Source organism: Paenibacillus sp. Y951 (assembly GCF_056786395.1).
Genome location: NZ_JBXCIY010000008.1, coordinates 1 through 57671, shown reverse-complemented (window position 1 = coordinate 57671; position 57671 = coordinate 1). Strand labels below are relative to the sequence as shown.

Genomic DNA, 57671 nt, shown 5'->3' with positions numbered 1-57671 from the left:
TCTCTTGATCTATATGGTGGCACATACCGCCTATTGGAGCGTGTTATGTCTCGCTTTGGTGTAACTGCAACCTATGTAGATACGAACAGCTTAGATGATTTGCAATCCAGCCTACTATCTAATACGAAAGCAGTACTAATTGAAACGCCAACTAATCCATTAATGATGGTGACTGATATTGAGAAGGTAACGACGTGGGCGAAGGCGAACGGTCTACTTACGATTGTGGATAATACATTACTTACGCCATACTATCAACGACCGATCGAGCTTGGTGCAGATATCGTTATTCATAGTGCGACGAAGTATTTGGGTGGTCATAATGATGTGCTTGCAGGTCTTATTATTACGAAGGGCGAGGCATTGTCAGCGGAGATGGCTTTTCTGCATAATTCCATAGGCGCCGTACTTGGACCGCAGGATTCATTTTTACTTGCTAGAGGGATGAAAACTTTAGCATTGCGGATGGAACGCCATCAAGCGAATGCGACAGCCATTGCGAATCATTTGGTCACTCATCCTGCAATATCAGAGGTGTTCTATCCTGCTCTCGCAACTCATCCTGGGCATGATATTCAGAATAAGCAAGCGTCTGGTAATACCGGGATATTCTCATTCAAAGTGAAGGATGCACGTTATGTAGCTCCAATACTACGACATGTGAAGTTGATTGCATTTGCAGAAAGTCTAGGTGGGGTAGAGTCGCTAATGACGTACCCTGCTGTGCAAACTCATGCAGATATCCCACTGGAAATCCGTCAAGCGATTGGCGTCGATGATCGCTTGCTGCGATTCTCTGTTGGGATTGAGCATGTGGAGGATCTGATCGCGGACCTAGATCAAGCACTAGCAGCCGCTGTGGAGGAAGTTCAATAAGCGGACTTTGATAACGATGATTAGGCTAACGTAGCTTATTCGACATCGAATATGAAGCGAACTTGGAAAGTACGGTTCGCGTGTACCAATAACGTACACTTGCGCTTCCGCCTTTCTCAAGTAGCGCGTCATCTTCTCGGTTCTGAAAGCCCGCTTTTTGAACCTTGATTGGAAGCTTCGGACAATTGATCGCTCGTGTACTCGTACCGTACACATTGCTGGGTTCTGTTACATTGCTTTTGATAACGATGTATATGCTGACGTAGATTATTCGACGTCGAATATGAAACGAACTTGGAAAGTACGGTTCGCGTGTACGTAATCATGTACACTTGCGCTTCCGCCTTTCTCAAGTAACGCGTCATCTTCTCGGCTTGCGAAAGTCCGCTTTTTGAACCTTATTGGAAGCTTCGGACAATTGACCGCTCGTGTACTCGTACCGTACACATTGCTGGGTTTCGGCTACGAGTACCAAGCATGTACCAATATATTGAAATCTATGGGCTGTATTGCTTGTAAACTGTGAAGTTTACTGGCTGTACAGCTTTTTTTTGTTTTTATGCGTACAAGGTTTATATAATTTATTGTATGTATGCCAAACTCTTCCCTGTATATACAGTGTCCACTGACCATATACTTTAGGGGAGAAAGGAGTGATCATATTGAGTATACTAACGATTTACTTCCCCAGTCATCGAGAGCAGCATTTGCAACCGCTAATTCACCAAATTAATGAGCAACTGTTGACCTATATACATAATACTGACCAACGGAAGAAGCGTGACCGACAGCAAGTTATCGCATTACCAATCCAATTGGAGGTGGATATGGTAAGTAAGAAGCTGACATTTGTTGCCCAAATGCCGCAGTTTCAGCTATTGCTGCATGGACCGATGCTTTATCAATTAGTATCCAAATTATTAGGTCGCTTTATTGTTGAGCACTTTGAGGCAAATCTGATCCAATTATTACTCCAACAACGCTGTAAGAAGAACAATATTAAGCCTGCTACGGTTGAACAATATGCTTATAATATTTTGAATAATGACCCTTGGGAGCCGCTTGGAAAGAAATTTACGGAGGAAGACCGACAACGTAGAGCTAATAAAATTGCTGAAGAGCTTAATCAACATCTAGAGATCAATTCGGAGCTACATCTCGATGGTTATGTCGCATTTCGAATGCATAGCTACAAACGTGAATTGAAAGAAGTTATCGAATATGCGCTGGATGAATATATACTTGATCAGCAGTACGAAGAATTTATGATGTTATTGAAATATTTTGTACAGCTGCAGGAGACCCGGATAGACATTGTACATTTAGTGCAACAAAATGGAAATAGCTTTATACTCTGTGATGATACTATGCAACCTTTAGAAATAAAGCAAGAGAATGATCGGATTGTTGCTGAGATGCTGGAGACTGAGATTAATATTGAAGATATTGTAATTAGCTCATTAATATCGGCTTCACCGCAAAAAATAATGATTCATGCTAAGCATCATGACTACCAAGTTATTCGTACTGTTAAGACAATTTTCGGTGATCGTACTCAAGTATGCACAACATGCCCCATGTGTCGTAGTAATCAAGAAGAGATTATTCCGTTCCAATAGCTACTGAAGTTGTACACACCTTGACGAAAAGGATTGAAATATTTATAATGTTGAATATACGAAGAACATTTCGCGATGTTCTTACTACTTATAAGCAATAGCAATGACGAAGACAAGCAACTATGCCGCACAGGCTCAGAGATAGGAAACTAGGCTGAAATTTCCTTCCATGATGCACATAGCTGTACCACTTCTTAGCTGTATAGCAGAACGTTCTTACGAACGAAGTAAGTTATACCGGATATCTCCGTTATCAGATTTTTACGAGGACTGCAATTGATGTAGTTGAAGTAGGGTGGAACCACGAGCTGACAAGCACTCGTCCCTTTTTGGGATGTGTGCTTTTTTTGTGCTTTGTAACGTGTTTAATAATGCTTAATCACAACAATGACAATGAAAGTTGAACCTCATCTCAATGCTCGCTTGATGATATTAGCAGGGCAATAATCGCTCAATTGGTAAAGCTTCTAAGTTGCTTTTTATGAACAAGAAGTAGATTCTAGAGGGATATAAAAATTTTTGGAGGTCGTATGTAATGAGTATTAATGTAACTTTCCCCGATGGCGCTGTACGTGAATATCCGGTAGGAACAACTACTGAAGATATTGCAGCATCGATTAGCTCTGGACTGAAAAAAAATGCAATTGCAGGTAAAGTAAATGGTAAAGTCGTAGACGTATATGCACCGATTGAAGCTGACGCGACGGTTGAAATTGTTACTGTTGATAGTGCGGATGGTCTGGAAGTATATCGTCATAGTACAGCTCACCTTATGGCGCAAGCGATCAAACGCATTTACAAAGATGCAGATATTAAGCTTGGTATTGGTCCAGTTATTGAGGATGGTTTCTATTATGATCTTGATATGGAGCAATCACTTACTCCTGAGGATCTCGTGAAAATTGAGAAAGAAATGACTCGCATTGCTGGTGAAAACTTGCCAATTCGTCGTCGTGAAGTTTCGCGTGCAGAGGCGCTAGCTATATTTACTGAGCTGCAAGATAATTTGAAATTAGAATTGATTAACGATCTTCCAGAAGACTCCGTTATTACAATGTATGATCAAGGTGAATTCTTCGATCTATGTCGTGGACCGCATCTACCAAGCACAGGACGTATTAAAGCATTCAAGCTACTTAGCGTAGCAGGTGCTTACTGGCGTGGAGATTCTAAGAACAAAATGCTACAACGTATTTACGGTACTGCATTTGCTAAGAAAGCAGAACTAGATGAGCATCTTCATTTCCTAGAGGAAGCGAAAAAACGTGACCACCGTAAACTTGGTAAAGAGTTGAAAATGTTCACATTCTCTCGTGAAGTTGGTCAAGGTCTACCGCTATGGTTGCCTAACGGTTCCAAAGTTCGCAGAACAATGGAGCGTTATATCGTTGACCTTGAGGAACGTCTAGGCTATGAGCATGTATACACTCCAGTTCTTGCTAACGTCGAACTTTACAAAATTTCTGGTCACTGGGACCACTACAGCGAAGATATGTTCCCTCCAATGCAAATGGATAATGAAGAGCTTGTCCTTCGTCCGATGAACTGTCCGCATCATATGATGGTATATAAGAGTGATATGCGTTCTTATCGCGATCTTCCAGTTCGTATTGCTGAGATGGGTACAATGCACCGTTATGAGATGTCAGGCGCGCTAACTGGTCTTCATCGCGTACGTGCAATGACATTGAATGATGCTCATATCTTCTGTCGTCCTGATCAAATTAAAGAAGAGTTTGCTCGCGTTGTTAACTTAATTCGTAAAGTTTACGAGGATTTCGGCATTAAAGAATATCGTTTCCGTCTATCTTATCGTGATCCTAAGGATACTGAGAAGTACTTCCAAAATGATGAGATGTGGGAAATGTCACAGCGTATGCTTCGTGAAGTAGTTGAAGAACTTGAGCTTCCATTCTTTGAAGCTGAAGGCGAAGCTGCTTTCTATGGTCCTAAACTTGATGTACAGATCAAAACTGCACTTGGTAAAGAAGAAACATTGTCTACTGCACAATTAGACTTCTTACTACCTGAACGTTTTGAGCTTGAATATATCGGTGACGATGGTAAGAAGCATCGTCCAGTCGTTATTCATCGTGGTATTATTAGTACAATGGAACGTATGACTGCATACTTAATTGAAAACTTTGCAGGTGCGCTTCCACTATGGTTATCTCCAGTTCAAGCTAAAATCATTCCTGTATCTACTGTATACGATGAGTATGCAATGAAAGTGAATGATCTATTGCTGGAAGCGGGTATTCGTGTGGAGAAGGATCTTCGTAATGAGAAGCTTGGATACAAGATTCGTGAAGCGCAGCTAGAGAAAGCTCCATATATGCTTGTTATCGGTGAGAATGAAAAAGAAGCGGGCACTGTCGCCATTCGTAAACGTGGCGAGGGCGATATTGGTTCCATGCCAATTACTGAGTTCATTGCTCTAGTACAACAAGAAATTGCAAATAAAGCTCAATAATATTGTATTGAAAGCCGATCTGACTTGTCAGATCGGCTTTTTCTCTCTAACAATCTCGAGAAAAGCATTCATTTGTGGAGATATCCAACGCTCAGGACTATAGCAGACAAAGATCATGCGGGATGGGAAATCTTTATGAATATCCTTGCAAGCAAGCTTACCCAACGCAACTTCTTCTTGAATAGCGGTATGGGAGATAAAAGTTATATTGTTACCATGCATAAGCGTACGTTTAATGGATTCTAAAGAATCCATCTCCATGCCGTTAGTTAATGTGATTTTGTTTGTTTGCGCCCAATGATTGGTCATTTCACGTGTTGTAGATTGTGAACCGTGTAGTAGAAAAGGGTAAGCTGCAAGCTCTTCAGGTTGCAGCGATGACGTATCGGAAAGAGAAGACATATTGAACTTGGGAGCTATATTATTTGAATCCTCTGTTCGGTCATTACGACCTGTTGCAGCTTGATTGATATCAGCTTTTCTTGCAAGTGGATGGTCTGCAGAAAAGGCGACGACAAGCTTATCATCACAAATTTCTTCGTAATACAGTCCGTCTTCGGTGTTGGCTTTTTGAGCGGATATGAAGCCGATGTCAATTTGTCGCTCTGCTAACATTTGGCGAATGACAGGTGCAGTGCGTATCGTAAGTCGCACCTCTACTTCAGGGTATGTTTCTCTAAATTGATGAATCCACATAGGAAGCAAATAGGTACCTGCTACGTAACTTGCTCCAATATGAAATATTCCCTTCTCAGGTGAGCGTTGCTCAGCCATTATACGTCCTGCTTCAAGTCCCAGTGCTCTAATTTTCCGCGCATAATGAAGTAATGCATTTCCAGCACGAGTGAGTTTATATCTACCGCCATATGTTTCAAAGAGTGGTACACCATATTGCTCCTCTAGACTTTTCATATGAAAGGTAATCGTCGGTTGCTTGACGCCCAGTGCGTCTGCGACGGCGGTTATTTTTTTATGTTGATCAAGTAATACAACAATATCTAATTTAATAAAATTCATGTTGGATTGCCTCCAGTAGAAGATTTTGTACCTCGGAGTATAGATTATCTCTATGAGAATGTAAAGATACTAATAGTTTATTTAATAAACACTTAACACTACGAAGATATCCAGCTGATGAATAAAGATTAATCTGTAGACAAGCAAGAAAAGACGAGATGGGAGTGAAGGACATGGAGGTGGAATTAAGTGGCGTAACCAAAACATTTGATGGCACGGCTGCGCTTCATCCGCTCAATTTGAAAATAGCTTCAGGAACCTTTACTACATTACTCGGTCCATCGGGCTGTGGTAAAACAACGCTGTTACGGTTGATTGCCGGGTTAGAAGGCCCCGACAGTGGAGCGATACGAATCGGGGGTAAGCTCGTTTGCGATGCCGCCAACGGTATCAATTTACCACCACAGCAAAGGGAATTAGGAATGGTATTTCAGGATTTTGCACTGTGGCCGCATATGACAGTATATGAAAATATTGCATTCGGACCTAAGGCGCGGGGACGACGCAAGGAGGTTGCAGAGCAAGTGGCAGAAGCTATTGAAGCTGTGCGTTTGCAAGGGTTCGAGAAGAGATACCCACATCAGTTATCTGGAGGTCAACAACAACGTGTTGCCTTTGCTCGTTCGATTGCATCTCGCGCTAGACTCATTCTGTTTGATGAACCACTTAGTGCACTTGATGCCTTACTTCGAGATGAAATGCGCGAAGAGCTTGTTCAGATGGTGCGTAAATTAGGTTTGACTGCCATTTATGTTACGCATGATCAAACGGAAGCTATGTCGATGTCAGATACAATTATCGTCATGAAGCAAGGAGAGGTTCTTCAGCGTGGTAAGCCAGAGGAAATCTATCATGCACCTACTCATCCATTTGTTGCTCAATTTGTAGGTCGTTCCAATTGGGTGGAGCCAAATATTCGAATGGTGAGACCTGAAAATGTCCGTTGGATAGCAAGATCTGGTGATCGTATATTTGAAGGTATTGTTACTCGAGTTTCATATTTCGGTGATCGCTATGAGGTAGCAGTGAGGCTGGCAGATGATACGATCTGGACAGCTTATCATAACGAACGGATGACCCTTGGTCAAAAGATTCAGTTAGTTGCGGCTGAGCAGCATATTCATACGCTGGGAGAAAAGTATCGATCTATAAATGAAATATCAATGGAAAAAGAGCAAGGCAAACTTAGGGAGGTTATTAACCGATGAAAGCAATGAAAAACAATGTAATGAGATTGGTATCTTGGCAATGGTCGCTCGCGATGTTATTGATTTTGAGTAGTGTACTTACAGCTTGTGGTAGTAATAACAACACGAATAGCAATCGTACAAATGCAACGGAGAAGCCCCCTGTTACTCAATCCACTGAACAATCTGAAAATAAGGGAGCTACACCAGCACCATCTGGAAAAGTTGTCGTTTATACTGCTGGTCCAGAAGGGCTAGCTACAAAAATTAAAGAAGGCTTTGAAGCGAAATACGGAATTACAGTTGAACAATTTGACGGTACAACTGGTAAAGTGTTGGGCAGATTGGAAGCGGAGAAAAGCAATCCGATAGCAGATATTGTAGTCGTAGCATCTTGGCCAACTGCTATGTCTATGAAAGCAGATGGTTGGGTACAAGGCTATGCGGACGCAGAAAATGCTGATAAGATGCAGTCTGGCTGGGTAGATTCCGATTATCATTTGTTCGGATACAGCGCTTCAGCACTAGGCATAACTTACAATACTAAATTAGTTACAGAGATCCCTACTGATTGGACTGATTTGACAGATTCTAAATGGAACGGACTAGTTAATATTCCTGATCCTTCATTGTCAGGTTCTGCCCTTGATTTTATATCTGGATACCTGAATGATGAGGGGGATAATAATTGGAGCCTATTCGAGGATTTGAAAGCAAATGGCGTAGCGATGGCGGGTGCTAATAAGGAAGCACTTGATCCAGTTATTACTGGAGCTAAAAGTGCGGTAATGGCTGGTGTAGACTACATGGCTTATAGTGCGAAAGCAAAAGGTGAGCCGGTTGATATCGTTTATCCTGAAAGTGGAACAGTTATTAATCCGCGTGCAGCAATGATTATGAAAACTTCACCAAATGTTGAAAATGCCCGTTTGTTCATCGATTACCTTCTATCTGATGAAGCACAAGCACTTGTTACTGGTGCATATTTACTGCCAGGAAGAGCTGATATCAAAGCGGAGAATAGAACGAATATTGAAGACATTAAGCTATTGAACTATGACTGGAACTGGATGAGCGAACAAGGCGAAACAATTAGCGAACAATTTCTGGAGCTATTCAAATAAGTTATGAATAACTTATTTCGCGGGGGGCTACGGCTCCCCGCTTCCTCGTGGAGAATGCTAGTGGGGCTGTTATTGCTTACATTGTTAGTGGCAGTTCCATTAACAATGGTATTACTGCACAGCGTGTTTCCTAATGACACATTTGATGCGTTCGCTCCGTTAAAAGTGTTGTCTGATCCAGGTCTTATCTCTATTTTTTGGAACTCTATTGTGCTCGGAGGATGGGTCGTTCTAGGCTCTACATTGCTAGCTTTACCAATGGCTTTTTTGTCAGCTAGAACGTCAATTGGTCGTCACGCTTGGCTTGACGTAGTTCTTATTATTCCTTTCATGACACCACCCTATATCGGCTCAATGGGATGGATACTCTTCATGCAGCGACGCGGCTTTGCAGAACAGTTGTTTCCCGCTGTTGCGTGGATAACTCCCCACTTTTTTAGCTTGCTCGGGATGGTCGCCATTATGAGCCTGCATTTGTTTCCTTTCCTGTATCTCATTTTGCGCAATTCACTTATGCGCATAGGAGGCTCGTTGGAGGAAGCAGGGAGTGTTCATGGTGGCAATATGTTTTATTTGTTACGACGAGTCATATTTCCGTTATTGTTAGGCAGTTATGCTATGGGAGCTTTACTTGTGTTTGTTAAGACCATTGCTGAATTTGGAACACCTGCGACATTTGGGCGACAAATTGGCTATTACGTATTAACTAGTGAGATTCATCGGTTTACTTCAAGCTGGCCAATAGATTTTGGTAAAGCTACGTCATTAGCGTCCATTTTACTTGGAGCTTGTCTAATATTTTGGTATATACAGAATGTTATTAGTCAAAAGTATCAATATAAAACGCTAAGCGGGAAAGGTATGCGCACTCGGATGTTGCCTTTGCGTGGCTGGCGATCGATTTTTGGCTGGGGTTATATTGGTTTATTATTACTATTTTCTATTGGGATTCCTTATTTCTCGATTATCGTTACTTCATTGCAAAAGTTAAGAGGTAATGGTCTCGCCTGGACTAATATATCTCTGGAACATTATATGGAGCTACTCCGGCCAGGTTCAAAGGGCTGGCAAGCATTAATCAATAGTATGGGACTGGCTGCTATAGCTGCAACTGTTGCTGTTCTTATCGGTACTTTTCTAGTATTGCAGATGGGAAGCTTAAAGCGTTGGTCTCAGCGTAGTCTAGATATGTTGAGCCTTCTACCGAACACCGTTCCTGGCATTGTTATCGTAGTTGGATTAATTTTATTATGGAATGCACCTTGGATGCCAATTTCAATTTATAACACATACTCAATGGTTGTTCTCACCTATGTAGTGTTCTTTTTACCTTACTCCGTGCAATATGTAAAAGCATCGGCGGGGCAGATTGATAGTAGTTTATTACAGGCAGGAAGAGTGTTTGGTGGTCAACCATTTTACATTTTTCGGAGAGTTATATTGCCTTTGCTCGTTCCTGGTATTTTGGCAGGTTGGATGATGACTTTTACGATCTCAGCCCGTGAGCTAGTGGCTTCATTAATGGTACTGCCACCGTCTATGCAGGTGACTGCTACGTATATATTCGGTCAGTTTGAGCAGGGCGAGGTGTCATTAGGAATGGCTATGGCAGTTGTCTCCGTCGGTTTGACAACTTTAGTACTGGTTGTAATGAATCATCTAGGTGCGGACAGAAAGTGAGGAGATTTATGCAACAACATCTTAAAGTGGATGTATGGGGAGGAGCAGGTGAGCACGGAAGGTCTTGTTACCTGGTAGAGGGCGATGAACTATCGATATTACTTGATTGTGGTGGCAAGAAGGAATATGGTGGCGAATATCCGCGAATCGTAGCAGAACAAGTACGTTCATTGAACGCCGTATTTCTTTCACATGCGCATGAAGATCATATGGCGGCTCTACCTCTACTATTACAGTATGGGTATAAAGGGGATATTTGGTTAACGAAAGAAACTTACCGGCAATTGCCAGCGTATGCTCGTGCTTGGTGCTCTTACGTACAGTCGCATGGTAAGGAAATGCCTTATGAAGTAGCGGATTGGGAAAAACTACACTATCGCTTTATTGATGATGAATTACAAGCGGATGGTTGGGTGTCGATTTTGCCAGGGCTACGACTTTGCTTTGGGCCAAGTGGACATTTACCTGGTGCAGTTTGGTTGCTACTTGAGCTTGAAGGTAGTTTAGTTTTTTATTCAGGCGATTATAGCTCAGAGTCATCCTTATTACAGTCAACGATGCCAGGTCAATCGTTATTGAATGGACAACAAATTGATATAGCGATTGTAGATGCTGCGTATGGTGATGCAGCAGAGGATCAGTCTTACCATGTGGCACAGCTAATTGAAAAGCTAGATATTGTACATCAACGAGGAGGGCATGTGTTACTCCCCGTTCCTTTAATTGGTAGAGGCTTAGATCTTATTGTGGAAATAAATGAACGACTACCAAAGTTACCTATTTCAGCGGAGTTAAATTTAATTAATGAATGGGAACGGTTGATTCAGTGTGAGACTTCGAACCAGTGGTTGCGCAGTGACTCATTAAGCAAGCTTGATGAAGCACTTAGTAAAGTGCGACAAATTGCAGGAGAGGCAGAGCGCAGGGGACTACTCGGAGGTGATCCACATATTATTTTATCAACAGACGGGATGCTGCTTGCTGAGCCAGCACGTAGCTATGGAAAGTGGTTAAGCAACAGTTCAAAACATGCGATTGTATTTACAGGTCATCTGAGTGAAGATGCTCATCTATTTGCTGGAGCGGGATGTGAAATTGTCTCCTGCCGATATAAAGTGCATCAAGGATTGCCTGATGTTCAAAAAATGTTGCTAGAGCTACAGCCGTTACAAGTATTATTGGTTCATGCTGGAGTCGATAAGACTGAACGATTGATTAAGCATTTAGCTAAGCTTGGATATATTAAAGTACAAGGTCAGTTATTACAGCAATATATTTGTTGAAACGATTCCCTTACCTCCCAAAAAAAGGCGAGTAAAATGATGCATATGAAAATGCCAATTGCTCATACTAGTCTAGGGAGGTGATTACAAATGGCTAACAATAAAAATAAACAATTTGCAAAAAGTAACATTCCACAAGGCACTCCACAAAGCCAGATACAAGATACGGAGTTTTCACAAGAGATCAATGTTAACGAGATTAAGAACCAAAATTCTTTATCGAGACAAAACAACAAAAAGAACAAAAATTAGGTTAGATAATATAATGTACAAGAAAGAGAGGCTGAAAAGCCTCTCTTTTTTGCTTTTCGATATTATTGGTCAAAGCATGAATTATTTGTAGCAATAAGAAAAGTACTTATATTGTACATATTACAGTGGGAAATATAAGCTATAATTATAGTAATAGTTAGATTGAATGTTTTTGGTTGGAAAAATATTACATAATAAGTTTGGTGCTATCGTTGAACGTAGAACGGAGTGTAATTATGACGCTATATGGTGTGCTAGTGTTTGTACATGTATTTTCAGCAATTTTGGGTATGGGTCCAGGGTTTATATTAACCTTTATCGTATCGAAGGCTAATACAATGAGCGAATTGAAGCATGCTTATTCTATTCGGCATCGTATCCATATCATTGTTATGATTGGTGGAACGTTGCTATTAATTACGGGATTATGGATGGGCATATTACGACCTTATTTATTTACAGGTGGATGGTATGTCATAAGCTTAGTGCTATTTTTGGTTGCTTTAGCGTTCGGACCGTTGGTATTATCACCAAGGTCGCGTCCGATTAAGCAATTGTTGAAAGATCATATAGGTGAAGAAATTCCCAATCAGTATTACACATTATCGAAAAAACTGTTTTTCTATGAACATATTGAAAATGTAATATTTATAGTAATAATTATATTAATGCTTACGAAGCCTTTCTAAGTGAAAACAAGCTAATTTTAGAAGACGTGGAGCTAGTTGAGTCTGCATCGCAAAATAGATTAACATCAATAAGCACTCGTCAGCTATTTTGCGATTGCTTTTTCGTATTGAATAAAGTTGCGTCAAACAACTCTGTAGCAACTTCGATTTCCCGCTCTCAGTCTCTAGACCGAGAACAATTTCAATCTATCGACGCTGTGTGGAATTGTTAAATTTAGCTATACTACATATATAAGAACGACGAGAGGATGGATGTACAATGAAACGCTCATTTTTTGATAAATACGGTGTTGGACTAATTATTATTGTGGTCGGTAGCTGGTTTCTGGGGAAACAGCTTGGTTTTATCCATTTTGGACTTGGTAGGATCATTACTATTTTAATAGGCGTTATGGTTATATATTACGGCGTGAAAATGATTACGCAAAACCGTAAGCATGAGGAGCAGAGCGATTCCACCTGGAATAAATACAATCCGAATATGCAGCCACCGCCGCCTTTACATGAAGATCCAACAATGAAGGGTACAGATTATGAAGATGACAGATATTCATCTCAGCACGGACCAACCTATGAGGAGTCGCCACCATCTTCATCCCGTTCCAAATGGAAAAACTTTGGACATGATCATTCATACGACCATACATTTGATGAATTCGGTGATCACAAAATAAATAAGTCTACGTTTATTGGTGATTTTCACTTTGGCAAGCAGCACTGGGAGCTTAAACCGATGAATTTATCAGCATTTATTGGAGATACAACAATCGATCTGACCAAGGCACAAATTCCATACGGAGAAACTCGGATTATTATTTCAGCGTTTATCGGTGATATTAAAGTATTTATACCGAATGATGTTACGGTTGGGGTAAGAGTACAGATGAATGCATTTATCGGTGAGAGTAAATTTCTAGATCAACGCGAAGGTGGAATTATGTCGTCGCAATTGAATCAGCAAAGCAGTCATTTCAATGAATGTGACCGAAAAGTAGTGATTGTCGTCTCAACATTTATTGGTGATGTAAAGGTGAAGAAAGTAGGGTAAGCTATGGCTTCTATTAAACTGAATAAAGTTAAAGCATTTTCGCTTGCTAATCGCGTTCTGCTACTGTCGATTAGTTCTACAGTGATCGGGCTGGGACTTTATATATTGTTAGAGCCATATTATCATACGATTTCCCTTTGGCTTATAACAGTTGTAATAACGGTACTTTTTAGTGCCGTTCTTGCTCATTTTATTACTAGAAAAGAACGTAATAGTTTGGAACGATTAGAATATGCGATCAAAAATGCAGTTAACGGTGATTATGGTGCAAGGGTGCATTATAATAATGATGATCCGCTAACCGAACTGTTTGAACCGTTTAATGAGTTTCTTGAACAGACTGAGCAAAAGCTATCGTATTTGCAAGTATTAGGTGAAGCGCGCGTGCTGCAGGAATCTGACTCGATCGAGTCTGCTGTGCTGGAAGAGCGTAAGCGGCTTGCTCGTGATCTGCATGATAGTGTAAGTCAGCAATTATTTGCCATTCATATGTGTGCATCATCCATTACAAAATTGCGCGAGGTCAATCCGGAGCAAGCGGACCAAGTCATGCTACAGCTTGTTACGATGTCGAGTACCGCTCAGCAGCAGATGCGGAAATTTATCGCACATTTAAGACCGATGGAGTTAGAAAATCGCAGCTTGCAAGGTGCATTAACACATTGGTATCCTGATTACTGTCGGCAAAATAATATACAAGGTAAGCTAGAATATCGAATCGAGGAGACTTTGTCTGAAGCGAAGGAGCATCAGCTGTTTCTCATTATTCAAGAGGCAATGGCCAATATTGTAAAACATTCGCTAACAGAGACCTGTCAATTAACATTATATGAGACGGATAGTCAAGTTATTATGACGCTACAGGATGATGGAATAGGCTTTAAGCATGAAGCATTATCGCGAAAATCATATGGTTTATCGACGATGCAAGAGCGAGCGCAGAAGCTGAGTGGCTTGACTGAAATTATTAGTAAAGAAGGTAGAGGTACAATTGTCAAAGTAACGATACCTAAGCTGAAAGAGAAGGAGTTACAGTCATGAGTGGGGATGAGCAAGTGAAAATAATGATCGTCGATGACCATGATATGGTGCGATTAGGCCTGAAAACATATTTGATGCTAGAGCCTAGTTTTTCAGTTATCGCAGAATGTAGTGATGGGCAAGCAGCACTGCAATTTCTACATTCCCTAGATGAGACAGAGCATCCAGATCTAATTTTAATGGATTTGATGATGCCCGTAATGAATGGAATTGATGCAACGCGCAGTATTGTCATGCAATACCCTACCATGAAAATAGTGATGCTGACAAGCTTTCTGGAAGACGATAAAGTATATCAATCGATTGAAGCGGGAGCAATTAGTTATGTGTTGAAAACCGTTTCTGCGGAAGAGTTAATCTTTGCTTTGAAGGGCGCACTTAAAGGGATGCCTGTCATGACAACGGAGGTTTCACAGTCTTTGACGAGAGGCTTGCGTGTCCAACGTAGTCAGCAGGGGGACGAAAGCTTTACTGAACGAGAGCGAGAAGTGCTGCTACTCGTTGCTGATGGCATGTCCAATAAAGAAATCGCTGAAGAGCTTCATATTAGTATTAAAACGGTCAAAACTCATGTTAGTAATTTGTTGATGAAATGTGAACTTGATGATCGCACGCAATTAGCAGTACTTGCTCACCGTAAAGGTTGGGCTAATCGCTAGCTCCGAGAACAAATTACTGTTCCAATCGAAGGCTACTCCGAGAACAAATTGCAGATCCAATCGAAGACCGCTCCGAGAACAAATTGCTGTTCCAATCGCCGTTGTCCTCGGATTTATCGTTATAGCATTGGATGTATAAATCCGAGGACAAAAACGAACGCATACCACTAGCAATTAGTTCTCTCCGCTAGGGGGAGTTTAGAGGGGGGCATTAAATGTTAAGAAAAATTGGTATTGTATTATTTATGGCAATAGCATTAGTTGGATGCTCTAAAGAAAACGACAATAATAGCAATAGTATGATTGTTAAGGAAAACACTATTGTTACATTGGTTGAACATAATGAAGGAACTTTAATGAGTTTTGAGTATCGTCTTAAAAATTCATCTAACGAATTTATAGGTCTATTTTATATTAACTATGTTTTTTACGGAGATATGATTCAACAATACTTGGATAGAGATGAGTATTCATCTTATAAAATAATGGGAGGACCAGGTATCCAATTAAAACCGAGTGAAACATATCAAGGCGGTGATAACATAGAAATAATAGAAGTTATAGCCGAACCCAAACAACTACAAGATGAAATAACGAACAATAATACTATTGAAATTCAGATTGTCGATATAAATACTGAAGAAATAGTGGAATCACAATGGATTAACAACTTCAGATATGTCAACGAAATTACCAAATAGCATGTTCGATTATTAATACTTCCCGCGGATATTCGCGGTTTTTTTCGTTTATTCTATTAATTTGAAGTTTCATATGAGAGCATAGTAAAAAATAGATCACTACTTAGGTTCCAAGATAAGAGAGACCTAGTATCTCGAAAGACCCGTCTGTAGTGTCAATTTTAGCGTTACAGCACCACAGTATCTCGAAAGACCCGTCTGTAGTGTCAATTTTAGCGTTACAGCACCACAGTATCTCGAAAGACCCGTCTGTAGTGTCAATTTTAGCGCTACAGCGCCATAGTAACTCGAAAGACCCGTCTGTAGTGTCAATTTTAGCGTTACAGCACGACAGTTGCTCGAAATCCCGGTCTGTAGTGTCAAATTTGGCGTTACAGCGCCATAGTTTCTCGAAAGACCCGTCTGTAGTGTCAATTTTGTTTTATTAAGTTGGTGAATGAACTAAGTAGTACCAAAAATAGTGTACATCAAAATACAATGAAAACGAAATTTGTATATTCAAAATTATTTTAAATTCATGTTTTTTTAAGCTTGCTTTAAGGAAGATTGTGCAAAATAGAGATATCGAAACAATAGGAAATGAAATTCATATAAAGTATACTTCGTAACAAGGCTAGAGTAATCACCTTATATTCAGAAGTATATGAATAGATCGAGGAGGAGTACACAATGGATAATAACAATAAAAACAATTATGATGACTTTTTCAAAAACGGAGGAAACTCTGATGCATCGGAAAGTAACGACAAAGCTGAGATCAATAATGGAGATGCAGAGTCCAGCTATAATGTGAATGAGCAGCAAAGAGGGCAATCACAGCAGCAACAGCAAATATACGGTCAATCTCCAAATTCGAATAGCGATGATGCAAGGCATTATTATACTTACGGTAATGTTCGACCAAATACTACGATGCAACCAACAGCACCGTCGTCCTATCAGCAGCCTGTATATGGGAATCAAGCAGCTCCGCCAATATATAATGAACAAGATCAAGTGCCACCCAATTATCGTCCATTTACAATATCGCAAGGCGGAGGTAATGAAGCTTCTGGTACAGGTAAGGAAAAGAAACAAACGAATGGTTTCGGCAAGGTTTTCCTGTCCTTTATGGCTGGCGTCATTGCAGTCGGTCTATTAATGTATACAGCAGATGTGCAAAATTGGTTCTCTACTGATTCACCGGTATCAACGCAATCATCAACGCTAAAAAATGGTTCAAACGAATCATTGAAAACGGCTGTTACAGAAAAAGGAAGTTCAGTATCATCTAGCAATGTAATGGAAGACCGTCCTACTAATATTGCATCGTTGTTCCAAACAGCGAGTCCGGCTGTAGTGAAGATTGAGACCTATGCATCATATTCATCGGGTCGTGGCGGCTCAAGCTCTTTACTCGATGATCCATTCTTTAGACAGTTTTTCGGTGATAGCATTCCGAAATCTAATAGCGGAGATAATAGCTCAAGCGGTGAAATGGAACAAACAGGTATGGGAACTGGATTCTTCTTTGATGAAACAGGTTATATTTTAACGAATCAGCATGTTATTGGAGATGCTGATGAAATCCGTGTCGTTGTTGAAGGCCATGACAAACCACTTGTTGCAGAGCTTCTTGGTTCCAGCTATGAGCTAGACCTTGCTGTCTTGAAAGTAACAGGCGATGAACCATTTCCTACTTTAGCATTAGGTAGCTCGGAAGATATTAAAATCGGTGACTGGGTTGTAGCCATTGGTAACCCTTATGGCTTTGATCATACATTAACGGTTGGGGTGTTGAGTGCGAAAGAACGTCCGATTGATATATCTGACACAGAAGGTACTCGTAACTATGAGAATTTATTACAAACGGACGCATCGATCAATCCAGGTAACTCTGGTGGGCCATTGCTTAACTTAAATGGTGAGGTTATTGGGATTAACACTGCGGTAAGCTCTACAGCACAAGGGATAGGCTTTGCTATTCCGACTTCAACGATTAATGAAGTGTTAGATTCCTTGAAAAACAATAAGGCAATACCGAAAGCAGCTGCACCATTTATCGGTGCTGAGTTGCAAGATATAACAGAAGTAATCTCCGAAGAACTGGGATTGTCTAACACTGAAGGGACGATCGTGAGAAGTGTCTATTATAATTCTCCTGCCTATGTCGGTGACCTGAAGCAATTCGACGTTATTACTGGTGTAGACAATGAAACGATTAAGACGACGCAAGCGCTTATAGATTATATTAAGAATAAAGAGGTTGGTACATCGATCGAGCTACAAATTATTCGTAACAATAAAAATATGACGCTTTCTGTCACTATTGGCGATAAAAACGAATTTGGCTTAAAATAATATATAAATGTAATAAAGACGCGGGGAATAGCTCTCTGCGTCTTTGTTACTAAAATTCGGAGGATGTACATATGAGACAGCATATATTGGTTATCGATGATGACGATAAAATAACGTCGATGTTAAGGCGTTCACTCGCTTTTGAAGGATATGAAATAACGATTGCTAACAACGGTGCAGATGGCTTGAAAAGCTTTATGATCAAAGAACCTGATCTCGTTATTTTGGATGTGATGATGCCTTATATCGATGGCATGGAAGTATGTAGGCGCATTCGTGAAAGTGGTAGTCAAGTGCCGATTCTAATGCTTACAGCTAAAGATGAAGTGAGCGATCGTGTGAAGGGATTGGATCTAGGGGCTGACGATTATGTTGTAAAGCCCTTTGCGCTAGAAGAGTTATTGGCCAGAGCTAGAGCATTATTCCGTAGGAAAGTGGACAAGCAGGACAAAGCAGAAACGGTATTAACTTACGAGGATCTAGTGCTTGATATAGATGCGAGAGAAGCGATTCGTGCTGGACGAAGAATCGAATTAACTTCTAAGGAATATGACCTGCTATTATTATTTATGCAAAATCCGAAGCGGGTATTAACGAGAGATGTAATTATGGAGAAAATATGGGGCTATGATTTCAGTGGGGAATCGAACGTTCTAGAAGTATATATTGCAATGCTACGCCAAAAGCTAGAGGAAGGCGGGCATAGCCGTATTATTATTACGGTTCGAGGAACGGGTTACGTGCTTAGAGGAGAGGTAGGTTAAAGCATTGTCACTACGAATTAGATTAACACTTTGGTATTCAGGGTTACTTACTGGAGCATTATTAATTTTCGGTGTTATCGTCTATTTATTTATTAACTGGAATACGTACGCTGAGCTCAAAGAGTCTGTGAAGTCGGAAAGTGAACGATTAGTTGTTACAGGGACATTAATGGTCGACAAACTTGATCTTAATCTTGACCGTCAATCGCGAATTGAAGGAAAAAATATGTATGTCCAGCTAATTAATTATCACGAAGGTAATTATAGACAGTCTTCGAATTTAAATGAACAAAATATTGTTATACCATATCCTGATGCTTCACCTTCGTTACAGGATGGTTTTGTAGAAGTAATGGTCGAGCTTGATCATAAGAAATATCGGATGATTACGTATCAACGTCCGCTTGCGACCAATGGAGTATTAGTTGGTTTATTACAGGTTGGAACCATTCCATATTACGAAGATCAATTTTTAACAGGTTTACGTAATACATTGCTATTCTCTTCAGTCATCGTCGTACTTATTGCATTTACGATTGGCTTAATTATTGCCAGAAAAGCATTGCGTCCTATTGAAAATGTTATTAATGCCACACAGCAGATCGAGAATGGGGCTGATCTAAGTGTACGGATACCGATGCCACCGGTGAAGGATGAAATTGGTACGCTTGTTACTACGCTGAATATGATGCTGTCTCGCTTGGAGAAGGCTTATAACGAACTAGATGAAGCTTATATGGCGCAGCGTCGCTTTGTGTCTGATGCATCACATGAGCTTCGTACGCCACTTACAACAATTCGTGGTAATATCGATCTGCTCGATAAAATGTGGAAGCAGACGAAGCGACAAAGTGGAGCGATTAGTGAGCAGTTAGAGCATGTAAATATTAGTGGTACTCATTTTGAGTTATCGTATGAGGCAATTACGGATATTTCTGCAGAGGCTAAGCGAATGTCGACGCTTGTTAATGATTTGCTCGCTCTCGCTCGTGCCGATGCAGGTTATATAATGGAGAGAGAACAAGTAAATATTTTAAGCTTGACCGAAGCTGTTGTTCGTCGAGCTCAATTATTACCTCGGTCAGCCAACTGGGAAGTCGGTGCACTCTCTGAATTAAAGGATATCCATATTTATGGTAGTGAAGATTATTTGCAGCAATTACTGTTTGTCTTTATTGAAAATGCATTCAAATATACTCCTGTTGGTGATGTGAGATTCTCCGTTAAACGCACGGAACATCATATTGCCTGGGTAATAGAGGATACTGGTATCGGAATGAACCCTGATCAAGTACCCCATATATTTGACCGTTTCTATCGCGCAGACGTATCTCGAGGTGTAACGGTTGGTACAGGACTAGGATTGGCAATTGCCAAATGGATACTAGATGAACATCAAGGTAGTGTAGAAGTGGCAACGTTGGAAGGTAAAGGGACGACATTTACGATATGGTTGCCGATAGACTGTTCCTAATTACTAGGATGGTCTATAATAGAGGAGAGGAAGTTCAAAATAGCGGACTTTGATAACGATGTTATGCTGACGTGGCGTACTCGGCATCGAATATGAAGCTAATTTTTGAAAGTGCGGTTCGCATGTACCAATAACGTACACTTGCGCTTCCACCTTTCGAAAATTTTCTCCATCTTCTTGGTTCTGAAATCCCGCTTTTTGAACCTTTATTGAAAGTAGAAGTTCAAATGATAATGAGAGTAGGTGCGATGAGATGGAAATTGTGAAAATATCTCCACGAGGTTATTGCTACGGAGTTGTAGATGCAATGGTATTGGCATTGCAAACTGTCAAAAACGAGAATTTACCAAGACCGATATATATATTAGGTATGATTGTTCATAATGCTCATGTTACAGATGCATTTGAAACAGAAGGTGTCATCACATTAGATGGTGAGAATCGTCTTGAAATATTGGAACAAATTGAAGAAGGTACGGTTATTTTTACAGCACATGGCGTTTCACCTGAAGTTCGTCAAAGGGCTCGTGAAAAGGGTCTTACTGTCGTTGATGCAACATGTCCAGATGTAACGAGAACGCATGATATTATTCGTGAGAAAAGCGAGCAAGGCTTCCATACGATCTATATTGGTAAAAAGGGACATCCTGAGCCCGAGGGTGCGATTGGTGTTGCTCCTAATATGGTACATCTTATCGAGAAGGAGCACGAGATTGCGGACTTACAGTTCGAAGACAATACTCCGCTGCTAATTACGAACCAAACGACGATGTCGCAATGGGATATTAGACATATTATTGATCAGCTTAAGGAGAAATTCCCGCATGCTGAAGTTCATAATGAAATCTGTCTTGCTACACAAGTTCGCCAGGAAGCAGTTGCTGGTCAAGCAGGTGAAGCACAGCTATGTATCGTAGTTGGTGACCCACGAAGTAATAACTCTAATCGTTTAGCTCAAGTGTCCGAAGAGATTGCAGGTGTGAAAGCATATCGGATTTCCGATCTATCTGAATTGAAGCAGGAATGGTTACATGGTATTGATCGTGTAGCGGTTACTTCTGGTGCTTCTACTCCGACGGCATTGACGAAGGAAGTTATTGAATATCTTGAAAAGTATGATCATAATGACTCAACAACTTGGGAGCTTAATCGCTCCGTTAATATGAGTAAAATTTTACCGAGAATTAAGACAAAAACTGTGTAAACAATACAACAATATGAGCAGCCCTTTCTTACTAGTGATTTTATTAGTGAGGAAGGGCTAATTCTGTTTTGTCGCGTACGTCAAATGGACATGAAGGACTTCAGTATGAATTAAAGGAACTATTTTCTTTGTTTGCAGTGCTACTCATCACATTTATCAGCTAATTAATTTATAACTGTTGACGAACGAGGAAAACTAATGTATATTTACTTTAGTGGATAAAAGCGAAGAAGCTATAAAGCTTAAAAGCGTCTAAGTGAAAAAGTTGATTAGTGAAACAAAACATAATATAGCTTAATAAGCAAATAGGGAGAGATAACTAATGATCGTAATTACAAAAAACAATGTGTCAGATGAGCGTATTTCGGAGATTGTATCCTGCATTGAACGTAAGGATGGGATGCAAGCTCATGTATCAAAAGGGACGGATCGTACAGTAATCGGAATTATAGGTCAAGCGGATTCACAGCTCGGCGAGCAATTAAGAGCAATGAAAGATGTAGATAATGTTATTAAAATTTCCAAATCATATAAGCTTGCAAGTAGAGACTTCCACCCTGATGATACCGTTATTGACATCAATGGAGTGAAAATTGGTGGAGAGCATGTTGTCGTTATGGGCGGTCCATGTGCAGTTGAGAGTCCAGAGCAAATTGATGAAATTGCTCGTCTTGTCAAAGCGGCAGGTGGTCAAGTGCTACGCGGCGGTGCTTTCAAGCCGAGAACAGGTCCTTATAGCTTCCAAGGTGTAGGTGTTGAAGGATTAGTGATGATGGCCGAAGCGGGCAAGAAACACGGCTTGCTGACGATTACAGAAGTAATGACACCAGAGTATGTTGATGTATGTGCAGAGTACGCAGATATATTGCAAGTAGGTACACGCAATATGCAAAACTTTGATTTGCTTCGTAAACTAGGTACAATCAAAACTCCGGTGCTATTGAAACGCGGCTTTAGTGCAACATATGATGAGCTACTGAATGCAGCTGAATATATTCTTGCTGGAGGAAATCCAAATGTTATGCTATGCGAGCGTGGAATAAGAACATTCGAAAGCTACACACGTAATACATTGGATCTTACGGCGATTCCTGTACTGCAATCACTTAGTCATCTGCCAGTAATATCTGATCCAAGTCATGGCACAGGTAGACGTGAGCTTGTTGAACCGATGTCTAAAGCATCATTAGCAGCTGGAGCAAATGGATTGATCATTGAAATGCACACGGATCCTGACAATTCTATGACTGGTGATGGCGTACAATCATTATTCCCAGATCAGTTTGCTAACCTGCTGAAAGATCTTGAAAAACTTGCACCGATCGTTGGCAAATCATTTGATACGGTGAAAGCTCCTGCAGAAGCATTTACAAAGTGGAAGAAATGAATACTCCCGCCACTTACCAAAGCTGTCGCTTCGATTGAAGTGGGGGTTTCTGATGGTTCATCCCATTTATTTCAGGATGCTTAACACCAGTGGAGTTGACACATTGATGGTCTGGTTACCATCCAACCCCTCTATCCCATTCGCATCTTTGACAGATACGTTTGGGAATACTTTTCGCATAATATTGGCTGCACCGTTGACATCGGCATGAATCAAACCCTTCGTGTTCTGATACAGACCACGAGACATCCGTTTGCCTGAGAAGATCCATGTCTCTTCTTCGCCATATCTGGGTAACGGATCTTGATCTACAAAGCTGGCTTTCGAAGTATACGCCTCTTCGGTCAGGATCACGATGATTCCCTGCTCAGCTGCCTTATACTCGATCATCTTGATGAGCATGTGATGGGGAATATGATGGAAGGACTGATTATTTCGCCGTCCGATTCCTGATGCTTGTTTCCATCCATCGTTATGTCCAATGACGATCGTACCGATGTTGTGTTCCACAGCTAACCGAACAATATGATGGCTTGTCTTGTGGAACAAGTCTTTGATCCTCCGGTGGCGCTTCAAATGGAGCCGTTCTAATCGCCTGGATGTATGCACCCCCTCGCGAGGTTCCTTGCCCTGACGAAGAATGCTGGTATAATGCGCTTTCATCTTGTTGTAATACTGATTGATTGCTTTCACAATCTTGCCCTTCACGAGGATCGGTTTCGCTCCGGTCGTCGTGACGATGGTTGCAAGATTGACGACACCAAGATCAATCGCCAGCATGTGGTCTTGTACTCGTTCCTTCGTTTCGAGCGGATAAGCGAAGATTAATTCGACGACGTACTGTCCATGGCTTGGGATGACACGTACTTGCTTCAGTTGTCCGTCGGTACAGCCTAGTTTGCCGATGTTCAGTTGTAGCTTGCTCTTTGGAAACTTGAGAAATTTCCGTTCTTTGATCACACAGTCTTGGTTGGAGAAGATAACTTCCTTGACCTTGTTCCGAGCATATCCCGGAATATGGGGCTTGCCGTTGTACTTCTCAGGATGCTGGCGGTAATCTTTGATACTGGCAAAGAAGGATTTCCAATTGTGGAACACCACCTTCATGATTCCCTGACTGCTCTGCGTCGGGAGCGCTCGATAATCGAGTTGATTCATCACTTTGAACAAGGCGTCGAGGAAGTTATAATGAACAAAGGGACTTTCTTGCGAGGGTAGCTTGAACGGATGGGAACTGCTCCCTTCCCTTCGTCGTTCATTCATTACATCAAGATGTGACGCCAACGTATCTAGAACTTCTCGTTGCAACGGTTGGAGAGGCTCGTTCTTCTCACATGCGGTCACAATCTGTCGGATGTAAAAATTGGTCGTGTTATACAGGTTCTTAGCGTCCTGGCATGCTTGATCGAGGTACGAAAACAAGCGATGACCTGGCTTAATCCATACTTGATGGGTTCTGTACATGGACTTTGAATCGGACAACATTTCATCCCCTTCCAGTCGGCAATGCGAATGTATGTTCTCTATTCATTATACCTCTTAGGATATAGGAAAGGAAGAACATCTTGGGGGATTATTCAAGAAATCGCCGATTCACCTCGCCACTTATAGAAGTGGCGAGGTGAATCGGCGAAAACGGATAGAATTGAGTGAAAAGTCTTTGAATCATTCGTATTAACGAATGGATTGCAAAGGCTTTTTTTCGTGTGAAGTAATTGTATAAATAAAGTAAAAGCTATATATCGAACAAAGGATGGCAAGGATAAGCAGATAAAGTAGTGAAAAGAAAATGAGTGTGGAATAATATGTTGAATTAAAGATAAAGCGCTTTCTAGTTTGTACTTTCCTACATAATTTTTGTGGGAAATGATTGAAAAAGTATCGTTTTAAATGTAGAAAGTATCCGAAAACCCTTATATATAAAGGGCTTTCATGCATACATTAGGCTTGTGAGTTAACCTAACATGTGTATAAAAAATACCTCACATGACTATTGACGATCATTATAGTGAGAATTATAATTACAACATAAAGATTGACGAGAAATTGAACATTATTCTACTAACACATCTGATTGTTCGGAAATGGAGGAAATTTTATATGTCAGTTCAACAAATTATTAAGTTTCTTGAAGAAAATAACATTTTATTTGTAGATTTCCGTTTTATAGGTCTTAATGGTGGGGTTCACCATATTACACTACCAACTACTGAAGTAAGTGAAGATACTTTTGTAGATGGCGTAGCATTTGACGGTTCATCTATCCCAGGTTTCCGTGGTATTGAAGAATCGGATATGGTAATGATCCCAGATCCTGAAACTGCATATGTAGATCCATTCACTATACATCTAACACTTAACATCATGTGTAATATTCATTTGCCAAATGGTGAGCGTTATGATCGTGACCCACGTAGTATTGCTCAAAGAGCAGAGGAATATTTACAAACTGCTGGTGTTGGAACTACAGCGTACTTCGCTCCGGAATCAGAATTCTTCATTTTTGATGATGTTCGTTTCGGCAATGACATGCACTCTTCTCATTACTCTGTAGATTCCGAGGAAGCTGCTTGGAACACTGGACGCAAAGAAGAAGGCGGTAACCTTGGATTCAAAGTTGGCGTTAAAGGTGGCTATGTACCAGTTGCTCCAACGGATGCTCAACAAGATATTCGTTCTGAAATGGTTCGTGCTATGCAAGAAGCAGGTCTTCGCGTTGAACGTCATCACCATGAAGTTTCAACAGCAGGTTCTGCTGAAATTAACTTCCGTTTCGATACTTTAACAAAAACAGCTGACAACCTTCTAAAATATAAATACATTGTACAAAACGTTGCAAAACAATGGGGTAAAGTTGCTACATTTATGCCTAAACCGCTATTTGGCGATAATGGTAGTGGTATGCATGTTCACTCTTCGATCTTCAATGGCGATGAGCCGTTGTTCTACGAAAAAGGCGCTTATGGTAATATGAGTAAATTGGCAATGAGTTATATCGCGGGTATTTTACTACATGCACCTGCGCTTATCGCTATTACTAACCCAAGTACAAACTCCTTTAAACGTCTAGTACCAGGTTATGAAGCACCTGTAAACTTGGTATTCTCTAAAGGTAACCGTTCTGCAGCAGTTCGTATTCCGATTGCAGCAGTATCGCCTAAAGGCTGTCGTGTTGAGTTCCGTACTCCTGATACTACTGCTAATCCATATCTTGCATTTGCAGCTATGTTACTTGCAGGTCTAGATGGTATCAAAAAAGGTCTTGATCCAGTTGCTCTTGGTTTTGGACCATTCGATAAAAACATCTACGATCTTCCGGAAGAAGAGAAGAAAGAAATTCGTAGTGTTCCAGCTTCTTTAGAAGAAGCGCTTGACGCTCTTGAGTCTGATTCTGATTTCTTAACTGAAAATGGAGTATTCTCTGAAGAGTTAATTGCTAGCTACATTGCTTTGAAACGTTCTGAAGCAAAACAAGTGGCAATCCGTATTCATCCGCATGAATTTAACCTATACTTCGGTTGCTAATTCGTTAGTACGAAGTAATAATAGTCCTTTTGGGATATAGAAGAAAGCTGCTTTACTGACGAGAAATTGTTAGTAGGCAGCTTTTTCATGTTCAGACTCAAAGCCAACGAACGATGAGAGTAGAATTACATTTGTGAAAAGATTCACAAAACAGTAACAGTATAATGCTGAGAATTTTGGTATACTTATTAAATCATATAGAAGAGTGAATATTCACCACAATAACTATCTATTATTGCGTTATATACCTTAAAATCCGAATGTTTGTTGATGAAACTTGGAATACGTTCGACTTTATCATTTAAACACGATGATTTTACTTGAAGGAATGTAGTAAAATTGATATAGTTTAAGATATTGATGGTGTAATCAGAGAGGATGAGAGTTAATGACACGTGCTTATAATTTTAATGCTGGTCCTGCTGCAATTCCTTTAGAAGTATTAGAGCAGGCTCAAGCTCAATTTGTTGATTATGAAGGTGCAGGCATGTCCATTATGGAAATGTCACACCGTAGCGCTCTTTATGAAAAAGTAAATCAAGAGGCGCAAGATGTACTTCGTGAGCTAATGAACATTCCATCTAACTACAAAGTATTATTTCTTCAAGGTGGCGCAAGTACACAATTTGCGATGATTCCAATGAATCTTCTTTCCGAAGGTAAAGTTGGCGCTTATGTAGATACAGGTGCGTGGGCTGGTAAGGCTTACAAGGAAGCTTCTGTCGTAGGTGAAGCTGTTATTGTTGCTTCTACGAAAGAAGATAATTATATGCGTATGCCTGAGGCTGCTGAGATTGTTGTTCCAGACAATGCTGCTTATGTACACATTACTACGAATGAAACAATTGGTGGCGTTCAATTCCAAAGCTTCCCTGAATTTGATGGCGTACCAGTAATTGCCGATATGTCTAGTGATATTTTGAGTCGTCCTGTCGATGTAAGTAAATTCGGTATGATCTATGCTGGTGCTCAAAAAAACCTTGGACCTTCAGGTGTTACTGTGGTCATCGTACGTGAAGATCTAATTGCTGAAAGTCCGAAAACAATTCCAGCGATGTTCCGCTACGATACACATGCAAAAGCAAATTCTCTATACAATACACCGCCTTCATTTGGTGTTTTCATGGTTGGACTAGTATTGAAATGGATCAAAGCAAAAGGCGGGCTTGAAGCTCTTGAGCAATTCAACCTTAATAAGACAAAACTTATTTACGATGCGATTGATGAAAGTAATGGCTTCTATGTTGGATGTGCAAATAAAGAAAATCGTTCTGCAATGAACATTACATTCCGTATTGCTAACGAGGAGCTTGAGAAACAATTCATCAAAGAATCTGAGGCTGCTGGTTTTGTAGGTTTGAAAGGTCACCGTGATGTAGGTGGACTTCGTGCTTCAACGTACAATGCGGTTCCTCTAGAGAGCTGTGAGGCATTAGTCAACTTCATGAAGCAGTTCCAAGCTAATAATAGATGATGTTCAAAATGTCCGCCCGTGATCACGCGGTAACGCTAACGTAGCTTAGTCGGCGGCGAAGATGCCCTCCATCGAAAGCCTGCGTGTGCTCGTGTACCAATAACGTACACTGTGCTACTCGTTTCCGCTGAAGTGCATCTTCTTGGTGCTGACGAGCGAACATTTTGAACTTTCATGTTAAGATGATGTTCAAAATGTCCGCACGTGATCACGCGGTAATATATTGAGCCTATACTAATAATGCCACAAAGACCGCTCCAATCTCATAATGAGATAGAGCGGTCTTTGTGTGCGAACCGTACTTTCCAAGTTCGTTTCATATTCGATGTCGAGTAACCTACGTTAGCCTAATCATCGTTATCAAAGTCCGTTTTTTGAACTACCTCTATTAGGCAAATGAGCTAGTGCTTACTTTGGGTGGCTGCAGCTTATACCCAACATTGCGGATCGTTGTAATATATTCCGGATTACGTGCGTTGCGTTCGATTTTGTCACGAAGATGACTAATATGAACATCTACGATACGTGTATCGCCCAAGAAGTGGTAGTCCCAAACGCCATGAAGCAATTGTTGACGGCTTAACACTTTTCCTTCATGCTTACAGAGGAATAGTAATAACTCGAATTCCTTCGGTGTCAGTTCAATGAGTTGTTCGTTAAGAAATACTTCACGTTGATCAGCCCAAATATTCAATGAACCAATTTGAAATTGTTGTTCTTTACTTAAACCTGGTAAAGTATCTAATCTACGGAAAATAGCTGTAATACGTGAGATTAATTCTTGTGGACTAAATGGTTTAGTCATATAGTCATCAGCGCCATTATCTAGTCCATTAATTTTATCGGCGATATCATGTAGTGCAGTAAGCATTATAATAGGAACAGCATTATTTTGATTACGTAAAATACGGCAAACTTCAATTCCATTCATTTTCGGAAGCATTAGATCAAGTATAATTAAGTCAGGACGAAATACTCGTAAAGATTGAAATACTGCTTCGCCATCGGCAACGCAGAGAACTTCAAAGCCAGCAAGCTTTAAGTTGAATTCAATCAATTTAGAAATTGAAGGTTCGTCATCAACAATTAAAATCTTCTTTTGCATAGTAACACTCCTTAAACTTTTTATAGCTTCTCGATATTCTTCTTGCAATGAAAAGTACATCGGAAGGAAAGCTAAACTTTTTATTATTAGCTTAAGTATGAAGGAGAACAATAACCTCAGAATTAACGTTCTGTAAAATTGATGTAAAATGTGGAGAGTTTGTTAACAGAATATGAATACGAAAGAGAACGGAGAATAATAATGGCATTTCATATCGTTTTAGTCGAACCAGAAATTCCGGCCAATACAGGCAATATTGCACGTACATGTGCTGCTACAGGGGCGCATTTGCATCTTGTACGTCCACTTGGCTTCAGCACTGATGATAAACAATTAAAGCGCGCTGGCTTAGATTATTGGCATGCTGTGAATATTCAGTATTATGATTCATTCGCTGAATTACGTGAAAAATATGCTACCGCTAATTTCTATTATGCGAGTACAAAAGCTCGAAAAATGTATTCTGATATTACTTATCAAGATGGAGACTTTATCGTTTTTGGTAAAGAAACGAAAGGGTTGCCTGAAGAATTAATTCATGATAATATCGAGTATTGTATTAAAATGCCGATGACAGATGCAGTAAGATCATTGAATTTATCTAATTCAGCAGCATGTATATTGTACGAAGCATTAAGACAAAATGATTTTCCGAATTTACTGTAAAAATAATATAAATATTTATTTCATATTTGCAGGAATTTGTAACTACGTGTCGAAATAGTTTAAAGCATGGTTTTCTCTCGAAATTACTTGCAAATTTATTCGACATAAGAGAGGTGAAAGAATGAAACCGGCAGGCGTGGTAAGAAAAGTGGATCAGCTAGGACGTATTGTCCTACCCAAATCACTTCGCAAGCGTTATCTGATGAATGAAGGTGACCCTGTTGAAATTTTTGTACAGGGAGATCATATTATCTTAGAAAGATATCGTCCTAAATGCGTATTCTGTGGTTCTATGGTCGAAGTCGTTGACTTCAAAGAAAGATATGTATGTGAAGCATGCATGACTGAAATGAATCTACTTAAAAATTAGTATTTTCTATTCAATGTATTCAACAAAAAAGCAGCGATTTTCTCCTTAAGAGACGATCGCTGCTTTTTTGTGTTGAAGGCCTAGAGTCCACTTGTTTTATCTTCGTTATATGAACTAGTCATAATAGCTGCAAGAAATAAAACAAGAACAGTAATAACAATCCAGAAATTCATGGTATAAGCACCTCCGTTAACTAATACCTATTATAACCAACGTGTGCAAAAAAGAAAACTTCAAAAATTAAGAACATATTGAGCACATTTCGGATATGAGTATAGTAGTGAAGGAAGGTGCATAGTTTGAAAAGAAAAGAGCAACATAAAGTTAAGGACTCGGTACGAATGAATACTACAAAGAAAAATACAAGCTCTGGTAAAGGTAAAAAGAAAGCAGTTGTAAATCCAGAGGGAAAGAAATCTAGTAAAGGTTCAAACACGGCTAAGAAATTAATTAAAGCCCAGAGTACAGCTTTAGAACAAAGCACTGAAAAATTGGATAATGAGCATATTACTTCTATTCCAATGCGAAATATATCTGGTGATCAAGAACGAGTGGAAAAAACTGAGCTTCAAAAGTCGCATAGTGAACGAGATGACGTACGTAACAATGATAATAAATCGACGAAATTTCTCGAACACTGTGAAGCAAGTAAGTTTTTGAAAATCGGCAAAAGAAGCTCAAATGATAAAGAGCTAATTGCTATCCAATTACCTAAAGGACTTCCTAGCAAAATATTACTAAAAGCATTGTTGCAGGAGCAACAGACCTTCGCCGTATTACGTGAACAAGTAATCCAACTAGACCATGCAGATGATACATCTATCGATGTTCAGCTAGAATCAATAAATACGGAGCATATTGCAACGTTAGTGAAGGAATTAGATGAATTGCTAGGTCAATTTACAGCAAGGAATTAGTCCAGCCATGGATCACTTCTTCATATTCTACTAATGCAGCATGTCCAGCTTCCGTTAACGTATATTTGCCACGCTCAATTTTATCAAACCACCCATAGTAATTATGTCGCAATATAGTCGGTACATTGGCAACACCACAATGTGTGCTAAGGTTTTTGGGAGATGATATTTCTAGTTGTTGCAGTGAGAGGGCACAGCGAAGTGCTTTCTCACGGTACGATGTGACCAGCTTTCGAGCATGGCTACCACCGACATTATAATCACCGCTACGCTCTTTGAATTCCTGAAGCAGGCGCTTGCCTTTGCGCACACGCTGATATCGAATCGGCTCATCTTCGGGCAAACATAATATTTCAACAACAGCTGGTTTGGTCTTATAGAAGGTTACAGTTATAAGTCCAATATTGAGTCTACGACAGAGCTCTGTTAGATCCCCATATCGTTGATTGACCGCACCTGATTTTTTGCGATTGCGCTCTATGGCTAAATAAACTTGAGCACCTAGTCTCTGACGTTCAACACCTTGCAGAAGTAATGCAAGATTGAACGTTTTTTTCATTTCTACAATAATAGTTTCTTCTGTATCGGGGTGAATGGCGACAAGATCGCAGTGATTCACTTCCGCTTTAACTTCAAATCCCTTATGAACAAAGTAGCTCTTAATTGGGTCATACAATTCCTCTTCTTTTGCAATTGCCATTACAACATACTCCTTAGTTCAACAATAATAGTTCTATTATAGCAATATAATAGAAGTTCAAAAAGTGGGCTTTCGAAAACCAAGCAGGTGAAACGCTACTTGAGGAAGGCGGAAGCGCAAATGTACGTACTTGGTACATGCGAACCGTACTTCCCAAGTTCGTTTCAGATGCGATGTCGAATACGCTACGTCAGCCAAGCATCGTTATCAAAGTCCATTTTTTGAACAACCGCTATAAATGTTTTCGGTAAAATAATGGGCAATATCCTACTACAACAAGCATACAATAGAACTATGTTACAGGTTCTGCTTGTTGATGTTAACGATCTCCCAGAGCGGAGAAGATAGATCACGTAGGTGTCTGATGTGATTGGGAGGAGGCAAAGGATGGATATTTTCAAACGTATATCAGAGTATCAGGCAGAAACTGATCAATTAGCTTGGTCAGGTACATTTAGAGAGTATGTAGAATTATTGAAAAATGATGTCTCTCCTGCGATGACTGCACATTCTAGAGTGTATGAAATGATTGAATCGCATGGGATCGAAGTTAAAAATGGTCAGAAAAAGTATAAGTTTTTTGAAGAGGAAATATTTGGGCTCGATCGAGCTGTAGAAAAGTTGGTAGAAGAATATTTCCATTCTGCGGCACGACGATTAGATGTGAGAAAGCGTATTCTGTTATTAATGGGTCCCGTAAGTGGTGGTAAGTCAACGTTAGTAACAATGTTAAAGCGAGGATTAGAGAACTTTTCGCGATCGGAGAAAGGTATTGTCTACGCCATCGAAGGTTGCCCAATGCACGAAGAACCGTTACATCTTATTCCACAAGAATTAAGACATGAAGTAGAAGCGAGTCTAGGTGCCAGAATTGAAGGCAATTTATGCCCTAGCTGTCAGATGAGATTGAAGGAACAGTATAATGGTAATATTGAAGAAGTTCGAGTAGAACGAGTATTTATTTCCGAAGATGATCGAGTAGGTATTGGCACGTTCAGCCCCTCTGATCCAAAGTCTCAAGATATTGCAGATCTGACGGGTAGTATCGATTTTTCAACAATTACAGAGTATGGATCAGAGTCTGATCCAAGGGCCTATCGCTTTGATGGTGAGCTGAATAAGGCGAACCGTGGCATTATGGAATTTCAAGAAATGTTGAAATGCGATGAGAAGTTCCTCTGGAATTTACTTAGCTTGACGCAAGAAGGAAACTTCAAAGCGGGAAGATTTGCTTTAATTTCGGCTGATGAGCTTATCATTGCTCATACGAACGAAACAGAGTATAAATCTTTTATTAGCAATAAAAAGAACGAAGCACTACAATCCAGAATGATTGTTATGCCTATTCCATATAATTTGAATGTTACGGAAGAAGAGAAAATTTATAATAAGCTTATATCAGAGAGTGATATGAAGCATGTGCATATCGCGCCACATGCGCTCCGTGCGGCCGCCATCTTCTCGATCCTTACACGTCTGAAGGAAACGAAGAAGCAAGGTATGGACCTTGTGAAGAAGATGCGTATGTATGATGGTCAAGAGGTCGAAGGCTTCAAGGATGCTGATCTTAAAGAAATGCAAACTGAGTATGCAGAAGAGGGTATGTCAGGCATCGATCCTCGTTATGTTATCAACCGTATTTCAAGTGCGTTAATTAAGGGCGATATGGAGTGTATTAATGCGCTTGATGTATTGCGGGCAATGAAGGATGGGCTGGATCAGCATGCCTCGATCACGAAGGAGGAAAGAGAGCGCTACTTGAATTTTATTTCAGTTGCTCGCAAAGAGTATGATGATCTTGCGAAGAAAGAAGTTCAGAAAGCATTTGTCTATTCATTCGAGGAATCAGCACGAACATTGTTTGAAAATTACTTAGATAATATTGAAGCTTATTGCAATTGGGCGAAGATCAAAGATCCACTTACTGGTGAAGAGATGGACCCGGATGAGCGTCTCATGCGGTCTATTGAAGAACAGATTGGCATTAGTGAAAATGCAAAGAAGGCGTTCCGCGAAGAGATTCTTATTCGTATCTCTTCTTATTCTCGTAAAGGGAAGAAGTTTGATTTCACTAGCCATGAACGATTACGTGAAGCAGTTGAGAAAAAGTTATTTACTGATCTGAAAGATATCGTGAAAATTACGACTTCAACAAAAACTCCTGATGAAAGTCAATTGAAACGAATCAATGAAGTATCCGCACGGCTTATGGAAGAGCACGGCTATTGCCCAGTATGCTCCAATGAATTGCTACGCTATGTCGGTAGTTTGCTGAATCGTTAGAGAAGCGTAATTGTGCAGCATGAGGCCGAATGGGTGGAAGAGCCACGAAAGCAGCAATAGTCTCTAAATTAGAGTCCCTGTGCTAGAAAGTCTGTAAAAGCAGTAATACACACTGGAATGGAGTTTAATGTATATTATGCCCGATGGTGCTACCACATTCGACTCACAGCAAAACAAGCTAGCCTACGCTCATTCTCATGACGTATAGGCTAGCTCGTTTTTGTAATGTAACAGGTCAGTAAATATGAAGAGACGAATTTACTTCAATAACTGGAAGACTTTCGCGCCATGTGCTGGGATCGCAAACGACTTAGCATCTTTAGCGACGATCGTAGTAATCTCCCATGCTTCGATTACTTGTGAATAGCTCGACCAATCGTTCATATGTACACCAAGTTCAGTAGTAAGCTCTTCCTCACCAATATTGAAAATAGCGACGTAGCGAGAACCATTAGCGCCTTCTGCTGTCCAGACGATACAATTGCTCGTACGAGAGTACAGGCGAGCGTTTGCAGAGTGTTGATTCATCTCTATAATATGTTTGTTCGTAATCAAATTCAAAGTCCACTCATCATTATCACGAAGCTCCCCGCCAAAGAATAACGGAGAACGGAAAATACCCCATAGTGACATCATCGTAACTTGCTCATCCTTCGTAAAGCGAGTCCATCTGTCTGCACCGCCACCATCAACGGAGCGTATGCCAATATGCCCTAGTGGAAGCATATCGCAATCAGGCCAGTTGCCGTTGCCAGACTTACCTTGCCATTTCTCGCAACGATCGAACATATCAAGCAGTAAAGACCAGTGATCCCAGAAGTCATCCGTCATGCGCCACATATTGGCGTGCGTAGATAGGAAGCCCGCATGCTCTAGTGGTGCTGGGCCAGGAGAAAGACTTAGAATCATTGGTCTCTCACAATGCTGAATTGCATTCTGAATAAGTTCGATTTCAGGAAGATGAATATCATAAAGACGTGATGCTGCGATATCATCAACTTTAATAAAGTCTACGCCCCAACTAGCATATAGCTCCAGCAAAGAGTTGTAATATTGCTGAGCACCTTCTTGAGTAGCATCGACACCGTACATATCTGTATTCCATGGACAAATAGAATTAGCAGAAGCGATTTGTCTAGCGGTAGCAGTTGACCCTTTAATCGCTGTATTCTGATGTACGGCTTGGCGCGGAATACCACGCATAATATGAATTCCGAATTTCAAGCCAAGACCGTGTACATAATCAGCCAAAGGCTTGAAGCCTTGTCCATTAGCTGCTGATGGGAAACGGTTAACTGCGGGAATGAGACGAGAAAACTCATCCATTTCTAGTGGCACGAACTGTCTATAGGCGGAAGAAACCGCGCCTGGTTCACTCCATTGGATGTCGACAACGATTGTATCCCATCCAGATGATAATAAATGCTCAGCCATATACTCAGCATTTCCGCGAATTTCAGCCTCAGTGACTGCTGCTCCATAACAATCCCAGCTATTCCAGCCCATAGGTGGAGTAGGGGAGAAAAGACGATGATCCATTCGATATCCCTCCGATAAGTTGCTCAATATGAATTAATGAATAATACATTATTGATCTAATCTTAATCGGAATGGGAGCTTATGAATACGATAAATTAGATAATTCAATAGCACAATATTGCAGAAGTATTACTGGACATCTTTAATGAAAAGTTGTGCTGAATGCCCTACTTAAATTTCGTTGTAAATTAAGTGGGGGGAGGTTCACTTGAAATAAAACTTATCATACTGTAGCTGATGCTTTGTTGAACGAAATGAAGCGGGAGTTTGACCGATTAATTTGCGGAAGACTCTAATATAGTAGCTTGCCGAAGAATAGCCGACTTCCTGTGCGATATATTCTAGAGAATGAGTAGTGGACAATAGCAATGTTAGTGAGTTTTCAATCTTCTTTCTATTCAAGTAATCGTTCGGCGTGACACCCATATATTTCGTAAATGTTCGGATGAATTGATACTTGGATAAGCCAAGCTGATTAGCAAGCTCCTCTTGCCCGATCATATTCTGATAATGCTGATCGATATATTGTACTGCCGCAGTAATCGAAGCTGGTAGTTGCTTTGGAATGGGAGACGACTCCGCATACTTTCTAAGTTCAATAACAAAGGAATATACATAAGCAGAGGCGACATATTCATCAGTAATAAAGCCTGAGTGAGCTGCTGAGATAATCTCCTCTAATATTTGAATCGGTTTACTATTAGGAGGTAAAGTAGGCGTGCGTCCAAGAAATTGTACAATCTCGTTCCAAAATGGCAGAATTGTATGCGGTCGGATGAGAATAAAGTAGAAATGCCAGTCCTCTTGCTGTGGATCATAGTAGTAGCAATGATCACTAGGAATTTCGGTTAGAAAAGCTTGATGCGACTGGATTTTTAACGATTGTTGGCCAATATCTAAATGACCGTTACCTTCAAGTGTATATTGGAACAGTAGCAACGGGCCGTCCTGACGCTCTAACCCATGCCAGCGATATTGTTCATGCGTAATATTAATATTATCATGACCAACGGCAAAGAGATGACAGAGTGGTAGATGAATATTCGCATAGTTATTGAAGCGAAATCCATACGTTTCATAAGGTAAATTCGTAGGCATGACAATACTCCCTTCAAGTGGCACCAGTCGTTACTATGAAAGAATGGTTAATTACAATGTTAATTTTAATTATCCCTATCGTAAATATCGTGATGATGTTTGTATGGGCATTTGGTGGGGGAAATCCTTCTAAAGCCAATTATTTTAAGGCAGCATTAATATGGGCGGCAATTATTACTATCCTCTATGTTGTTGTATTTGTATTGATATTAGGTTCCTTAGGTCTTGCCTTATCTTAAATTAATTAAGTCTTCGGAACGATGTTCAGATAAGAAATTACGTAACAATGGTAACAAACAAGGCAACGACCTCTTTTATGGAGATCGTTGCCTTGTTGGCTTGCAGTTATTGTTCTATCTGCTTAATGATTCTCGCAGGATTTCCACCAACGACAACATTATCGGGTACATCCTTAGTTACAACTGATCCTGAAGCGACGACTACATTGTTGCCGATTGTAACTCCAGGGTTAATAACAGATCTTCCACCAATCCAGACGTTATGACCAATTGATACAGCCTTACCATATTCCGCACCTGTAATTCTAAGCTTTGGATTAAGTGGGTGAGTAGCTGTATAGATATGAACTCCTGGTGCGATAAAGCAGTTATCACCAATACGGATTTCACATACATCCAAAAATACGCAATCGAAGTTAGCGTAGAAGTTTTCGCCAATATGAATATTGTATCCATAATCACAACGGATAGTTGGTTCTATGTACAAAGATTCTCCAGTGGAACCAAATAGTTCTTTCAGTAGTTCTGTTCGCAATTGTCCTTCGCTTTCAAGCGATTGATTGAATAATCGAGTTAGTCTGCGTGAATGATCTCTATCTAGTAGCAATTCGGGATCAGAAGCAAGATACAGCTCACCATTTATCATTTTTTCTTTTTCAGTTTTCATGACAACCTCCGTATTTATCTCAATCAGTTTATCTTGTTCATCATAACATATTCGTTCACGCCATCAAGTTAATACGAGATATCCTTATTAATGTCTGCGTATTGAATAACCTCTAGAAGAATCTTTTTGAATACACTTGATAAATTAGGGGCATATGTATTAGAATGATTAATAATAGTTAAATACTTTGAAGAGGAACAGTAAGATTTTCTGAACACTCAGAGAGCTGTTGGTAGGTGCGAAACAGCTGTAAAGAACTTCTGAACTAGCCTTGGAGTTGCTCACTGAACTTGTAGTATGTAGGTGAAGCCGGAGCCTAACCGTTATCAATAGGAGGATATATGACGTCATGTCATAATCCGCTAAGAGCATACCAACAGGTATGAATTGGAGTGGTACCGCGTAAGATGACAAGTCTTTCGTCTCTATTTTTGGAGATGGAAGACTTTTTTGTGTTTTTATAATCTAATTCAAGAATGAACGGTTAGGAACAAATTAGAGAAAAAGGATGGTTATTACGATGAAAAATTACGATAAGTATACTAAAGGTTATTTCATGCCACCTGTGTCGAGCTTGAAATGGACGCAAAAAGAATACATTACTGAAGCACCTACATGGTGTAGCGTTGATCTAAGAGATGGTAACCAAGCACTAATCGTTCCTATGAATTTAGAAGAAAAACTTGAATATTTCAAATTACTAGTAAAAATTGGGTTTAAAGAAATTGAAGTAGGTTTCCCAGCAGCATCAGAAACTGAGTTTACATTTTTACGAACACTAATTGAGCAAAACTTGATCCCTGATGATGTAACCATTCAAGTGTTAACACAAGCGAGAGAGCATATTATTAGAAAGACATTTGAATCTTTGAAGGGTGCTCCAAGAGCAGTTGTACATTTGTACAATTCAACTTCTGTTGCTCAGCGGGAGCAAGTATTCAGAAAAACAAAAGAAGAGATTATTAATATTGCAGTAACAGGTGCCGAGCTGCTGAAAACATGTGCAGCAGAAACGGAAGGTAACTTCCAGTTCCAATACTCACCTGAAAGCTTTACAGGTACTGAGATCGAGTTTGCACTAGATATTTGCAATGCGGTGCTTGATGTATGGCAACCGACGGCAGACAATAAAGTAATTATGAACTTGCCTGTTACGGTATCAATGTCAATGCCTCACGTCTATGCAAGTCAAATTGAGTACATGAGCGAAAATATGAAATATCGTGAAAATGTCATTATATCACTGCATCCACATAATGATCGTGGAACTGGAGTTGCCGATACTGAGCTTGCACTTCTTGCTGGTGGACAACGCGTGGAAGGAACATTATTCGGTAATGGGGAAAGAACGGGTAATGTGGATATCATTACGCTTGCATTGAACTTGTATTCTCATGGTGTTGATCCTCAATTGAACTTTGAAAATCTTCCGGAAATTCGTACAGTGTACGAAAGATTAACGAAGATGACAGTTAATGAACGACATCCGTATGCAGGCGAGCTTGTATTTACTGCATTTTCTGGTTCTCACCAAGATGCCATTGCAAAAGGGATGAAATGGCGTGAAGAAGAAGATCGCCAATATTGGTCAGTTCCTTACTTGCCGATTGATCCACTAGATATTGGTAGACAATATGAAGGTGATATTATTCGCATTAACAGCCAATCTGGTAAAGGTGGTATTGGCTACTTATTGCAACAAAATTATGGGTTAGACCTTCCGCAGAAAATGCGTGAAAACTTCGGCTACAAGGTTAAAGATATATCCGATCGCTTGAACAAAGAAATTATGCCAGAAGAAATATATAACATTTTCAAAGAGGAATATGTAAATATTAAAGCGCCAATTGAATTTGTGAATTATCATTTCTCCAAATCTGATGATTTCCAAACGGTTGTACAAGTGATTAAAAACAGCGAAACATTGGAGCTAACAGGTACTGGCGATGGTCGACTTGATGCGATTAGTAATGCATTGCAAACAAATCTAGGTATAAGCTTCTCTAATCTCACTTACAAAGAGCATGCGCTAGATGTTGGATCTAAGTCTCAAGCGGTTTCCTATATTGGAATTACAGCAGCGGACGGAACGATATATTGGGGCTGTGGCATTCATGTTGACATTATGACTTCATCAGTGAAGGCATTAGTAAGTGCAGTCAATAAAATGATCGGCTAATAGTAATAAATAAGCAGGATGACATTGTCATCCTGCTTATTTATTGTACGCCATGCATGGCGTACAATAACGATGTAAGTTGGTTCGGAAAACTTAATAATTTCACTAAATTTGTTAGTTACTTGAAATTGTTCCCGATTCATACTAGTGAGATCGAGCGTTTGTATATACTTCCGGAAAAAAAATTATTCCTACATCTTAATTTAAGGTGTGGGAATTTCTACTTTTGTTATAATTAAATAAATAATGATGTATGTGATAGGAGATCATATGGACGATATTCAGCGAGTATTGATGAATTATATCAGCACTGCTAAGCAAGCAACATTATGGCTGGAACAATTGGAGCAATTATTTGAGGGAGAACGAATCGAATATGGGCAATTTGCTGAAGTCATACTTAATATGGAGAAAGCAACAATATTAAGCGAAATACGATCAGCAGGAAGAACGACGCGGACGCCTAGTCTGGCTTATCGTTACCGCATCCATAATCAAAAGATCAAGATGAACTTTCAACAACGACTACATAAGCTGCGTCTTCAGCTGCATCCACAAATTTCGCTTGAACGTTATTTTTCATTAGGCGAAGCCATTTTTGATATAGATGCCCCTTATATCGAATTAGTTAATCAATATTTGCAGGCAAACGATTTACCAGATCGAATCGTAGCTGCACCAGAGAGAAGCTACGCATTGGTTGGTGACGAGAAGTGGATCACAGAGAAAAGTGGTAGATTACTGCTGCTTCGTATAGGTTTGTGGGATAAGCTACTTATTACAGCAGAATATGATCCGCTGATGATGGCTGTTAATCCAACGCTTCTAAATGATCCGTTAAGCACAGAGCCTTGTCTCCATCTAATTGTAGAGAATAAGACCACCTTTCAAGCGCTTCTACCGAATCTTTCAGAAACGGTTTTTCAAACATTAATATACGGTTGCGGCAACAAAATTGTAGGGAATATCGAGATGTTTCCGAAGCAGTTCCCAATATCCGGGCGAAAGCATACCTTTTATTATTTCGGTGATATTGATCATAAAGGAATACAAATATGGAATGACCTTTCGACTAGAATAGAGGTCATACCGGCGCTCCCTTTCTATCATGCATGTGTACAGAAAAATTCGGCAAAGGGTAAGGAGTACCAGCGAAAGGATGAACCAGCGCTGCGGAAATTTCTAGCCTATTTCTTAGAAGAGGATCGAATTAAAATGGAGCATAGTCTAGCGACGGACCGCTATTATCCACAGGAGATATTATCGACGCAGGAGTTATTGACGATATGGGGGGACATGTCTTGGAGAGAATTGAAGCATTAGAGCTAGAACAAACGCTGTTAGGTTTTCATGAAAGGCTCGAAAAGGTTGCGCTCTTTGATCCTTTATTTGAGCTCCAACGCAAGAAACAGAGTGATAAAGCTGGTCGTAGTATTGAAATGATGGAGCTTGGCTTGTTGACGTTGTTATTTTTCTTCGAACAGAAGCTTATCCGTAATCAAAGAGCAGGAACGCAGGATTTGGCTATCTTTTTGCAGTCCGTTACGGGGGGACGATTTCAACTCGAAGTGGAAGATTATGAGGAGCTTGCCCGTTCCATTATCCAAGTATTTCGTCCAGCATCGGGAAAAAAACGCTCCTTCCATTTCTATAACTGGCAAACCAGAAAAGAAGAAGCTGTATATACGTCTATATTGCGAACCTGTGCTTTCGATTCCAAGACGAATAAGCAATACTATACGCTTGATGAGGACGGCTTGGAGCTTGTGTTTGCTACGAAGGAGTTTTATTCGGAATTTCAACTGTCTATTCATCAGCTCGTCTTACGTAAGCAGCTGGAAAAAGGAGAATTTCAAGGCGCACTACGTCAAATTAATGAGATGCGTGTTGATGTTGAATCGTTGCAGGAACGAATGGTAAAGCTGGCCCATGAAATAAAGCGAAGTATCGTTTCAGAAGAAACATTGAAAAAATATGGCGGCTTGTTGGGTGACATCTATATTAGACTGCAAAGGGAACATGAAGAGTTCGAGGAGCTGCGAGAATTCGTTAAGGAAACGAGAGAACGCATTTATTCAGATACATTACAGGATAAGCAGCATCAAGCCTATGCCTATATATTGCGTATTTCCGCTGAACTAGAGAAGGTACATGGTGAGCATACGCAGCTGCTGCAAAAGAGTATGCAATTGAAGACTGGTGCACTCCATGCAGCAAAGGAATCGTTATACTATACCGGGATGGACTCTTTCAATTTTGATCAAGATATTGGAAATCTCTTATTTGGTTCTCCACTTCCACTAGAATCGCTACGCTCTGTTCTATCCCCGTTTATGGGTATAGAGCAAATGACAGGCTGGTCACCACTTACTGTATTTGCCGAGCAGAACGTTATGCGCGATGGTGAAGAGGATCGTCGTGATGATGGATTTATTGAGCCTGATGAGGCGGTGGCTACAGATGTATTTGTACGGCGAAGGGGTCAGTTATTTACTAGCATAATGAAAGATTTGATCGAAATGCTGCTAGCTTCAGATCAGCATCATGAGCTTAGATTGTCGGCATTTATCAAGATGTATAAGGAAGAGGAATCAAAGCAGAGAATGCTGGAGCTGCGTAGCTTCTATGACTTTTGGATTATTCTTCATCAACGGAGTCCGATCAATGCAAGAGCGGTCCATGGAGAAGAATCCTCCAAGCTGAACGGAATGGAAGAGGCGCTCGAATTACTTGGCGTTAAAACTCTTATCATAGAAGAAGAAAGTAAAATCATTCAAGTAAGCGAACGATTTATTATTCAAGAGATGAGGATAGCATGGGGAGGGGCGACCAATGATTTATAATAACGAGGTTGTGCTGCGGGCATTTCGAATTTATGCGGAAATGTCTCGTAATGGCGTTATTGGACGGGAAGGGCTACAGCAGTATTTAGCAGATGATGAGGTGAGGGGGTTAATTGATCAATTCGCAAGAGAGGTCGATTGCTTAACGCTATCCGCAGGCGATCAACTGCATCTTATCCCACTTGTACGTTTGTCTCCTTTTCATGTTTCCAATGACTATCTGAAGAAGACGTATTTGCGCGGACAAGCTGTAAATGCTGATCTCTATCTCATGTATGTGGCGATGATCTGTTTCATAGGTGCTTTCTACGATAGCTATCAAAGTATGGAGCCTACAAGGGATTTTATATTGCTTGACGATTGGCTTGAGCTGGTACAAGAGCGGATTGATGGTCTCAAGGAGCATGATCCAGAGCAGTTAAAACGATATGAAAAAGAGTTTTCCTACAATTGGACTGCTATCGTGGAAAAATGGGATGCCATGGATGATATTAAAGAATCAGCAAAGCGACAAAGTGGGAACACGATAAGCCGTTTGAGCTTTATCGATACGGTTAGACGATTTCTAGTAGAGCAAGGCCTAGCCGAGCAGATTGGTGAGGGTGAGCTTTCTTTAACGGAAAAATCAAAAATAATCGTGCAGCGGTACTTTATGGAGCTAGAGTACAATAGAGGTATTTTACAGTTTCTATATAGGTTTGAAGAAGACAAGAATGAGGTTGAGAAGCAGAAGGAGGATCATAGCGATGCCAACAATATCTAAAATAAGGTTTACCCATGTCATCTATGAAGGTGGAAATAAGCGATATAACGATGAGACGTTTATTTTTGATGGGCATAACGGGGCGATCGTTTTGGAAAATGGAGGCGGGAAAACTGTCTTTATTCAGACAGCAATACAGGCGGTTCTTCCTCATGCCGATCTAGCAGGGCGAAAGGTAAAGGATACGCTAACGCTGGATAACGGTCCTGCTCATATCGCGATTGAATGGATATTAGCCGATAAGCCAAGACGGAAATATGCGCTTACTTGTGTCAGTTTATTTCAAAGTGGAACAGGTATCGACTCCTACCGCTATGTGTATGAATATGGTGAGCATGATGGCAATGGATTGGATCATCTCCCTTTCGTTAGGAAAAATGCGGATAAAAATCGTGCGGCGGATAAAGGTGAAATGCAGGATTATTATTCTTCGATGGAACAGCGTTATCCCCTTCATGCGAAAAATTTTTCAACGATTAAAGAGTACAAGGCTTATTTGGAGCAGCAATTCCAGATTATTGCAGGCGAGTGGGAAGCTATTGCCAAAATAAACGATACGGAAGGTGGAATTGAAGGCTTTTTCGATGAATGCAAGACGACAACTCAATTGTTCGATCGTCTGCTAATCCCGACTGTAGAGCGCTCCATTGAAGGCTATGAGCAAGGTTCCTTTGCTAAAATGTTCGAGGATCATCGCGAAGGCTTTGAGAAATATAAGCAGTTGAAGGAACAAATTGAAGAGAATCAAAATATATTGCAGGAGCTGGGCGGTTATGTGCGCTTGTTTGAGCAGCTAGATCGACTGGAAAAGGAGTATCATATTGTCCGAAGCGATGCGAAAGCGTATTGGGAACTGACGATAGCTCAGCAGAAAGAACTTCTAACAGAGCAAACTCATTTGATCATGCAGCAAGCAGATTGGAATGAACGCAATGAACTTTTATTGCGGAAGCAAAAATCTTTACAGCTTATGCAAGAACAACAGGAGAAAGAGGTAATTGAGACAAAGCTGGGGCTCGTTGACGAGGATCGCGAACGGATGGATGAGGAATTACGGCAGATCAGTAGAAATTATTATTCGCTTCAATACGCGGAAAGCCGTAATAAGTTAAAGCTTACTCAATCGAAAATGGGACAGCTCCGCAATCAGCTTTCGGGGCTTGCTTATTCGCAGGATGAGGCAGATCTCGAACAACGCTGGAAACAGAATGGGAAGAGGCTACGTTATTTGTTTACTGTGAAAGAACAGCGATTGACTGGGCGCATGTTGGAGCAGCAAGTTTTACTGGAAAAAACGACGAGTCAAATAAAATCAGTAAAGACAGATCTCGCTTCTATAGAACGAGATCAAGTTGGGAAGGACAAGCAGCTTGCTGCAAAAGAAGCCGAAAAACGGTTGAAGCTGGAGCAACAGGAACAGATTGCTCGCGCTATCCTTACCAATCCGCAACTAGAGAAAGTGGAGCAGCAAATGCCGTTATGGTTACAGGAAGAGCAACGGCTTGAGCAAAGTAAAATTGACTTGCAGCAGGAAATCAAACGGCTAGATGTGGAATATGAGCATAAGGAGCAGCGTAAGGGAGTTATTGTTGAAGAACGATTAGAGGTTAGGAGCCAACTTGCAAGACTTGAAGAGCGAATGAAACACCAGCAAACTGAGCAGGATGAAGTAAAGGCGGAGCTAGCAAGCATGCGTCGTTCATGGGAAGGGATCAGCTCTCTCTATGACAAACAGGCTTCAATTAGTGAGCATATGAATGAAGCGCTGGAACGTCTGCAGCAGCAAAAAAGCAAGCTACTAATGACGGAAAGATTAGCTTATCGTTATGTCGATGATCATGGAGAACAGGACGTTTATTTTGCAGACGCTTCTATAGCTAAGTTATGTGTGCAATGGAGTCACCAATTCAGCTTACTGCAGCTAGGTACGCACTATAAGAACGATGTAGCATCCGTCAGTACACAGACGGCGCATATGGATCAGCTGTGGGCAGTAACCTTGATTACGACCGAGCATGAGAAGGATGCTTTAAGAAACAAACTTGGACAAATGAAGGATGGATATTCCTATCCGATTCGTATTTTAAGTACGCAAGAAGCATCAGATGCACTGCAGAATGAAGAGAATGGTCTTTACGATGTTAAAAGTTGGGTAGTTCCAGCATATTGGCATAGTAACGAGCAGACAGATCAGTTTGAGCAATGGAAGGCTACCCTTCTAGAGCAGGCAGAGCAGGTAAGGCATGAACGAGAAGTTACGGAGGCAGAGATTGCAAAATGGCAATCCGCACAGCAGAACTGGAATCAATTCCTATTGCGCTTTCCATTATATGTTCAGCAGAAACTGGAGAGTAATCGGCTATTGATGCTAGGTAAAGTGAGCGAGCTCGAGCGCGAGCTTGAGCGACTCGATTATGAGTTGTCGGTTAATCGGATCGCTCTGGAAAGCCGCAGAAAAGCGGTGGAGGATATGGCATCACATATTTACCAATTAGGTCTGTGGCTACAGGATGGTCGTAAATATATGAGTTTAGCAGGCGAGGTTGCTAAGCTTGAGCTAGAGAATGGTTCTATTCATGAACAAATCGAGCTTTTGCAGAAGCAGAAATTGCGCAGGGAAGCTGGATTGAGAAGTATAGAAGCGACCATGAAGCATCAACAGCAGGGAGTTACAGATACTGGTAACGATTTACTGATGATGAAGCATGACGAGCGTTACATAGAGCTACTGAACTATGAAGCTGAGCAGAACGATGGGGATGTAACAGAATTAAAGGAAGAGAGAAAAACGCTGGAACAACAAAGGAATCGGATTTTTCAGGAACGTACGCAGCTTGAAGAAAGTCTTGCTCGAGAGCTCGACAGTGAAAGCGATCACTCACAGGCGCTGGCACAACTGCAAAAGGAGCATTCTGACATTGTAACCGATATGCCACTTCCGCTTGAAGTAGAGGAGAGAAAAGCAGCATTATGGGCAGATATTGGACAAATGAAAGAGCAATTATCTCGTGTAGGGGCTGAGTACAAAAGAACGGAGGAAGAGTTCCTGCGTAAGCAGGGTGTAATCATGCAGTTACTTCACCAATTTACTGAACAATATTCAGGTCAAAAGCCAGATGTATTTCATGGATCGCAACATGCGGTGAAAGAGCGATTGGTCGAGGAAGAGTCGGAACTGCGTAGCAAGCAGTTAGAGTTAAAGAAGCAGCAAGCTTATATAGCCGAGCAATTGAAGCAATTCGACGGTATCATCGGCTTGTGGAATAAACATTTACTTGTGCATGCTTTGGAGGATATCAGGCTGACATCGGCTACGATTAGTGAAGAGAGTCAGTCTGAATTCAGATATAAACGGAAAGATTTCGTTGAAAGTTATATAGAGCAATTGAACGGTAATTACGAGAAGTTATCCGCCGAGAAAAAACTAGTACAAAAGGGACGACAACGTCTGAAGGAGTTTTTCGAAAGCCAGGTTAAGGATATTAAGTTGAGACAGATGACGTTGCAAGGGATCGAATCCAAAGAAAGCTATGCAGAAATTTCAGAATTTCAAAAATCACTGGAGCAGCGCATTCAAATGGCGATTCACTTGATGGAACAAACACTACAAACGGAGGATCAGCAGCTCCAGCAATATATTCAACATATTCATGCCCGTTTAAAGCTAATCGTCCAAGAACTAAAGGAAATACCCAAAAAGACGAGGGTCAAGACAGACGATGGCTGGAAGGAAATCTATAGTTTTTCTATTCCGCAATGGGAGGAACAGGACGGCAAAGAACGAATTCGTAAGCATATTGACTGGATTATGACTAGGCTTGATCATCATGCTGCTACGCAGGAGCAGGACAATTGGCAAGAACAGCAAACATTTATAAGTAAGCAATTAGAAAAATGGCTTGATGCGAAGCAGCTTATTCAGATTGTGATGATGGGGGAAGGAATGAAGGTTACTTGTCGTAAAGTGGGCAATGATCAGCAGGTAAGTAGAGTATCCTATTCTTGGGAGCAATCGAACCGTTGGTCCGGGGGAGAGAAATGGAGTAAAAATATGACGTTGTTCCTTGGACTACTGAATTATGTTGCAGAACGCAAGCAATATATTCAAGCAAAAATGCAACGGCATCGAACAGTTATTCTGGATAATCCATTTGGAAAAGCATCAAGCGAGCATGTGTTGAGTCCTGTATTTTTCATTGCAGAACAGCTCGGATTTCAGATTGTCGCTTTAACCGCACATGTGGAAGGGAAGTTTATACAGGATTACTTTCCGATTGTATATAGCTGTCGCTTACGTCATACGGTTGATCCCACCAAGCAAGTTATTGAAGCTACTCAGCAAATACAAACAGCCTACTTCCAAGACAATGATCCTGAAACGCTTGATAGGTTAGGCAGTAGAGTTGATCAATTGGAGTTGTTCTGATGAAGGTTGTTCAAAAAGCAGACTTTGATAACGATGATTATGCTAACGTAGATTAATCGACATCGAATATGAAGAGAACTTGGCTTGCGAAAGCCTGCTTTTTGAACTTTTATTGGAATAGGTAGTTATGATCAAAATCAGGTAGCAACAGCAGCCTTTTCGAGAGTATAATATGACTATAATAATTTTTGATGAACAGGGTGAATAGTATGCTTAGGATGATAAGTAAAAGTATTCGTGATTTTCGGAGATCGTATCCCAAGCTACTAATTTTCGAATATATATATATGCTGCTTACGAGCGTCATCGTCATTCCAATTATTTCTTTTATTTTCAATCGAATATTAAAGGTTGTTGGTTCGGGCTCGTTGCTGAACGACGAGGTCTACTTGCTCGGACTTACCTTTGAAGGTGTTTTTGGACTAATTATTATAGGGCTGGTCGCTTCCTTTGCGCTATTTATTGAACTATGTGTACTCATTATATTGGTTCAGCAACGCTACTTTGGTAAAGATATAGCGATTTTAGATGCATTGCTAACTACATTGCGCCAGACACCAAGGCTATTAGGCTTCGGTATTTTTCAGTTATTTATAATATTGCTTGTCCTTATTCCATTTATTAATTCGCCATTATCGGCATCGTTTTATAAATTATTTAACGTTTCTATATTTCTGCAAAACCAAGTGTTGGATATTTCTTATACGATGATTTTTGTGTATGTATTAATACTTATCGCTGCATTATACATGGTGCTGCGTGGAATCTTTGTGCTACATTTTATCATATTAGAAGGCTACACGATTGTCGAGGCCATTCGTAATAGCTTGGCATTGACACGAGGGAAGCGGGTACAGATTTTTCTATGGCTATTTTTAATTAATAGTTTAGTGCTGGGCACAGGCTTTGTCGTCATTTCTTCACTATCTTACTTACCGTCATGGCTAGATATTAATGTGCTTAAAATATTCACGAATCATTATTCTTTGACGCTATCGACGATATTGACGTATATGTTTGCATTGCTGCTTATGCCGGTTAATATTATTTTTCTAACGAGGATATTCTACTATTTTGGTCGTCAGAAGGGGATGAAGCTACGGAATACGCTAACGATATTTCAAAGTCGGTTTGGAAATTTCGAGCGTCGTATTACAGCTTATTTGCAGAAAAGAGAACGGACGCGGACGTTGTATGCAACTACAGCCGTTATTTATATAGGACTAGCAATATTCGTTGGATTTAAGGCGAATGATAGTCTTGTTTATGCGAAATGGAATGTGCTTATATCAGCACATCGGGGCGATGTAGAAAGCGCACCAGAAAATTCGCTTCCGTCGATTGTGACAGCTATTGAGAAAGGGATCCAATCGGTGGAGCTGGACGTCCAATTGACAAAGGACGGAGTAGTTGTCTTACATCATGATTACAATTTGGAACGGCTCGCTGGAGTATCGGCAAGAGTATCCGATCTTACTTATGAAGAGCTTAGTAGGCTCACGATTGGGATCGATGTGAACAAAGAACCGGTTCATATTGCGATGTTAAGTGAAGCGTTAAAGGAAGCGAAAGATCAGATTAAGCTATTAATCGATCTAAAGCCATATGGAGCAGGCGATGAGCTTGCGCGGGAAGTTGTCAAGCTTGTGAAAACGTTCGAGATGGAGGAAGACGTTTATATTCAGTCATTTGACAGTTATACACTGCACCAAATTCGCGAAAGTGCACCAGAGATTAAGATTGGTCAAATTCTTTATTTTGCGCTCGGTGACTTATCGGCATTAGATATTGATTTCTATACGATTGAGCAGACGATGCTAACGAAGGAACTCGTAAAGCGGGCACATGCCTCTGGACGTGAAATATGGGTTTGGACGGTAAATAGTAAACAGAATATGAAGGAAGTATTGAAGTTCGACGTCGATGGCATCATTACCGATCATCCAGTGCTCGCCCAGTCGATGGTGGAGATTGATTTGTAGATATGTATGTTTGTAGAATGATGTAGAAGCTGTTATTTGTGAAATTTAGGATAGAATGGAATTCTAGCGGATATAGGAGTCGTCAATAGTGAAAAAGCCAATCCTTAAAGGCGCCTAAGCACCTTTAAAGATTAGCTTTCATATTGTAGCTGTTACACTGCAGTTTATAATTTCATATCTTTTAAAGATTAGTCAATTAAGCCTACTTCCTTTAAATATTCCTTTGCAACATCATCTGCTCGCATAGCATCATTATCTACTTTTGCATTCAATATTTGCATGGCTTCTTCATCGATTTGATTTTCTAGCAGTGCCAGCACTTCATTGAGTTCGGGGTATTTTTCCAATGCATCTTTTCTAATAATCGGAAGAGCATGGTATGGTGGAAAGTAAGACTTATCATCTTCAAGTACTCTCAGATCATATATTTGAAGCTGTCCATCCGTTGAGTATGAATTAATGACATCCACATCTCCTGATTGGAACGAACGGTACATCATGCCGTGATCCATTCCTTTAACTTCCTTGAATTCAATTCCGTATTCCTCCTGAAAGCCTGGGAATCCATCGGGACGATCCAAAAACTCAAACACAGCACCAAATGTAAACGTATCTGAAATACTGACGAAATCACTAAACGTCTTTATATTATGCTCTTCAGCAACGGACTCAGCTATAGCTAATGTATAAGTGTTATTAAAGCCAAACGCGTTAAATGCGGTTAAACCATCTTGATCAATCAATCTTTTGGTACTCTCTAATGTTTCCTCTGCAGTCCCGGTAGGCTCTTGATAGTAGTTAGCGACGATTGTGCCAGAATAATCAGGAATCAATTGAATCTCATCCTTGAGAACAGCATTCCAAAGTACGTTGGAGCCTCCTAAATTATCTTTATTAATGACTTTAATGTCCGTTTTGGCTGAAATTAACTGTCCCATAATGTTCGCAAGTATGATGCTTTCAGTATTATTTCTTGAACCGACAGTTAGTGACCTTTCATCTCCACTCGAACATGCAGCAAGCGTAACAACAAGTACAATGGATATCATTAAAGTAATAATCTTATAATTTTTCAATTTTATTTTTCCCCCTTAATTTTTAAACCTCGCGGTGTTGTCCAACGTTCAAGAGCACTAAGTAAAATCTCTAGTATAATTGCTAAAATAGCAGCAGGTATTGCTCCGAGTAGTACAAGAGCATCTAATCCCCGCGTAATCCCTAGAAATATAAAGTCACCTAATCCTCCAGAGCCGATAAAAGCAGCAAGCGTAGCCGTACCGACATTAATGACAGCAGCGGTACGAATACCTGCCATGATCACTGAAAGAGACAATGGCAATTCTACTCTGAATAGAACCTGTCTACTCGTAAGCCCCATACCTTTAGCTGCCTCAATTGTGGATTTATCCACGTCTTTAATTCCTGTATATGTGTTACGAATAATCGGCAGCAATGAATATAAAAACAATGCAGCGATTGCCGTTTTAATTCCAATTCCAAATATCGGGATCATAAACCCTAGCATTGCCAAGCTTGGAATCGTCTGAAGCATACCAGCTCCACCCAAGACTAAAGTTGCTAATTTAGGAACACGTGTGACGAGTATACCTAAGGGAATCCCAACGCATATAGCAAGTACCATAGATATTAGTACAAGCTCTATATGTGTAAACGTAGCAGCAATCAAATCTTGCCAACGCATTTCAAATTGCTGAACAAGCTGTGCCCATAGTGATAAATCTCTCATGATTGACCCTCCATTTCTATCCATTGACTAGATAATGCGGAGAGTAGTGTTCCTCTTGTAACAACGCCTATTACTTTGTTCTCATCATTAACGACGGTAACAATACCCAATTTTGCCTCCGACATGGCGATGATCGCATCTTTAGCACTTGCTGAATCGGTCAAATAAGGCTCTGGGGAAACCATAATTTCCTCAACCGTTTTAATATGACCAATTTGCGCCATAAGATCATTAGCCGATATGATTCCCATAAGTACATCATCATCATCTGCAACGATTAATGTGTTCGTGCGATGTTGTCGCATATGAGCAAGGGCTCTCTCTGGTGAACGATTAGGAAGCGTTTTCGTAACCTTATCTGCGATCACATCAGTAATCGGCATAAGCTCCGGATTTTGGATCATCCGATGCTTCCCAATGAATTCCTCTACAAACCCATAAGCGGGTTCGTGTAATATTTTCTCAGGTGTATCTAACTGAAGTAAATCTCCGTCTCTCATGATCGCGATTCGATCGCCCAATTTCAGAGCTTCATCCATATCATGCGTAACAAAAATAATTGTTTTTTGAAGCTTCTTCTGTAAAGAAAGTAATTCTTGCTGAAGCTGATCTCTTGTGATTGGATCTAGTGCACCGAACGGTTCATCCATTAGAATGATATCTGGGTCAGCAGCAAGTGCCCTTGCTACACCTACACGCTGTTGTTGTCCTCCAGAGAGCTCTGAAGGATAGCGATTGGCGTAAATTTCTGGGGCAAGTCCTACCATTTTTAGCAAAGCGTTTACTCTCTCATTAATTTTGTCCTTACTCCACCCTTTTAGCTCGGGAACAATTGCGATGTTTTTGGCAATCGTATAATGCGGAAATAGTCCAATCTGTTGAATGACATAACCGATATTACGACGAAGCTCTGCCTTATTTAGCTTCGTAATATCCTTTCCATCGATAGAGATACTTCCACTCGTATGAGGAACCAATCGATTAATCATTTTCATCGTTGTTGACTTTCCACAGCCACTTGGCCCGATGAGTACAAGAATTTCCCCCTTAGGAATTTCAAAGCTGATGGACTTCACCGCTTCAAATCCATCAGTGTAAACTTTACTTACATTGTCAAACTTAAGCATGTAATCCTCCTAAAAACTTTTTTGTTACTTCTTTGAATATGCTCCTCAACAAACAACAAAGTTCACTGCGAAAGCATAAGCTAATTATTTCTCGTGAAAATAAAAAAACCATTCTTCGTATTCACCTCTGTTGAAACCAATTAAACAATAGGTCCAATACTAGGTGTCTGAAAAATGATTATATTTATAATTATACATATTAATGTTTAAATTTGCAAAGAGCTAATAGAGATACATACTGTCATATACACCATCCATCCATGCTGTTAGCAAGGAAATCACCTGTATAGCTAGAGTTCCTGCCTTATCCCTCTGTATCCTCTCATTTGATACGAAATGAGGAATTGTATTATTATGCAAAAAGAGATCTTAGCAGATTGTAATTGATTGGCGAATGGACTGAATCAGCAAGAAAAAAGCTTATCTATGGGTTTTGTGCTGTAAGACTAGCTTTTACATGCTTAAGCTGGGCAACGATAATGACACTAATGATTACAAGTAGGAACCACGAGCTAATCTTACTGAAACTAACGATTTGCCACGATTGGTGCTGATCAGGGTATTTCCAAGCACCTAAAAACGTAGCTACATTTTCAGCTAACCAAATAAAGAATCCTACAATGATAAATGCGACGGTTAAAGGCATTCGATAAGTCATTCCTCGTACGTGATAGATAATCCATGTTTTCCAGAAAACTATGAATACAAGTGCAGTTAACCACCAACGAAAGTCGGGAATGAAATGATGCGTGAAAAAGTTGAAATAAATCGCCCCGCCAAGTAGCGCCGCAGACGTAAGTCCTGGCCAGCCTGTCATATCCATTCGCAGTCTACGCCATATCTGGCACATAAAACTAGCAACACTTGCATACATAAATCCGCTGTAGAGTGGGACACCAAATATTTTCGAATATCCAGGCTCAGGGTACGACCATGACCCCATCCATACCTTATATAATTCTAGTGCTAAGCCAATAATGTGAAAAACACAGATGACAGTGATTTCATCGAGCGTCTCTAACCTACTGCGGTACATTAGGTATTGAAGAAGCAACAATACAATGAGAATAGCATCGTAACGATGAAGGAGAGGTATTGGTATTCCGCTAGACAAAGCTAAAGTTCCAAATATAGCAACAGGAAAGATACAGCTCATCGCCTGATGATAGCCAAAATGAAGTAGTTGGATGATTGGTTTCAATTCGTTACTCACCTTCTTGTGTTCTTATTATTGTTAATGTAGATTCAATTACACTTTTCTCTCTTCATTAATAATGTAGTTTCTAGCTAACTAAATAACGAAACAGAGACTGAAAATGTTACAAAACCTCCAGAGTAGCGAGAGATTCTCGCTACTCTGGAGGTTTCTTCAAAACATAAATATTATATACACATTTAAATACTATGTAGTAGCTAATAAAACAAGCGTAACGATTAATGGAGCATCGTTACGCTTGTTTTCGTTCCCTTACAAAAACTTTCTAGTTGTCTTTCCATTGACGCAACTAAACACCATCATCTTACTTTCAACCATCGTTTGTAGATGAACGTTTCTGCCCCATAAGCTTTGCACATGTGGGAGCGTACGCTCTACATACTTCAGATCAAGCTCATTGCCCTCGTATTGATGCTCAAGGTATAGCTCGCCATTGCTGTTATAGTCACCATCGACGACATGCAGACTTGGAAAACCACCGTTAACCTTGGAGAACACAAGCTGGTCTCGAATATGCTCCCAAGACTTATCTGTGATTTTCCACTCGGGCCCTTTTTTCTCGAAAATGTATAAATCGAGCTCATCGACTAAATTTTTCGTTAAGTAATTACGTAAGAAAGATTGATCTGAATCGAGTTCCCGAACCTCGAAAATCTTCTCGCGCCCTTTGCCAGGTACACGTCCAAAGCGACGCTGCTCCTCCTCAGTAGGTTTATCCCAACGTTTTTCTATGTCTTCTAATATTTTCAGACCTAAGTAATAGGGAATAAGGCTGTTCTTCGATGGCACAACGACAGAAGAATTGAGCTTAGCAAATTCAATCGTTTCTTCACTGGTGAGATCCATCTCACGAATGATGCGTTGATGCCAATAGGAAGCCCAGCCTTCGTATAGCTAAGGGGAGGAGAAGGAAAGTGAATAAACAAATTGTAGCAAAGTGAAAAATATAGTAAGATATTGGTATAAGAATAGATTAGGGTGATAAAATATGAAAATTAAACGAATACACCTAAAAAATGTAAGGATTTTTGAAGATTCAAAATTTTTATTTTATAATGATCAGCAAAAAGATAACGTTAAGGTTTTACTTGGAGAGAATGGCACGGGAAAATCTTCAATTTTGAAGTCTGTTGTTTATGTACTGTCAGCATTAAACTCACAATATCGCGGACAATGGTTTGCAGAGAACGATTTATTTGATGGTCAAGATGAACATAGTGTTATTATTGATTTTATTTTAAATGATAAGGAGGTTCAGGAACTTTTCTTAGAAAAATCGAGAGAAGTATTAAAAGGTCAAAACAGTCTGGAGATTAGATTAGGAATAAAATATAAATCAAATGATCAAAAGTACTATTATGATTGGGATACAGAGTACTTAAATGAAAAAGGGTTAGACAGTTCGTTATTGAAATTATTTTTAGATGGATTTAAATCAAAAGAATACAGCGGATCAATAGTATTATATTTTGACGCCTTTAGATACTATCCAGATTTAAAATTAGAAGGCCCTAATACTTCGCTTATTTCAGAAGATTCAAAAGAATATAGTCTTTCAGAATCCATTGTAAAGCAAAAAGTTAAAGATACAGGTCAAGAAACATTACAATTAAATAATAGATATCTACATATAAAACAATGGATTCTAAATTTAGATTTCAAGAGACTGAAGAGTTCTGATCCAACAATTGATAACATTTTTAATTATATTATCGAATGTTTTGATATTTTATATCGACCTTATAGTTTTGATAAAATTACAGATAACGGAGAAATATTGTTCCGTAATAATAAAAGACTGATAAATCTTGACTTTCTAAGTGACGGATTCAAAAACATTTTTATTATTCTGGGGGATATTCTCTTTAGATTACATAATTCTGATCCAAATAATCCAGAGTTCTATAAAAATGAAGCGATCATTCTAATTGATGAGATTGATTGTCATTTACATCCAAAATGGCAAGTGAACGTGATTCCTTATTTTAAATCAATGTTTCCGAATTGTCAGTTTATCATTACTACACATTCTCCGTATATTACGAATCATCTTAATGAAGATGAGATATTAAAGTTAAGCGAGGTTTAAGTCATGACTATTGCAGTTTGTGAAGAACCAAAACTTAACATAAATACATTTATTGAGCATTCTGAAGATTATTTTGGCATAATTCTTCCTGACTTGTCCTATATTAGAGATATATATCTCTTGAAAGGTGTTGGTAAGGAGATGGAAAATCCGATGATGTATGATACGATAGTTAATTTTATTGAGGAAAAGTTAGAAATATACCATACAAAATGGTCGGAAATATATTACACGAAGTCCTTAGTTAAAGCCTCAACAATTAAAGATCTTAATGGAGAATCTGCATTTCCAGATATTAAAGAAGAAGGTTGGTTTGTATTTATTAATCCTCATAGACAATTGAATTGGGGTCACAAATGTGATTATAGATTTATTAATCAAATTGGATCTCAAATAGATCAAAAGATTTTAACGTGGTTCCCATGTAATCTGAATGAAATGAAACTATATGAGAAACGGTGATATCTTTGTTAAAACAAGCATTATTATTTGCTGGATGTAGAGTACAATCCCCTATTAATTCATGTTACAAGAATGATCTGAAATTCATGAATCAAGTATTAACGAAGAAAGGATTTAACATCGACATTCTATTCGAAGGTGGAACAACAATAGATTGTCCTGATGAAAATGTCACAATTCCCACTCGAATTTGCAGTGAGCAAAATTTAGTTGATTTCCTGAATTCTTATTCAAATTCATTAAATGAAGACGATTTATTATTGGTCATGGTTTCAAATCATGGAGAAACTAACTGTATAAACCTTTGGGGTGTAGAAGAAAAAATAACAAAAGAGTCGTTGGAGTTCTCTTTATCAAGGATAAAAGCGAAGAAAATTGTGGTTTTTGGACAGTGCTTTGGAGGAAATTTTTTAGATATGAATATAGGAGACTCTATAATCATTAGTGCAAATAAAAAAGATCATTTAAGTGTAGTACGAGAAGAATTCGATCATTCTGAGTTCTTATATCACTTTATTTCATTTTTAAACGGTGCATATCCAGATGGGAAAGTAATTAATAACCTTCCAGAACATTGTGTCATTGATGCTTATAAATATGCAAAAGAAAATAATTATTATTTTATGAACTTATTTCCTTATAAAATTGAAGATAACGGATCATTTTTTGATGCTAGTTTTAATGAAATTGCACAAATACAAGATAATTCAAACGGTCAATCAAGTTATAGTGAAATTTAGATGAAAAACTCGGTAAAAGGTAAGGTTCCCTATAGGGCGAGTTACCTTAAACCGAGTTTTTTGTATTACTATTTACATCAAAGTTATCAACTTTCCACACATGGAAATATGTTTTTTGAGAAAAATTCATTGTCTTTCATTAAAATAAAGGATAAATACCGCTATTACAGCCTACACTCCCAAAATATAAAAAATGCAGTTTTTTATATTTTTACGACAAAGAAAATATAAAGATAGGTTGAAAAGATGTTCTTTACCGAAGTAATAGTGCCTCTCATTATGACCCTCTCATTTTTTTGGAAATACTGGACAATAGAAAAAGGAATCTGAAATTGCAAGTTCTTTTATGATGAATTGATGACGCTAGTGTTCATTGTCACGTTTTGAACGTTTCTTAACCTCGTTCTTTTTTGTTATTGGAGATATTTGGAACAAACACTGCTTTTTTGATGAGATGAATCAGGATTCGCTGAGTGCGAAACAATCCATTATCCTTAAAGGAGAAGCCAGTGAAGGAAATTTGCGTTAACAGCCCAAGCTTGTAAATGTCAACATAAGAATGTATACTTTCGCTTGTTTAATAATGTGCAAAATCACTTGTCTTCTTTCACAAAGTGATCCTTCAAACGGTAAGATTCGCCTACAATCGTGACGACCGTTGCATGATGTAAAATGCGATCTAAGATGGCATTCGCT

The 57671-nt window shown here is 39.8% G+C and carries 47 protein-coding genes, 1 pseudogene and 2 other annotated features (1 of these 50 running past the window's edge); of the genes and pseudogenes, 34 read left to right on the top strand and 14 right to left on the bottom strand.

The window, feature by feature from the left end:
• Window positions 1-876, top strand: partial view of a PLP-dependent transferase gene (locus AC1TPB_RS13270; protein WP_482076942.1) — the 3' portion only. 279 nt of this gene lie to the left of the window's left edge; the window shows 876 of its 1155 coding nt (coding positions 280-1155); the start codon falls outside the window, past its left edge; its stop codon occupies window positions 874-876.
• A gap of 25 nt (window positions 877-901) precedes the next feature.
• Here the strand turns inward: AC1TPB_RS13270 and AC1TPB_RS13265 are convergent, their stop codons facing one another.
• Window positions 902-1090 carry a hypothetical protein gene (locus AC1TPB_RS13265; protein ID WP_482076941.1) on the bottom strand — a complete coding sequence of 63 codons (189 nt, stop codon included), beginning with the start codon at window positions 1088-1090 and terminating at the stop codon, window positions 902-904.
• A gap of 448 nt (window positions 1091-1538) precedes the next feature.
• Here AC1TPB_RS13265 and ytxC point away from each other — a divergent pair, with 448 nt between their 5' ends.
• Window positions 1539-2495: a sporulation protein YtxC gene (gene ytxC, locus AC1TPB_RS13260; RefSeq protein WP_482076940.1), complete on the top strand. Its 957-nt coding sequence runs from the start codon at window positions 1539-1541 to the stop codon at window positions 2493-2495.
• A 94-nt stretch (window positions 2496-2589) separates the two neighbouring features.
• Window positions 2590-2825 (top strand) — a binding site (T-box leader).
• Window positions 2826-3030: 205 nt separating this feature from the next.
• Window positions 3031-4968, top strand: a complete 1938-nt coding sequence (thrS, locus tag AC1TPB_RS13255; RefSeq protein ID WP_482076939.1) for a threonine--tRNA ligase — start codon at window positions 3031-3033, stop codon at window positions 4966-4968.
• A gap of 27 nt (window positions 4969-4995) precedes the next feature.
• Here the strand turns inward: thrS and AC1TPB_RS13250 are convergent, their stop codons facing one another.
• A complete protein-coding gene (locus AC1TPB_RS13250; protein ID WP_482076938.1) occupies window positions 4996-5985 on the bottom strand; it encodes a LysR family transcriptional regulator in 990 nt (329 codons plus the stop codon).
• Between the two features lie 173 nt (window positions 5986-6158).
• On the opposite strand from AC1TPB_RS13250, the gene AC1TPB_RS13245 reads away from it, so the two are divergent.
• The 15 genes from AC1TPB_RS13245 (at window position 6159) to aroF (ending at window position 22818) form a co-directional block, all read left to right on the top strand.
• A complete protein-coding gene (locus AC1TPB_RS13245; RefSeq protein WP_482076937.1) occupies window positions 6159-7193 on the top strand; it encodes an ABC transporter ATP-binding protein in 1035 nt (344 codons plus the stop codon).
• A 5-nt stretch (window positions 7194-7198) separates the two neighbouring features.
• The gene (locus tag AC1TPB_RS13240; protein WP_482077063.1) at window positions 7199-8296 is read left to right on the top strand and encodes an ABC transporter substrate-binding protein; all 1098 of its coding nucleotides are present in this window, start codon (window positions 7199-7201) and stop codon (window positions 8294-8296) included.
• Window positions 8297-8299: 3 nt separating this feature from the next.
• Window positions 8300-9976: an ABC transporter permease gene (locus AC1TPB_RS13235; RefSeq protein ID WP_482076936.1), complete on the top strand. Its 1677-nt coding sequence runs from the start codon at window positions 8300-8302 to the stop codon at window positions 9974-9976.
• 8 nt (window positions 9977-9984) lie between these two features.
• A complete protein-coding gene (locus tag AC1TPB_RS13230) occupies window positions 9985-11259 on the top strand; it encodes an MBL fold metallo-hydrolase (RefSeq protein WP_482076935.1) in 1275 nt (424 codons plus the stop codon).
• Window positions 11260-11349: 90 nt separating this feature from the next.
• Window positions 11350-11511, top strand: a complete 162-nt coding sequence (locus AC1TPB_RS13225; RefSeq protein ID WP_482076934.1) for a hypothetical protein — start codon at window positions 11350-11352, stop codon at window positions 11509-11511.
• Window positions 11512-11747: 236 nt separating this feature from the next.
• Window positions 11748-12200 carry a DUF2269 family protein gene (locus tag AC1TPB_RS13220; RefSeq protein WP_482076933.1) on the top strand — a complete coding sequence of 151 codons (453 nt, stop codon included), beginning with the start codon at window positions 11748-11750 and terminating at the stop codon, window positions 12198-12200.
• A 259-nt stretch (window positions 12201-12459) separates the two neighbouring features.
• Window positions 12460-13248: a cell wall-active antibiotics response protein LiaF gene (gene liaF, locus AC1TPB_RS13215; protein WP_482076932.1), complete on the top strand. Its 789-nt coding sequence runs from the start codon at window positions 12460-12462 to the stop codon at window positions 13246-13248.
• Window positions 13249-13251: 3 nt separating this feature from the next.
• Window positions 13252-14289 carry a sensor histidine kinase gene (locus AC1TPB_RS13210; RefSeq protein ID WP_482076931.1) on the top strand — a complete coding sequence of 346 codons (1038 nt, stop codon included), beginning with the start codon at window positions 13252-13254 and terminating at the stop codon, window positions 14287-14289.
• Window positions 14286-14948 carry a response regulator gene (locus AC1TPB_RS13205; RefSeq protein WP_482076930.1) on the top strand — a complete coding sequence of 221 codons (663 nt, stop codon included), beginning with the start codon at window positions 14286-14288 and terminating at the stop codon, window positions 14946-14948. The genes AC1TPB_RS13210 and AC1TPB_RS13205 overlap by 4 nt, the downstream gene beginning before the upstream one ends.
• A gap of 215 nt (window positions 14949-15163) precedes the next feature.
• A complete protein-coding gene (locus AC1TPB_RS13200) occupies window positions 15164-15649 on the top strand; it encodes a hypothetical protein (RefSeq protein WP_482076929.1) in 486 nt (161 codons plus the stop codon).
• Between the two features lie 669 nt (window positions 15650-16318).
• On the top strand, window positions 16319-17989 hold the full coding sequence (locus tag AC1TPB_RS13195; RefSeq protein ID WP_482076928.1) for a S1C family serine protease: 1671 nt from the start codon (window positions 16319-16321) through the stop codon (window positions 17987-17989).
• A gap of 71 nt (window positions 17990-18060) precedes the next feature.
• Complete coding sequence (locus AC1TPB_RS13190) at window positions 18061-18753, top strand: response regulator transcription factor (RefSeq protein ID WP_482064372.1); 693 nt, start codon at window positions 18061-18063, stop codon at window positions 18751-18753.
• 4 nt (window positions 18754-18757) lie between these two features.
• Entirely contained in the window at window positions 18758-20227 is a 1470-nt protein-coding gene (locus AC1TPB_RS13185) for a sensor histidine kinase (protein WP_482076927.1), read from the top strand.
• 253 nt (window positions 20228-20480) lie between these two features.
• Entirely contained in the window at window positions 20481-21431 is a 951-nt protein-coding gene (locus AC1TPB_RS13180) for a 4-hydroxy-3-methylbut-2-enyl diphosphate reductase (RefSeq protein ID WP_482076926.1), read from the top strand.
• A 322-nt stretch (window positions 21432-21753) separates the two neighbouring features.
• Window positions 21754-22818 (top strand): 3-deoxy-7-phosphoheptulonate synthase, encoded by a 1065-nt coding sequence (aroF, locus tag AC1TPB_RS13175; protein ID WP_482076925.1) that lies wholly within the window; start codon window positions 21754-21756, stop codon window positions 22816-22818.
• 66 nt (window positions 22819-22884) lie between these two features.
• On the opposite strand, the gene AC1TPB_RS13170 is transcribed toward aroF, so the two are convergent.
• Window positions 22885-24303: an RNA-guided endonuclease InsQ/TnpB family protein gene (locus AC1TPB_RS13170; RefSeq protein WP_482076924.1), complete on the bottom strand. Its 1419-nt coding sequence runs from the start codon at window positions 24301-24303 to the stop codon at window positions 22885-22887.
• Window positions 24304-24918: 615 nt separating this feature from the next.
• Here AC1TPB_RS13170 and glnA point away from each other — a divergent pair.
• Window positions 24919-26343: a type I glutamate--ammonia ligase gene (gene glnA / locus AC1TPB_RS13165; protein WP_482076923.1), complete on the top strand. Its 1425-nt coding sequence runs from the start codon at window positions 24919-24921 to the stop codon at window positions 26341-26343.
• Window positions 26344-26731: 388 nt separating this feature from the next.
• Window positions 26732-27817, top strand: a complete 1086-nt coding sequence (serC, locus tag AC1TPB_RS13160) for a 3-phosphoserine/phosphohydroxythreonine transaminase (RefSeq protein ID WP_482076922.1) — start codon at window positions 26732-26734, stop codon at window positions 27815-27817.
• Between the two features lie 388 nt (window positions 27818-28205).
• Here serC and AC1TPB_RS13155 read toward each other — a convergent pair whose 3' ends face one another.
• Window positions 28206-28922: a response regulator gene (locus tag AC1TPB_RS13155; protein ID WP_482064366.1), complete on the bottom strand. Its 717-nt coding sequence runs from the start codon at window positions 28920-28922 to the stop codon at window positions 28206-28208.
• Between the two features lie 201 nt (window positions 28923-29123).
• Between AC1TPB_RS13155 and trmL the strand changes: the two genes are divergently transcribed.
• The 3 genes from trmL to AC1TPB_RS13140 all read left to right on the top strand — a co-directional run bounded on the left by trmL (window position 29124) and on the right by AC1TPB_RS13140 (window position 30875).
• Window positions 29124-29588, top strand: coding sequence for a tRNA (uridine(34)/cytosine(34)/5-carboxymethylaminomethyluridine(34)-2'-O)-methyltransferase TrmL (trmL, locus tag AC1TPB_RS13150; RefSeq protein ID WP_482076921.1), 465 nt, complete (start codon window positions 29124-29126; stop codon window positions 29586-29588).
• Window positions 29589-29709: 121 nt separating this feature from the next.
• A complete protein-coding gene (locus AC1TPB_RS13145) occupies window positions 29710-29958 on the top strand; it encodes an AbrB/MazE/SpoVT family DNA-binding domain-containing protein (protein WP_482064364.1) in 249 nt (82 codons plus the stop codon).
• Window positions 29959-30257: 299 nt separating this feature from the next.
• Window positions 30258-30875: a hypothetical protein gene (locus tag AC1TPB_RS13140; protein ID WP_482076920.1), complete on the top strand. Its 618-nt coding sequence runs from the start codon at window positions 30258-30260 to the stop codon at window positions 30873-30875.
• Here AC1TPB_RS13140 and AC1TPB_RS13135 read toward each other — a convergent pair.
• The gene (locus AC1TPB_RS13135) at window positions 30859-31575 is read right to left on the bottom strand and encodes a DUF2161 family putative PD-(D/E)XK-type phosphodiesterase (protein ID WP_482076919.1); all 717 of its coding nucleotides are present in this window, start codon (window positions 31573-31575) and stop codon (window positions 30859-30861) included. The genes AC1TPB_RS13140 and AC1TPB_RS13135 overlap by 17 nt on opposite strands.
• A gap of 387 nt (window positions 31576-31962) precedes the next feature.
• Here AC1TPB_RS13135 and AC1TPB_RS13130 point away from each other — a divergent pair, with 387 nt between their 5' ends.
• On the top strand, window positions 31963-33858 hold the full coding sequence (locus AC1TPB_RS13130; RefSeq protein WP_482076918.1) for a PrkA family serine protein kinase: 1896 nt from the start codon (window positions 31963-31965) through the stop codon (window positions 33856-33858).
• Window positions 33859-34116: 258 nt separating this feature from the next.
• On the opposite strand, the gene AC1TPB_RS13125 is transcribed toward AC1TPB_RS13130, so the two are convergent.
• Both AC1TPB_RS13125 and AC1TPB_RS13120 read right to left on the bottom strand, forming a co-directional pair.
• The gene (locus AC1TPB_RS13125) at window positions 34117-35397 is read right to left on the bottom strand and encodes a glycoside hydrolase family 27 protein (RefSeq protein ID WP_482076917.1); all 1281 of its coding nucleotides are present in this window, start codon (window positions 35395-35397) and stop codon (window positions 34117-34119) included.
• 204 nt (window positions 35398-35601) lie between these two features.
• The gene (locus tag AC1TPB_RS13120; RefSeq protein ID WP_482076916.1) at window positions 35602-36495 is read right to left on the bottom strand and encodes a helix-turn-helix transcriptional regulator; all 894 of its coding nucleotides are present in this window, start codon (window positions 36493-36495) and stop codon (window positions 35602-35604) included.
• Window positions 36496-36512: 17 nt separating this feature from the next.
• On the opposite strand from AC1TPB_RS13120, the gene AC1TPB_RS13115 reads away from it, so the two are divergent.
• Window positions 36513-36734, top strand: coding sequence for a hypothetical protein (locus tag AC1TPB_RS13115; RefSeq protein WP_482076915.1), 222 nt, complete (start codon window positions 36513-36515; stop codon window positions 36732-36734).
• Between the two features lie 106 nt (window positions 36735-36840).
• Here the strand turns inward: AC1TPB_RS13115 and AC1TPB_RS13110 are convergent, their stop codons facing one another.
• A complete protein-coding gene (locus AC1TPB_RS13110) occupies window positions 36841-37401 on the bottom strand; it encodes a maltose acetyltransferase domain-containing protein (protein WP_482076914.1) in 561 nt (186 codons plus the stop codon).
• Between the two features lie 178 nt (window positions 37402-37579).
• Window positions 37580-37831: a binding site (T-box leader), on the top strand.
• Between the two features lie 90 nt (window positions 37832-37921).
• On the opposite strand from AC1TPB_RS13110, the gene AC1TPB_RS13105 reads away from it, so the two are divergent.
• The 6 genes from AC1TPB_RS13105 to AC1TPB_RS13080 all read left to right on the top strand — a co-directional run bounded on the left by AC1TPB_RS13105 (window position 37922) and on the right by AC1TPB_RS13080 (window position 49594).
• On the top strand, window positions 37922-39580 hold the full coding sequence (locus AC1TPB_RS13105; RefSeq protein ID WP_482076913.1) for a 2-isopropylmalate synthase: 1659 nt from the start codon (window positions 37922-37924) through the stop codon (window positions 39578-39580).
• Window positions 39581-39850: 270 nt separating this feature from the next.
• Entirely contained in the window at window positions 39851-40903 is a 1053-nt protein-coding gene (locus AC1TPB_RS13100; protein WP_482076912.1) for a Wadjet anti-phage system protein JetD domain-containing protein, read from the top strand.
• A complete protein-coding gene (locus AC1TPB_RS13095; protein WP_482076911.1) occupies window positions 40882-42423 on the top strand; it encodes a replicative DNA helicase in 1542 nt (513 codons plus the stop codon). The genes AC1TPB_RS13100 and AC1TPB_RS13095 overlap by 22 nt, the downstream gene beginning before the upstream one ends.
• Window positions 42413-43186: a DUF6063 family protein gene (locus AC1TPB_RS13090; protein WP_482076910.1), complete on the top strand. Its 774-nt coding sequence runs from the start codon at window positions 42413-42415 to the stop codon at window positions 43184-43186. The genes AC1TPB_RS13095 and AC1TPB_RS13090 overlap by 11 nt, the downstream gene beginning before the upstream one ends.
• On the top strand, window positions 43170-47612 hold the full coding sequence (locus tag AC1TPB_RS13085) for a coiled-coil domain-containing protein (protein ID WP_482076909.1): 4443 nt from the start codon (window positions 43170-43172) through the stop codon (window positions 47610-47612). Before AC1TPB_RS13090 ends, AC1TPB_RS13085 begins: the two co-directional genes overlap by 17 nt.
• 209 nt (window positions 47613-47821) lie before the next feature.
• Window positions 47822-49594: a glycerophosphodiester phosphodiesterase family protein gene (locus AC1TPB_RS13080; RefSeq protein WP_482076908.1), complete on the top strand. Its 1773-nt coding sequence runs from the start codon at window positions 47822-47824 to the stop codon at window positions 49592-49594.
• A gap of 188 nt (window positions 49595-49782) precedes the next feature.
• Here the strand turns inward: AC1TPB_RS13080 and AC1TPB_RS13075 are convergent, their stop codons facing one another.
• The 5 genes and pseudogenes from AC1TPB_RS13075 to AC1TPB_RS13055 form a co-directional block, all read right to left on the bottom strand.
• Window positions 49783-50670, bottom strand: coding sequence for a glycine betaine ABC transporter substrate-binding protein (locus tag AC1TPB_RS13075; protein ID WP_482076907.1), 888 nt, complete (start codon window positions 50668-50670; stop codon window positions 49783-49785).
• A gap of 2 nt (window positions 50671-50672) precedes the next feature.
• The gene (locus AC1TPB_RS13070) at window positions 50673-51341 is read right to left on the bottom strand and encodes an ABC transporter permease (protein ID WP_482064353.1); all 669 of its coding nucleotides are present in this window, start codon (window positions 51339-51341) and stop codon (window positions 50673-50675) included.
• Entirely contained in the window at window positions 51338-52468 is a 1131-nt protein-coding gene (locus AC1TPB_RS13065) for a betaine/proline/choline family ABC transporter ATP-binding protein (RefSeq protein WP_482076906.1), read from the bottom strand. Before AC1TPB_RS13065 ends, AC1TPB_RS13070 begins: the two co-directional genes overlap by 4 nt.
• Before the next feature lie 424 nt (window positions 52469-52892).
• Window positions 52893-53669: a DUF817 domain-containing protein gene (locus AC1TPB_RS13060; RefSeq protein WP_482076905.1), complete on the bottom strand. Its 777-nt coding sequence runs from the start codon at window positions 53667-53669 to the stop codon at window positions 52893-52895.
• Window positions 53670-53936: 267 nt separating this feature from the next.
• A pseudogene (locus AC1TPB_RS13055) lies at window positions 53937-54572 on the bottom strand (SpoVR family protein); the annotation flags it as partial.
• A 100-nt stretch (window positions 54573-54672) separates the two neighbouring features.
• Between AC1TPB_RS13055 and AC1TPB_RS13050 the strand changes: the two are divergent.
• From AC1TPB_RS13050 to AC1TPB_RS13040, 3 genes are all read left to right on the top strand, one after another.
• Window positions 54673-55773 (top strand): AAA family ATPase, encoded by a 1101-nt coding sequence (locus AC1TPB_RS13050; protein WP_482076904.1) that lies wholly within the window; start codon window positions 54673-54675, stop codon window positions 55771-55773.
• A gap of 93 nt (window positions 55774-55866) precedes the next feature.
• The gene (locus AC1TPB_RS13045; RefSeq protein ID WP_482076903.1) at window positions 55867-56235 is read left to right on the top strand and encodes a hypothetical protein; all 369 of its coding nucleotides are present in this window, start codon (window positions 55867-55869) and stop codon (window positions 56233-56235) included.
• An 86-nt stretch (window positions 56236-56321) separates the two neighbouring features.
• On the top strand, window positions 56322-56975 hold the full coding sequence (locus AC1TPB_RS13040; protein WP_482076902.1) for a hypothetical protein: 654 nt from the start codon (window positions 56322-56324) through the stop codon (window positions 56973-56975).
• Window positions 56976-57568: 593 nt separating this feature from the next.
• Here the strand turns inward: AC1TPB_RS13040 and AC1TPB_RS13035 are convergent.
• The coding region (locus AC1TPB_RS13035; RefSeq protein ID WP_482077062.1) for an ATP-binding protein at window positions 57569-57671 on the bottom strand (103 nt) is incomplete at its 5' end.

What these genes read in the sequence shown, in the direction of transcription:
- AC1TPB_RS13220 (WP_482076933.1), top strand. Translation starts at nt 11,748, where the DNA reads ATGACGCTATATGGTGTGCTAGTGTTTGTACATGTATTTTCAGCAATT.
- AC1TPB_RS13170 (WP_482076924.1), bottom strand. Translation starts at nt 24,303, where the DNA reads ATGTTGTCCGATTCAAAGTCCATGTACAGAACCCATCAAGTATGGATT.
- AC1TPB_RS13130 (WP_482076918.1), top strand. Translation starts at nt 31,963, where the DNA reads ATGGATATTTTCAAACGTATATCAGAGTATCAGGCAGAAACTGATCAA.
- AC1TPB_RS13065 (WP_482076906.1), bottom strand. Translation starts at nt 52,468, where the DNA reads ATGCTTAAGTTTGACAATGTAAGTAAAGTTTACACTGATGGATTTGAA.
- glnA (WP_482076923.1), top strand. Translation starts at nt 24,919, where the DNA reads ATGTCAGTTCAACAAATTATTAAGTTTCTTGAAGAAAATAACATTTTA.
- AC1TPB_RS13120 (WP_482076916.1), bottom strand. Translation starts at nt 36,495, where the DNA reads ATGCCTACGAATTTACCTTATGAAACGTATGGATTTCGCTTCAATAAC.
- thrS (WP_482076939.1), top strand. Translation starts at nt 3,031, where the DNA reads ATGAGTATTAATGTAACTTTCCCCGATGGCGCTGTACGTGAATATCCG.
- AC1TPB_RS13245 (WP_482076937.1), top strand. Translation starts at nt 6,159, where the DNA reads ATGGAGGTGGAATTAAGTGGCGTAACCAAAACATTTGATGGCACGGCT.
- AC1TPB_RS13050 (WP_482076904.1), top strand. Translation starts at nt 54,673, where the DNA reads ATGAAAATTAAACGAATACACCTAAAAAATGTAAGGATTTTTGAAGAT.
- AC1TPB_RS13205 (WP_482076930.1), top strand. Translation starts at nt 14,286, where the DNA reads ATGAGTGGGGATGAGCAAGTGAAAATAATGATCGTCGATGACCATGAT.
- AC1TPB_RS13145 (WP_482064364.1), top strand. Translation starts at nt 29,710, where the DNA reads ATGAAACCGGCAGGCGTGGTAAGAAAAGTGGATCAGCTAGGACGTATT.
- AC1TPB_RS13225 (WP_482076934.1), top strand. Translation starts at nt 11,350, where the DNA reads ATGGCTAACAATAAAAATAAACAATTTGCAAAAAGTAACATTCCACAA.
- AC1TPB_RS13155 (WP_482064366.1), bottom strand. Translation starts at nt 28,922, where the DNA reads ATGCAAAAGAAGATTTTAATTGTTGATGACGAACCTTCAATTTCTAAA.
- serC (WP_482076922.1), top strand. Translation starts at nt 26,732, where the DNA reads ATGACACGTGCTTATAATTTTAATGCTGGTCCTGCTGCAATTCCTTTA.
- AC1TPB_RS13200 (WP_482076929.1), top strand. Translation starts at nt 15,164, where the DNA reads ATGTTAAGAAAAATTGGTATTGTATTATTTATGGCAATAGCATTAGTT.
- AC1TPB_RS13100 (WP_482076912.1), top strand. Translation starts at nt 39,851, where the DNA reads ATGGACGATATTCAGCGAGTATTGATGAATTATATCAGCACTGCTAAG.
- aroF (WP_482076925.1), top strand. Translation starts at nt 21,754, where the DNA reads ATGATCGTAATTACAAAAAACAATGTGTCAGATGAGCGTATTTCGGAG.
- AC1TPB_RS13210 (WP_482076931.1), top strand. Translation starts at nt 13,252, where the DNA reads ATGGCTTCTATTAAACTGAATAAAGTTAAAGCATTTTCGCTTGCTAAT.
- AC1TPB_RS13195 (WP_482076928.1), top strand. Translation starts at nt 16,319, where the DNA reads ATGGATAATAACAATAAAAACAATTATGATGACTTTTTCAAAAACGGA.
- liaF (WP_482076932.1), top strand. Translation starts at nt 12,460, where the DNA reads ATGAAACGCTCATTTTTTGATAAATACGGTGTTGGACTAATTATTATT.
- AC1TPB_RS13085 (WP_482076909.1), top strand. Translation starts at nt 43,170, where the DNA reads ATGCCAACAATATCTAAAATAAGGTTTACCCATGTCATCTATGAAGGT.
- AC1TPB_RS13135 (WP_482076919.1), bottom strand. Translation starts at nt 31,575, where the DNA reads ATGGCAATTGCAAAAGAAGAGGAATTGTATGACCCAATTAAGAGCTAC.
- trmL (WP_482076921.1), top strand. Translation starts at nt 29,124, where the DNA reads ATGGCATTTCATATCGTTTTAGTCGAACCAGAAATTCCGGCCAATACA.
- AC1TPB_RS13105 (WP_482076913.1), top strand. Translation starts at nt 37,922, where the DNA reads ATGAAAAATTACGATAAGTATACTAAAGGTTATTTCATGCCACCTGTG.
- AC1TPB_RS13240 (WP_482077063.1), top strand. Translation starts at nt 7,199, where the DNA reads ATGAAAAACAATGTAATGAGATTGGTATCTTGGCAATGGTCGCTCGCG.
- AC1TPB_RS13040 (WP_482076902.1), top strand. Translation starts at nt 56,322, where the DNA reads ATGAATCAAGTATTAACGAAGAAAGGATTTAACATCGACATTCTATTC.
- AC1TPB_RS13190 (WP_482064372.1), top strand. Translation starts at nt 18,061, where the DNA reads ATGAGACAGCATATATTGGTTATCGATGATGACGATAAAATAACGTCG.
- AC1TPB_RS13230 (WP_482076935.1), top strand. Translation starts at nt 9,985, where the DNA reads ATGCAACAACATCTTAAAGTGGATGTATGGGGAGGAGCAGGTGAGCAC.
- AC1TPB_RS13110 (WP_482076914.1), bottom strand. Translation starts at nt 37,401, where the DNA reads ATGAAAACTGAAAAAGAAAAAATGATAAATGGTGAGCTGTATCTTGCT.
- AC1TPB_RS13235 (WP_482076936.1), top strand. Translation starts at nt 8,300, where the DNA reads ATGAATAACTTATTTCGCGGGGGGCTACGGCTCCCCGCTTCCTCGTGG.
- AC1TPB_RS13070 (WP_482064353.1), bottom strand. Translation starts at nt 51,341, where the DNA reads ATGAGAGATTTATCACTATGGGCACAGCTTGTTCAGCAATTTGAAATG.
- AC1TPB_RS13250 (WP_482076938.1), bottom strand. Translation starts at nt 5,985, where the DNA reads ATGAATTTTATTAAATTAGATATTGTTGTATTACTTGATCAACATAAA.
- AC1TPB_RS13125 (WP_482076917.1), bottom strand. Translation starts at nt 35,397, where the DNA reads ATGGATCATCGTCTTTTCTCCCCTACTCCACCTATGGGCTGGAATAGC.
- AC1TPB_RS13090 (WP_482076910.1), top strand. Translation starts at nt 42,413, where the DNA reads ATGATTTATAATAACGAGGTTGTGCTGCGGGCATTTCGAATTTATGCG.
- AC1TPB_RS13180 (WP_482076926.1), top strand. Translation starts at nt 20,481, where the DNA reads ATGGAAATTGTGAAAATATCTCCACGAGGTTATTGCTACGGAGTTGTA.
- AC1TPB_RS13080 (WP_482076908.1), top strand. Translation starts at nt 47,822, where the DNA reads ATGCTTAGGATGATAAGTAAAAGTATTCGTGATTTTCGGAGATCGTAT.